This window comes from Microbacterium sp. MTN4-26 (assembly GCF_042846595.1).
Lineage (GTDB): Bacteria > Actinomycetota > Actinomycetes > Actinomycetales > Microbacteriaceae > Microbacterium > Microbacterium luteum.
This window is the reverse complement of the sequence record NZ_BTGO01000014.1, coordinates 1-53,980: the sequence shown is the minus strand read 5'-3', so window position 1 is coordinate 53,980 and position 53,980 is coordinate 1. Positions and strand designations below refer to the sequence as shown.

Below are 53,980 nucleotides of genomic sequence, written 5' to 3'. Positions count from 1 at the left end.
CTGCCGACGCCAGGGCGCGGGCATCCGCCGTGTCGAGAGCGGTGAGGATGCCGGCGCGGGCGACGTCGGCGAATCGGGTCACGCCGCGGTCGCCGCGGTCCCGGGCGACGCGGGCCTGCTCCATCGTTCGCGTGAAGGTGTCGTAGGTCGCGGGGGAGGCGACGCCGATGCGGCATCCGAACCGCTCCGCGACGTCGTCGAGCACATCGGTGCGCGATGCCGGTGCGACGATCACGAGGCCGTCGTCGCTCCGCCCGAAGAAGAGCGTGCCGCGGCGCTCGTCCGCCCGCACCTCGAGGTATTCGGCGAGCGCGTCGGACCAGGCGGCGCTCGCGTCGGTCACGGCGACCGCGAGGGGCGGTTCGGGCAGCGGCCCCCACACGTCTCGGGCGATGCGTCGTGCGGCGGCGGAGTCCTCGCCGCGCAGCGACTGCACCACCCCGGCCCGCAGTGCGCCCCGAGCGCGGGCGAGGTCGCCGTGCTGTTCGAGCGCGAGGCCGGCCATGGCGATCACGGCCGTGACGACCCCGCGCCCCTCGCGATCGAGGTCGCCGGCCGCGATCGCGATGACCCCGCGCAGGTGTCCGCCGCGCCCGAGCGTCTGCAGGGTGAACGGGGTCGCGCCGATTCGCAGGGACGACCCGGCGCGTGCCCCGCGCCGCAGCACTGCGCCGATCTCCTCCCGCAGCGCGGTCGCCGTCGCGGGCTCGAGGCCGTTCGCGGGATGCTGCCGGGAGAGCTCGCCGGCGGCATCGAACAGGCCGACCCAGGCGCCGAGCTGACGCGCGAGCTCGGCGACGGTCGCCCCGAGCCCATCGGGCCGGAGCGCGGCGAGGGCGATGGCGCGCTGCGCCGACAGCGCCCACGTGCGGCGGGCGTAGGAGGTGGCCGCGACATCTTCGGCGTTCGCTCGGGCGACGGCGATGAACGGCGTGCGGTAGGGCACCTCGAACAGCGGCATGCCCGCGGCCCGGCAGGCGTCGATCAGCGGGGTGGGAACGCCGTCGCGCACGACTTCGGTGCCGAATCCCACGCCGGCCACGCCTCGGTCGGCCAGTCGCGCGACGTACGGCGCGTAGGCGTCGTCGGTGACGCCGTCGAACTGGCGTCCGGTCGTCAGGAGCACGAGTCCCTCCGACAGGAACGGCGTGGGATCGGCCAGGTCGCTGGAGTGCACCCAGCGCACCTCGCGCTCCAGCTGCTCCTCGTCGACGGTGTCCAGGAAGCGCAGAGACAGATCGCCGCGACGCAGCAGCGAGGCGACGGTGGGGTGCGTCGGGGCGGTGGGCATGCTGCCTCCTTGGATGCTGTACGGCTCGTATAGGTTCGCATCAAGAATGTACATCGCGGCCGGTGCGAGCGATGGTGCCGTGCTCCTACGCTCGCCCCCATGAGCACCACTGCCCTCGAGACCGTGCCCGTCGGCGGACCCACCCTTCCTCAAGAGCGCCGTCTCGTGACCGCGATCCCGGGTCCGGCGTCGCGGGCGCTGCTGCACCGCAAGGCGGCCGCCGTGAGTGCCGGTGTCGGTCACACGGTGCCCGTCGAAGCGGTCGCCGCCGGCGGCGGCGTCGTCGTGGATGCCGACGGCAACTCGCTCATCGACCTCGGATCCGGCATCGCCGTGACCACCGTGGGAAACGCCCATCCGGCCGTCGTGGCCGCGGTGCAGCAGCAGGTGGCGCAGTTCACGCACACGTGCTTCATGATCTCGCCCTACGAGTCCTACGTCGCGGTGGCGGAGGCCCTCAACCGGCTCACCCCCGGCGACCACGAGAAGAAGAGCGCCCTGTTCAACTCGGGCGCGGAGGCCGTCGAGAACGCGGTGAAGATCGCGCGCAAGCACACCGGTCGCCCCGCCGTGGTGGCGTTCGATCACGCCTACCACGGCCGTACGAACCTCACCATGGCCCTCACGGCGAAGGCGATGCCCTACAAGAGCGGCTTCGGTCCGTTCGCCGGCGAGGTCTACCGCGCGCCGGTGTCCTATCCGTATCGCGACGGACTGTCGGGGCCGGAAGCCGCCGCCCGCGCCATCTCGCAGATCGAGAAGCAGGTCGGCGCGGAGAACCTCGCGGCGGTGGTCATCGAGCCCATCCAGGGCGAGGGCGGATTCATCGTTCCCGCCGACGGCTTCCTGCCCGCCCTCGTCGACTGGTGCCGCGCGAACGGCGTCGTCTTCATCGCCGACGAGGTGCAGACCGGCTTCGCCCGCACCGGTGCGATGTTCGCGAGCGATCTGTTCGGCATCGTCCCCGACCTCGTCACGACCGCCAAGGGAATCGCCGGGGGACTGCCGCTGGCGGCTGTCACCGGCCGCGCCGAGATCATGGACGCCTCGCACCTCGGCGGCCTCGGCGGAACCTACGGCGGGAATCCGATCGCCTGCGCGGCGGCCCTCGCCGCGATCGAGAGCTTCGAGCACGACGCCCTCGCGCATCGTGCCGACGAGATCGGCGGGATCCTGCGCGATCGCCTCGCCGCTATCCAGGCGGGCGATGCGCGCCTGGGCGAGGTCCGCGGACGTGGCGCGATGGTCGCGGCGGAGTTCGTCGACCCGGCGACCGGCGCGCCCGACGCGGCCCTGACGACCGCGGTCGCGAAGGCCTGCATCGCCGAGGGCGTGATCGTCCTCACGTGCGGCACGTACGGCAACGTGCTGCGATTCCTTCCGCCCCTGTCGATCGGCGACGACCTGCTGCACGAGGCGATGGACGTGCTCGCGCGCGAGATCGACGCCGCCGAGTCGGGCACGGCGCCGCGACTGAGCGACGACGACGCACCGAGACCCGACGCCGACTGACGACTCTCGCCGGCCCGCGGAAGGGGACGCGGGGCCGGCGATCACGACATCCCCATGCGAAGGAGCACGATGCGCGAACTCACCCGCGATGTGGTGGTCGTCGGTGCCGGTGCGGCGGGTCTGACGGCTGCGCACGAACTGAAGAAGGCCGGTCTCTCGGTGGCCGTCCTGGAGGCCCGCGATCGCGTCGGCGGACGGCTGTGGACGGATGAGATCGACGGCGCGATGCTCGAGATCGGCGGTCAATGGGTCTCGCCCGATCAGGATGCGCTCATCGAGACCATCGCCGAGCTCGGGCTGTCGACGTTCTCCCGATATCGCGAGGGCGACAGCGTCTACGTCGGCCCGGACGGGGTCGCCCGCCGCTTCACCGGAGAAATGTTCCCGGTGTCGGCGGAGACCGAGCGCGTCATCGCCGAGCTCACCGAGCGCCTGGATGCGATGGTCGCCGAGATCGATCCCGATCGGCCCTGGGCGCACGAGAGGGCGGCCGAATGGGACCGCATTTCCTGGGACGCGTGGCTCCGCGAGCAGACGGACGACGACGAGGCGGTGCGCAACCTCGCCTTCGCGACGGGCTCGGCGATGCTGACGAAGCCCACCCACACCTTCTCGCTGCTGCAGTCGCTCCTGATGGCCGCGTCGGCCGGGTCGTACTCGAATCTGGTCGACGCGGACTTCATCCTCGACAAGCGCGTCGTCGGCGGACTGCAGCAGGTTCCGCTGCTGCTGGCCGAGCGGCTGGGGGACGACGTCATCCTGGGCGCCCCCGTGAGCGCGCTCGAATGGGCCGGCGACACCGTGACGGCGAGCGCCGAGGGCGTGACGGTGAAGGCGAGGCACGCGGTGCTCGCGCTCGCGCCGGTGCTGTACGACCGGATCACGTTCGTCCCGCCGCTGCCGCGTCTGCAGCATCAGATGCACCAGCACCTGTCGATGGGGTTCGTCATCAAGGTGCACGCCGTATACGACCGGCCGTTCTGGCGTGACCAGGGCCTGTCCGGCACCGCGTTCAGTCCGTACGAGCTCGCCCACGAGGCCTACGACAACACCAACCACGGCGATCCGCGCGGCACGCTCGTCGGATTCGTCTCCGACCGCACTGCCGACGACCTCTTCCGGCTGTCGGATGCGGAGCGCAAGGAGCGCATCCTGGAGTCTCTGTCGCACTACTACGGGCCCGAGGCGAAGAACCCGGTCGTGTACTACGAGAGCGACTGGGGCAGCGAGGAGTGGACGCGCGGCGCCTACGCCGCCAGCTTCGACCTCGGCGGGCTCGAGCGCTACGGCGCGGACCTTCGCACCCCGGTCGGGCCGATCCGATTCGCCTGCAGCGACATCGCCGGTGCGGGCTTCCAGCACGTCGACGGTGCCATCCGAATGGGCCGCCTCGTCGCCGCCGACATCGTCGCCGAGGACCGGTCATGACCGCGCACGTCGTCGTCGGGTACACCGCGACCGACACCGGGGCCGACGCCGTCGCGCTCGGCGCGCGCCTGGCCCGTGCCACCGGCGCCGTGCTCGAGATCGTCGTCGTGCTCCCGGCAGAGGGACGCAGCGTCATCACCCCGACCAACCCCGGATACGAGCGATACCTGCACGAGCAGGCGCAGGCGTGGCTGCGGGAGGCGGCCGACCGTGCACCCGACGGTGTCCAGGTGCGCACGCACGTGCGCGACGACGAGTCGTTCGCGTCGGGCCTCATCGCCGCCGCCCACGACCTCGGCGCGTCGCACATCGTCATCGGCGCCGGCCGCGGCGGTTTGCGCGGGCGTCACCGGCTCGGGTCGGTGGCCACCGAGCTGCTGCACTCGTCCGACGTTCCGGTCGCGCTGGCGCCCCGAGGCGTCCGCGACCTCGACGCGACACGTCCCCTCGACCGGGTCACCGCCGCGATCGGCATGCGACCCGGCGCCGACGTGCTCATGGGGGCAGCCATCGACCTGGCACGTGCGAGCGGCGCTCCGCTGCGCCTGCTCTCGCTGGTCACCGTCGACCTGCCGCCCACCGTCGACACCGGTGTCATCCGGATCGCGGGAGCCGCGCACGCCGACGAAGTGCTCGTCGCCGCTCGCGCAGACCTGCCCGCAGATGTGCGGGCCGACGTCGTGGTCGGGCAGGGCGAGTCCATCGAAGACGCCGTCGCCGCGCTGGAGTGGACCCCGGGTGAAGTCGCCCTCGTCGGTTCCAGCCGCCTCGCCCAGCCCCGACGGCTGTTCCTCGGTTCGACTGCGGCGAAGATGCTGCACGAACTGCCCGTCCCCATGATCGTGGTGCCGCGCACGCGCACCGCCCCGACCCAGGAAGGAGGGCGGCGATGAGCGTATCCGGTGGCGCCGCGCCCCTCGCCCCCGCCGCCGGCGACGACGCCGGCGGCATCTCCCGCAAGGGACTCTCCGCCGGCACCGTCGGCCTCATCGGTGCGGTCGTCATCGGCATCTCCTGCATCGCTCCCGCCTACACCCTCACCGCGGCCCTCGGGCCGACCGTGTCGGAGGTGGGCGTGCAGGTGCCGGCGATCATCCTCGTCGGGTTCATCCCGATGCTCCTGGTCGCCTTCGGGTACCGGGAGCTGAACCGGGAGATGCCCGACTCGGGAACCTCCTTCACCTGGGCGGCGCGCGCCTTCGGCCCGTGGGTGGGCTGGATGGCCGGATGGGGATTGGTGGCCGCGACGATCCTCGTGCTGTCCAATCTCGCCGGCATCGCCGTGGACTTCCTGTTCCTGCTCATCGCGCAGCTGAGCGGGGCGCCCGAGATCGCCGACCTCGCCGCGAACCCCGTCATCAACGTGATCGTGTGCCTGCTGTTCATGGCGGGGGCGACCTTCGTGTCCTATCGCGACATGCAGACGACGCAGAAGCTGCAGTACGTGCTCGTGGGCTTCCAGGTGCTCGTGCTGGTGCTGTTCGCCAGTGCCGCGCTGGTGGAGTTCTCCAACGGATCGGCGTTCGAGGCGACCCCGTTCGACCTGTCGTGGTTCAACCCGTTCGCGGTGTCGTCGTTCAGCGCCTTCGCGGCGGGGCTGTCGCTGTCGATCTTCATCTTCTGGGGGTGGGATGTGACCCTCACCATGAACGAGGAGACGAAGGACCCCGACAAGACGCCGGGGCGCGCGGCGACCCTCACGGTGGTGACGATCGTCATCCTCTACCTGCTCATCTCGGTGGCGCTGCTGATGTACGCGGGCACGGGGGAGGGCGAGTTCGGCCTCGGCAACCCCGACATCCAGGACAACGTCTTCTTCGCGCTCGCCGGGCCGATCCTCGGCCCCCTCGCGTTCCTCGTCTCGCTCGCGGTGCTCACCAGCTCGGCCTCGTCGCTGCAGTCGACGTTCGTGGGTCCGGCGCGCACCCTGCTCGCGATGGGGCACTACGGCGCCCTCCCGCGCCGCTTCGCGCAGGTCAGCCCGCGGTTCTTCACTCCCGGATTCGCGACCCTCGTCTCGGCGTTCGTCGCGTCGGCGTTCTACGCGGTGATGAGGTTCGTGAGCGAGAACGTGCTGTGGGACACGATCACGACGCTCGGCATGATGATCTGCTTCTACTACGGCATCACGGCCTTCGCGTGCGTGTGGTACTTCCGGCACCAGTGGTTCGACTCGGTGCGCAGCGCCGTCTTCACCCTGGTCTTCCCGCTCGTGGGCGGCATCATCCTCGCCGTGCTGTTCGTCACCACCCTGGTGGACTCGATGGATCCCGACTACGGCAGCGGCTCGTCGGTCGGCGGACTGGGCCTCGTCTTCGTGCTGGGGATGGTGATCATCGTCGTCGGTGTGGTGATCATGGTGTGGCAGGCCGTCAAACGCCCCGACTTCTTCCGCGGTCGCACCCTCTCGATGGCGGCCCCCGAGAGCCTCCGGCGCCGCCGGCGCTGACCGGCCGAACGAAAGGAATCACATGAGCGACTACGCCGTGGTCAACCCCGCCACCGGGGAGACCCTCGCCACGTATCCGACCATCGGCGACGCCGACCTCGACGCAGCGGTGGGCCGCGCCCACGCGGCCGCCCGGTCGTGGCGCGTCACCCCGCCCTCGGAGCGCGCTGCGGTGATCCGGCGCATCGCGGAGCTCCACCGGGAGCGCCGCGACGAGCTCGCCGCGATCATCGTGCGCGAGATGGGCAAGCCGCTGGCTGCAGCCGAGGGGGAGGTGGACTTCGCCGCCGACATCATCGAGTACTACGCCGACCACATCGACCAGATCACCGGCGACACCCCGATCGACATCCTCGGTGAGGGGACGGCGGTGATCCGCCGGGCGCCGATCGGTGTTCTGCTGGGCATCATGCCGTGGAATTTCCCGGCATACCAGGTGGCGAGGTTCGCCGCCCCGAATCTCGCGGTGGGCAACACCATCCTTCTCAAGCACGCTCCGCAGTGCCCGGAATCGTCGGCCGCGCTCGAGGCCATCTACATCGACGCCGGACTTCCGGACGGCGCCTACGTGAACCTCTACGCCACGAACGAGCAGGCAGCGGTCGTCATCGGCGACCCCCGCGTGCAGGGCGTGTCGGTGACGGGTTCCGAGCGGGCCGGGTCGGCGGTCGCCGAGGTCGCGGGCCGTCACCTCAAGAAGGTCGCTCTCGAGCTCGGCGGATCCGACCCCTTCATCCTGCTCTCCACCGACGACCTCGATGCGACCGTCAGCGCCGCCGTCGACGCGCGCATCGACAACAACGGTCAGGCGTGCAACGGGGCGAAGCGGTTCATCGTCGTGGACGAGCTCTACGACGCGTTCGTGGCGAAGTTCACCGCGGCGATGGCGGCGACCGTGATGGGAGACCCGTTCGCGGCGGACACGGTGCTCGGCCCACTGTCGTCGTCGGCGGCGGCGGATCGTCTGCAGGAGCAGATCGACCGCGCCGTGGCGCAGGGTGCGACGCTCACGACGGGCGGCACGCGGGAGGGCGCCTACATCGCGCCCACGGTGCTCACCGACGTGACCAGCGACATGGACGTCTATGGCGAGGAGCTGTTCGGCCCAGCGGGCGTCGTCTATCGTGCGGCCGATGAGGACGACGCCGTGCGGATCGCCAACGACACGGCTTTCGGTCTGGGCTCGTACGTGTTCACCACCGACGCGGAGCAGGCCGAACGGGTGGCCGATCGCATCGACGCCGGCATGGTCTACGTCAACCTGGTGCTCGCCGATTCGCCGGAGCTCCCGTTCGGCGGCATCAAGCGTTCGGGCACGTCGCGCGAGCTCGGTCTGCTGGCGGCAGACGAGTTCGTGAACAAGAAGCTCATCCGCATCGCCTGACGCGCTGGCCCCCTGGCGCGCGCCGTGCGCCGGGGGCAGGATGGGGTCATGAACGAGTTCGGCGACGCGGTCACGATCCTCGACGAGCACGAGTGCTGGGAGCATCTGACATCCCACCAGCTGGGTCGTCTGGTCACCCATGTCGGCGACGTCCTCGACATCTTCCCCGTCAACTACGTCCTGGACGGACGCTCGCTGGTGTTCCGCACCGCTGAGGGCAGCAAGCTGCTGGAGCTCACGGTCAACGACCACGTGCTCTTCGAAGTCGACCACTGGACCGACGACCGTGCGTGGAGCGTGGTCGTGCGCGGTCACGCCCGTCGGCTGGATGCGCTCGACGAGGTCGAGGCGGCGGATCGGCTCCCGCTCAAGCCGTGGATACCGACGGTGAAGTACAACTACGTGCGCGTCGTTCCCGCGGAGCTCACCGGCCGCGCGTTCGCGCGCGGGGAAGAGCCCGATCGCGACGCCGTGCAGCCGGGCTGAGGCGGGTGCGGCGCCATCCGCGCGGGTGAGGCCGGGTTCGCCGGTCGTGTGGGCATGCCGTACACTGGGGAGAGCAGGACTTTTCTGCATTCTTTCGCCGTGCCCGCCGTGCGGGTCGCATCCTCTCGATCGGAAGCGGGCGAGGAGTGTGGAACCTCGGGGCTCGCGAGAGTCTCTAGGGCGGTAGCTCAATTGGCAGAGCAGCGGTCTCCAAAACCGCAGGTTGCAGGTTCGATTCCTGTCCGCCCTGCGCGTCAGCGCAAGCTGACACACGGAAGATACAACAGGTGGGTTGATGGTCCAGGACGAACCGAAGGGCGAGATCGTCGCGTCGAGCGACGGGCCGCGCGAGAAGAAGCCGAACGTCTTCGCGCGCATCGCCCTGTTCATCCGTCAGGTCTTCGCCGAACTGCGCAAGGTCGTCACGCCGACGCGCAAGGAGCTGGTGAAGTACACGGCGGTCGTGCTGGGCTTCGTCGTCGTCATGATGGCGATCGTCTACGGTCTCGACGTGCTCTTCGCCTGGACGACGCAGGTCGTCTTCGGCGTTCCCGACGGCGCCTGATCCCACCGGTCGAACAGCGGGTGGTGTGCGCCTGGTGCGCCCACCGACACGGAAGAGAAGCAATTGTCTGAAAGATATGTCGACGACGCCGACTGGGCGACCGCCGCGGAGCAGTCCTCCGAGGACGACGAGGCCCAGGAGGGCAACGAGCTCGCGCGCGAGGAGCAGGCCAGCACGTCGGCGGAGCACGTCGCCATCCACGTCGTCGACGAGTCAGCCGACGACGACACCGACACCTCGCTGGACGATGTGGACACCACCGACCCGGAAGCAGACGCCATCGTGAACGACGCTCTGAACATCGACCGCACCGACGAGGCCGAGGCCGCCGCCGAGGTGCTCACCGACTCGCTCGCCGAGGAGGAGACCGAGCGCGAGGCCGAGGCCGCCGACGAGGTCGCCCCCTACGACGGTCCCGACGTGAACGGTGACGAGGACGAGCCCGCCGTCGACCCCGAGCTGGTGGCCGATGTCGCCGCCGCCGAGGCGATCGTCGACGAGGTCGAGGAGGACCCCTACGAGGCCTTCCGCGCCGAGCTCCGCTCGCTCGAGGGCAAGTGGTACGTCATCCACTCCTACGCCGGCTTCGAGCGCAAGGTGAAGGCCAACATCGAGCAGCGCAAGTCGACGCTCGAGGTCGAAGAGGACATCTACCAGATCGAGGTCCCCATGGAGGACGTCGTCGAGATCAAGAACGGGCAGCGCAAGATGGTCACGCGCGTCCGGATCCCCGGCTACGTGCTCGTGCGCATGGAGCTCAACGAGGACACCTGGTCGGTCGTGCGCCACACGCCGGGCGTCACCGGCTTCGTCGGCAACGCCCACAACCCGACGCCGCTGCGCTTCGAAGAGGCCTTCAACATGCTGAAGTCGCTCGTCGAGGTCAAGGAGACCACGCCCGCGAAGGGCTCCGCCGCGAAGGGGTCGCCGACGCAGGCGCGTACCGTTCAGGCCGAGGTCGACTTCGAGGTCGGCGAGACCATCACGATCAAGGAGGGCTCGTTCGCGGGTCTCCCCGGTTCGATCAGCGAGATCAAGCCCGAGAGCGGCAAGCTCACCGTGCTCGTCTCGCTCTTCGAGCGCGAGACCCCGGTCGAGCTGTCGTTCGACCAGGTCACGAAGATGGTCTGACACCCACAAGACTTCCCGTCCGCGGGATACCGCTGCCCGGAACCGTCGGGTCTGCGGGAGAGCAGGATGCGCAAGCCGCATCCGGTTCGATGAAAGGAAAAGGAAATGGCACCGAAGAAGAAGGTGACCGGCCTGATCAAGCTCCAGATCAACGCCGGTGCCGCCAACCCGGCGCCGCCGATCGGCCCCGCGCTCGGTCAGCATGGCGTCAACATCATGGAGTTCTGCAAGGCGTACAACGCCGCGACCGAGTCGCAGCGCGGCAACGTCATCCCGGTGGAGATCACCGTCTACGAGGACCGCAGCTTCACGTTCGTCCTCAAGACCCCTCCGGCCGCCGAGCTGATCAAGAAGGCCGCCGGCGTGCAGAAGGCCTCGGCCACGCCCCACACCGTCAAGGTGGGCAAGATCACCAAGGACCAGGTGCGCGAGATCGCCCAGGCCAAGCAGCCCGACCTCAACGCGAACGACATCGAGGCCGCCTCGAAGATCATCGCCGGCACCGCCCGTTCCATGGGCATCACGGTTGAGGACTGAGGGGAGTAACGAGAATGGCTACCAAGTCCAAGTCCTACGCAGCCGCAGCCTCGAAGATCGAGGACGGCAAGTTCTACACGCCTGCCGAGGCCGTCGCCCTGGCGAAGGAGACCGGCTCGGCGAAGTTCGACTCGACCGTCGAGGTCGCGCTCAAGCTCGCCGTCGACCCCCGCAAGGCCGACCAGATGGTGCGCGGCACCGTCATCCTGCCCCACGGCACCGGTAAGACCGCGCGCGTCATCGTCTTCGCGAACGGTCCGGCCGCCGAGGCCGCGATCGCCGCGGGCGCCGACGAGGTCGGCAGCACCGAGCTCATCGAGAAGGTCGCCGGCGGTTGGACCGATTTCGACGCGGCCGTCGCCACCCCGGAGCTGATGGGCCAGGTCGGTCGTCTCGGAAAGGTCCTCGGACCCCGCGGCCTCATGCCGAACCCCAAGACCGGCACGGTGACGCCGAACCCGGCCAAGGCCGTCGAGGAGATCAAGGGCGGAAAGATCGAGTTCCGCGTCGACAAGCACGCCAACGTGCACTTCATCGTCGGCAAGGCCTCGTTCTCGGCCGACCAGCTCGACGAGAACATCAAGGTCGCCCTCGAGGAGATCGTGCGCCTGAAGCCGTCGAGCTCGAAGGGCCGCTACATCCAGAAGGGCGCCGTGTCGACCACGTTCGGCCCCGGCATCCCGCTGGACGTCAACGCCATCTGAGCCACCGGCTGACCAGAACGGGTCCCTCCTTCCGGAGGGGCCCGTTCCGTCGTTCTGGGAGAATGACGACATGACCCCGCCCCCCGAGCTGTGGCGTGCATCCGCCGCCGAGATCGCGGACGCGGTGCGCGCGAGCGTGGTCTCCGCGAGCGAGATCGTGGCGGCGCACCTGGCGCGCATCCACGAGGAGAACCCGCTGGTCGGAGCTCTGACCACGGTGTTCGACGACCGCGCGCGCGATCGAGCTCGTCGTATCGACGCGCGCCTCGCTCGCGGGGAGGACCCGGGGCCGCTCGCGGGCGTGCCGTTCTCGGTGAAGGAGAACATCGACCTCACCTGGTCGGCGACCACGCACGGATGGCGCGGGGCTCGCGCGGCCGTGCCGGCGGACGACGCGACCGTCGTGGCGCGGATGCTCGCGGCCGGCGCCATCCCGCTCGGTCGCGGGAACATGCCCGACTTCGGCATGCGCTGGGAGACGGAGAACGACCTGTTCGGCCGCACCCGCAACCCGTGGTCCGCCGCGCACTCACCCGGCGGGTCGAGCGGGGGAGACGCGGTGGCGGTGGCCACGGGCATGGTCGCCGTGGGCCTCGGCAACGACTACGGCGGTTCGCTGCGCGTGCCGGCGAACGCCGTCGGGGTCACGGGCTTCCGCCCGACCGGCGGTCGGCTCGCCTCCTCGACAGCGCACCGGACCGAACCGGTGCCGCTGTCCATCCAACAGTTCTCCACCGCCGGGATCCTCACGCGGCACGTCGGCGACACCGACCTGGTGTTCGGGATCGTACACGGCGCCGACGGGCGTGATCCGTTCGCGGTCACGCGGCCGCACCCGCGGGGATACGACGGACCGCGCCGCGCGGCGATCATCCGCGACCCGTTCGGCGACGGCGAGAGCGACGAGAACGCGGCGGCCCTGGATGCGGCGGCGGAGTCGCTGGGACGAGCCGGCTGGGAACTCGTCGAGGTGCATCCGCCGCGTCTCGACGAAGCGGTGACCGGGTGGCGTCTGCTCTCGACGACCGAGATGCAGAACGCCTATGAGCCGAGCCGGTGGGATCCGCCCCTCGGGCGCGGTGCGGGGCGATTCCTGGAACTCGCGGGAGGCGCGCAGACCCACCTGGACACGGTCGAGGAATACGCCGCCGTCTGGGCGCGGCGCGCGGTGGTCGCCGCCGCCTGGCAGGATTTCGTGCGCGAGCATCCCGTGCTCATCGGCGCCGTCTCCGAGACCCGGCCGCCGCTCGCGGACGCCGACCTCGCCGACGCCGAGACCGCGGGATCTTGGTGGCGGCGGTACCGCTTGAGCGTCGCCGTCAATTACCTCGCGCTCCCGGCGATCGCGGTGCCGACGGGACGGGCCGCCGATGGGTTGCCGACCGGCGTGCAGGCGATCTCGGGTGCCGGCGCAGACCATGTCGCGTTCGCGGCGGCTCGCGACATCGAAGCGGCGTGCGGCGTGCAGACGCCCGTCACACCACGTTGACGGGGAGCGATAGAGGGCCTCACCCGGTCCGTCGCACCTGGAATCCCCCGGCGCCCTCGAGTGGCGCATCCGACACGACCCGTTCGCGTACGTGGGAGCCCGGCGGCCCCTGATCCATCCAGGCCAGCATCGAGGTGACCTGTTCCTCGCTGCCCTCGATCTCGGCCTCGACCGTTCCGTCGGGGCGGTTGCGGATCCACCCGGCGACGCCGATCCGCTCGGCGACGCCGCGCGCGGTGTAGCGGTATCCCACCCCCTGTACGTCGCCGCTGACGATGACGTGCACACGCTTCATCCGCTCATCCTGCCCTGAGCACGCGCGCCGCGCCAGGGTCGGAGACGGGATGCGGCGGAGTCAGTGGGGCAGCACGAGGCTGATCCCCAGCGCGATCATGATGACCGCGAACGCCGTGTCGAGCACGCGCCAAACGCGCGGGCGTGCCAGCCAGCGACTGAGGAGCCTCGCTCCGAAGGCGAGTGCGGAGAACCAGATCGCGCTGCCGAGCATGGCGCCGGCGGCGAAGACCCAGCGCTGGTCGCCGTGCGTGGTGGCGATGGACCCGAGGAGGAAGACGGTGTCGAGGTAGACGTGCGGGTTGAGCCAGGTGAGCGCGAGCACCGTGAGGACGATGGTCCGCGTGCGGGTCGCGGTGGCCGTGGTACTCGCTCCGGGGGTCGGGGTGGATGCCGTGCCGACGGCCGCGAGTCCGTCCGAGGCGGGGCGGAACGCCCGCCGCAGGGCGAGCAGCCCGTAGCCGACGAGAAAAGCCGCTCCCACCCACCGGACCACGCCGATGAGACCCGGGAGAGCATTCAGGAGCGCTCCGATGCCCGACACCCCCACGGCGATGAGCACCGCATCCGACAGCGTGCAGATCGTCGCGACCAGAAGCACGTGCTGACGCTTCAGCCCCTGGCGCAGCACGAACAGGTTCTGCGCGCCGATGGCGATGATGAGCGACAGCCCGAGGGCGATCCCAGCGAGGAAGGAGTCGATCACGACTCGACGCTATGCTCGGCGTGACAGGAAGTACAGCGAATGATTCTTACCAAACATGAGCGGAGCTTATGGTGCAGATTCCTCTCGAGGGAGCCGAGACGCTGGCGGCGATCGTCGACGAAGGCAGCATGGATGCCGCAGCGAGGCGTCTGCGCGTCACGCCCTCGGCGGTGAGCCAGCGGGTCAAGGCCCTCGAGGAGCTGGTCGGACGGGTGCTGCTCGTGCGGGCGAAGCCGCCGCGCGTAACGGACGCCGGCGGGGTGGTCGTGCGTCTCGCCCGGCAGCTGTCCCTGGTGCAGCACGAGGCGGCCGTCGAGCTCGGCGTGGCGGCGGCCGATACCCGCGTGAGTGTGCCGATCGCGGTCAATGCGGACTCGCTGTCGACGTGGTTCCTCGCGCCCCTCGCACGCGTGGCGGATCAGCTCCCCGTCGTGTTCGACCTGCACCGAGACGATCAGGACCACACCGCGACCCTCCTCGAGCGCGGCAGCGTCATGGCGGCCGTCACCTCGTCTGCCGTCGCGGTGGCCGGGTGCCGTGCGCATCCGCTCGGCGCGCTGCGGTATCTTCCCGTCGCCGCGCCGGGGTTCGCCGACGCCTGGTTGGGGGAGGGGAAGGCCGGCAAGGCCGGCTTCACGGCCGCGCCGGTGGTGAACTACGACCGACGGGACGAGTTGCAGAACCGATGGCTGCGCGCGGCCGGGGTCGACCCGGCGGCCGTGCCGACCCATCTCGTGCCCGCCTCGGCCGACTTCGCCACGGCCATCGCGCTCGGACTCGGCTGGGGCATGCTGCCGGAGGCGCAGGCGCTTCCCCTGGTGCGCGCGGGCCGGCTCGTCGTGCTCGACGGTCCGCCGCTGGATGTGCCGTTGCACTGGCAGCAGTGGAACCTGCGCTCGCACGTGCTCGACCGGATCGCCGACGAGGTCTCGGCGGAGGCGACGCACGCGCTGCGCCGTGCGTGACGAGCGTCAGTCGTCGCCGATGCGCAGCACGCTCTTTCCGCGGGTGTGGCCGCGCTCCAGTTCGCGATGGGCGGTGGCGGCCTCGTCGAGGCTGTAGACGCGGTCGATGTACACCTGGATCGCACCCGACTCGAGGAGGCGTGCGATCGTCGCCAGGGCGTTGCCGTCAGGCAGCACCTTGTACGAGGTCGCGCGGACGCCCGCCTCGGCGGCGGCCTCCGCGTAGCCGGGCCAGGAGCCGGTGGGCACCATGATGTACAGGCCGCCGGGCCGCAGCACCGACAGCGACCGGGTGCCGGTGCTGCCATCGGCGTTGCCCACGAGGTCGATGACGACATCCATGTCGCCGACGACCTCGTCGAAGCGGGTGGAGGAGTAGTCGATCACCACCGAGGCCCCGAGCTCGCGCAGCCACGTGGCGTTGGGGCCCGAGGCGGTGGCGGTCACGTGCGCGCCGAAATACGCCGCGAACTGCACCGCGAAGTGACCCACCCCGCCGCTGCCGGCGTGGATCAGCACCCGTTGACCCTCGTGGGCATGCGCGGTCTCGACGACCAGGCCCCACGCGGTGAGGGCCGCGAGCGGCACGCCGGCCGCCTCCACGTGCGAGAGCGTGCTGGGCTTGCGGGCCACCGACAGCGTCGGCACCACCGCGTACTCGGCGTAGGTGCCCCCCGATCGGGGGAAGGGCACCATCCCGTACACCTCGGTTCCCGGCGGGAAGGGATGCGCCTCATACGGCGCGTTCATCACGACGCCGCTGAAGTCGAAGCCGAGCGTGCTCGGCAGGGCGGTGATCGCGCCCGATACGCCGCGTCCCGCGCGCGTCTTCGCGTCGATGGGGTTCACGCCGGCGGCGACCACCCGCACGAGCAGTTCGCTGATGACGGGAGCCGGTACGGGGAGAGTGGCCGTGTGGAGCACATCCGGATCTCCCGTCTCGTCGAAGACGACGGCTCGCATCGTCTCGGGCGGATCCGGCAGCGCGATCTCGCGCGCCACGGATATCGGTCGCAGCGGCCGGAACTTCATCGGTCGCCCCCTCCCTGCGTGCCGACATCGGCACTCGTGTTGCCTGTGGGAACAGTCAACCGCGAGATTGTCTCGACCGTGTTACGACGCGGTCACCGTGCCGCTAAGGAGTGTCGGCGTCCTCGCGCAGGGCGCGGAGGAGGCGGGTGAGGGTGTGGATGTCATCGACGTCCCAGGTCGACATGCGGCGCATGAGCGAATTGCGCTGCGGGTCGCGAGCGGTCTCGAGCCGGCGTAACCCCTCCTCGGTCGGGGCGAGCAGGCTCACCCTGCCGTCCTCCGGATCGGGCGAGCGGTGGATGAGGCCCCGTCGTTCGAGGTCGCGCACCGTCCTGCTGACCTGGGCCTTGTCGGCTAAGAGCGCCTCGCCCAGCGCGGAGCTGGAGACCGGGGCCATGCGGGTGATCGTCGTGAAGGTCTTGTAGGCGCCCGGGAGCATGCCGGGGCTCACACGCGCGGCCTGTTCGGCGAGCAGAACGCGGAATTGCGCGATCAGCTGCCCGAACTCCGCCTCGAGAGCGCGCGTGGCGGCGACGTGGGCGTCGCTGGTCGCGACGTCGTGCGCCGCCGCCCCGGGTCCCGGTTCCGATCCGCTCATCGCTGTCGACCCTAGCGGCGCTCGCGGCCGGCGTCGGTGTCGCGCGGCTCCGCCGGCGCGGACGGCGTGGTGATCGTGCCGGTGGCGGCCAGCGCATCCATCCCCTCGCTCACCGAGACGGTGGCGAGGTCGGCCTCGGTCGCCTCGATCCGCTCGCTCGTGGTCATGCGCGTGAGCGGCACGTTCGGCAGGAAGGCGATCGCGATGAGGCTCACCACCGCGACGGGCACGGCGATGAGGAACGCGTGCGCGATCGAGGTCGCGTACACGTCTTCGAAGATCACCCGCAGGCTCTCCGGCAGCGTCGCGACCTGCGGGATCGTTCCCGACTGCAGCTGGGCGGCGATCTGCGCACCGTCGGCCCCGAGTGCCGCGAGGGCCGCACCGATGTCGTTCTGGCGCTCGGCGACGAGGTTCGATGCCGAACTCGCGAGCGTGGCTCCCATCACCGAGACGCCCACCGTGCCGCCGAGCGACCGGAAGAACGTCACGCCGGAACTGGCCACGCCCATCTCCGTGGGGCGTGCGGTGTTCTGCACGATGAGGACCAGGTTCTGCATCGTCGTGCCGACGCCCGCGCCCAGCAGGAACATGTACAGCGACACGAGGGCGAAGTTCGTGTCGTAGTGGATGGTCGACAGGGTGTACGAACCGGCGATCAGGAGCACGGCCCCGGCGATGAGGTACGGCTTCCAGTGCCCGTGCCGCGTGATGAGCGCTCCGACGACGACGGATGCGAGCAGCAGGCCCGCGATCATCGGGATCGTCATGACACCGGCCTCGGTGGGCGTGGCGCCTCGAGCCATCTGCATGTACTGGCTGAGGAACACCGACGTGCCGAACATCGCGATTCCCGTCGCGATCGAGGCGACCACGGCGAGGGTGAAGGTGCGGTTGCGGAACAGCGTCAGGGGCACGAGGGGTTCGGTCGAGCGGAGTTCGACGACGACGAAGAGCACGCCCGCGACGACGGCTCCGCCGACCATGAGGATCGTCTCCGTGCTCCACCAGTCATAGGACGTGCCGGCGTTGGTGACCCAGATGAGCAGCAGCGAGACGGCGGTGCTCAGGAGCACGATGCCGACGTAGTCGATGCGCACCCGCTTCTTGGGGCGGGTGGGAAGGTGCAGCGTGCGCTGCTGGATGATGAGTGCGGCCACGGCGAAGGGGAGGGCGATGAAGAAGTTCCAGCGCCAGTTCAGCGTGTCGGTGACGACGCCGCCGAGGAGCGGCCCGCCGACGGTGGCGACGGCCATCACGGCGCCGAACAGGCCCATGTAGCGGCCGCGCTCGCGCGGGCTGATGATGTCGGCCATGATCACCTGGCTGAGCGCGGCGAGCCCACCGGCGCCGATGCCCTGCACCGCGCGGCACGCGATGAGCATGGTGGTGTCCTGCGAGAACCCGGCGGCCGCGGTGGAGAGCACGAAGATCGCGATGGCGATCTGGATGAGCATCTTGCGGTCGAACAGATCGGCGAGCTTGCCCCAGATGGGGGTCGAGATCGCGGTCGTGAGCAGGGTGGCCGTCACCACCCAGGTGTAGGCGGCCTGATCCCCGCCGAGGTCGTGGATGATGACCGGCAGCGAGGTGGAGACGACCGTCGAGGCGAGCATCGACACGAACATCCCGAGCAGCAGGCCGATGAGGGCCTGGAGTACTCGGCGACGGTCGCGCGGCGTGGTGGCGGATTCGGAGAGGGGTTGCGACATGAGGACCTCGTGACGAAGAGCGGAACGCGGCGGCGACGGTGACGCGCAAAGGTTGATCTGCGTCAACTATACGCAGATGGTTGATCTGCGTCAACCAAAACGGTGGGGCCTGCTCGGCGTTGCGGTGACGGCGCGAGATGATGGCGGGATGAGGAGCGTGGAGCTCGTCTTCGACGAGGAGAGCGACGCCGGGGTGCGGCGCGCATGGGACGCGCTGATCGAGCGAGGGCTGCCGAGCGCCGGTCGCCATGCCGGAGCGACGAACGCGCCGCACGTCACGCTCGCCGTCCTGGAGGGGACCGACCGCGCCGGCGCCGAGGATGCGCGGCTGCTGTCGGGTCTCGCGGGTCGGCTTCCGCTCGAGCTCGCGCTGTCCGGCATCATCCTGTTCGGAGACGGGCCGCGCAGGGTGCTTGCCTGCCCCGTGATCGTCGCGGCCGACCTGTTCGCGCTGCAGCGGGAGGTCGTCGCGCGGCTCGGCGGCGCCGAGCGCGTCATCCCGCACACGGTCCCCGACGCCTGGACCCCTCATGTGACGCTCGCTCGACGAATGCCGGTGGACCGTCTCGCCGAAGCGCTCGACCTCGTCGGCGACGCGCCATCCCGTGTGCGTGCGGTGCGGATGCGGGTGTGGGATGCCGAGGCGAAGCGCGTGTTCGCCGTCGGCGCGGCCTAGTCGGCCAGCGCGAGCGCGCGGTAGGGCTGTCGATCGCGCCGGGGCGGCGCCGTGCGCGCATGCAGCGACCTGCCGAGCTGCGTGCGGTGGTAGAGCTCGTCGATCAGCGCGGTCGCGAGGCTGACGAGCTTGCCGATCTCGACCTCGTCGCGATCCACCCACTGGCACCGGGGCTCGTCGTGGATCGGGACGAAGTCGTCGTGCTGCTCCCACGCGACGAGGGTGCGCTCGGCGCCGAGCACGTGCTGCTGCCACCACACCTGCCGGAGGTAGGAGCGGGGGATCGAGCGCCAGGCCTTGTTCGTCGTCTTGATCTCCGCGAGCACGACGTGTCCGCTCGTGTCCACCCCGATGCCGTCGGGCGTGGCGAGGTGTCGCTTCTCGACGACGGCGTGGAACAGCGCGCTCGAGGGCTGGATGCCATGGGTCGCCGCCACCCATGCCGCGATCTCCGGCTCGCGCGCGCGGCCGTGTGCTGTGAAGGCGTTTCCCGAGAAGCCGGATCCGAGCAGCTTCGCGTCGGCTGCCCGTGCGATGGCGCGCTCGGAGGTGAGGGTCGCGACGTCGGTGGCGGTGATGCCGCGCGAGCGGGCGCGCACCCAGGAAACGCGATCCCGGGAGTCCGCCACGATGCGTGCGGCGAGCTCCGGAGTCATCCCCCCAGGCTACCCACCGCATCCCCCACCCCTCCCGCGACACCCCCGCATCCCCCGCCCCGCTTCCCCACCCGTCCCCCTCGTCCCTCGACTCGAACCACCCCTTTGTTGCCGAACCACCCCCTTTCCGTTGCGGAGAAGGGGCCCGTTCGGCGCGAAAGGGATGGCTCGATGCGTGTGCAGTGCTCCTCCCCACCTCGGCGTGACTCGGCTTCGTCCACAAGATGGATTCGGCAGCGGCTCCGGCGAGCGACCTGCGGGACCGTGCGAGTATGCGTCACGCGAGTCTCGACGAACTCCTCGGTCTGCTGCGATCACGGCCGGCGCTTATCGACGAAGGGATGAGCGACCGCTCGATCGCCGACGCCGTCGACGCCGGGGTCCTCCACCGCATCCGCCGGGGCACGTACATCGACGGCGCGGTCTGGGCCTCATTGTGGCCGGAGTCCCGGCATCGTGCGCTCGTCCTCGCCGTCGAGCGTGCGTCGCGGGGTGCGACGGTGGTTTTCTGTGGCGTCTCTGCCGCGGTTCTCCACGGGTTGCCGCTCTATCGGCTTGCTCCTCGTCGCGCGCACGTCCTCGCGGCGGCGTCCGCCCGTCACAGCGCGGATGACGTGATGCGCCACGAGGGCAGCCTCGCGGAGACGGAGGTCGACATCGTCGGTGGCCTCTTCTGCACGAATCTCGAGCGGACGACCTACGACGTGATTCGTGCGGTGTCGGCCGAGGCGTCGATCTCGGTCGCCGACGCTGCTCTTGGGCGAATCGGCGGCGATCCGCGACGGTTTGACGATCGCGCCGCTGCCGACTTCACATCGCGGCTGCTCCACCGTACGGAGAGATCGGGCCCGCGAGGTATCCGCCAGGCGCGGCGCATCGTCGAGCTGGCAGATGGTCGGGCCCAGCTGCCGCTGGAGAGCGTGAGTCGGCTCCAGCTGCATCGACTGGGGTTCGAACGGGCGGAGCTGCAGGTGCCCGTACCGGCTCCGGGCGGAGGTTCGTACTTCGTCGACATCGGGCTGAGAGGCCTGAGGACGTTCGGAGAGTGCGACGGAAAGGACAAGTACGTGGATGAGGCGCGGCGCTCGGGGCGCAGCGTCGAACAGGTGCTGCTCGACGAGAAGGCGCGCGAAGACTGGATCCGAGGAACGACCCAGTGGAGACTTGCCCGCTGGGGCGACGAGCATGCGGCCACCCCGGCGGCGCTCGGTGCACGTCTCGCCCGTTTCGGCATCCGTCCTTCGTGACCGTCGCCTCGGTCGAGCCACCCCTTTCGTGCCGAACCAGCCCATTGCCTGCGCCACGAAAGGGGTGGCTGGGCATCAAAGGGGTGGCTCGGCGATGGTGCGGAGGAGGGGCGGGGCGGGGATTTGGGGGAGAAGGGCGGGTGGGGTAGAGTAACCGGAGCCGAAGACCGCCGGTCATCGTGTCGTGCGAACGAGACGATCGAAGCTCTGTGAAGAACAGGGGCCTGCGCAGGTGTACGACAGAGATCCCGGACTGACGGGAAATCGAGCTCCGTGCGCTTGCGCCGGGGCTTTTTTCTTTGCCCGAGCGACCGGATGTCCCAGGCCGACGCCCCACCACCGTCGGGCGTCTCGTACACACAAGGAGTGGCCATGGCGCAGAAGGAAGCATCGGTCGCCGAGCTCACGAAGAACTTCGAGGACTCGACCGCCGTACTGCTCACCGAGTACCGCGGTCTGACGGTTGCCGAGCTCAAGGAGCTCCGCAACAGCATCCGTCAGGACGCGGAATACGCCGTGGTGAAGAACACGCTGACCAAGATCGCCGCGAACAACGCGGGGATCTCGTCGCTGGACGACGACCTCAAGGGTCCGTCGGCCGTGGCGTTCGTGCACGGTGACCCGGTCACCGTCGCGAAGGGCCTGCGCGCCTTCGCCAAGGCACACCCTCATCTCGTGGTCAAGGGCGGTTACTTCGACGGTAACCCTCTCACCGCGGACGAGGTCAACAAGCTCGCCGACCTCGAGAGCCGTGAAGTCCTGCTGGCGAAGCTCGCCGGTGCGATGAAGGCCTCGATGACCAAGGCGGCATTCGTCTTCAACGCGCTCCCGTCGAAGGCCGTGCGCACGGTCGACGCGCTGCGCGAGAAGCAGGAGTCCGCGGCCTGATCCGGCCTGCGGCGACAGATACCCAAGCAAGGAGAATCATCATGGCAAAGCTCAGCACTGAAGAGCTGCTCGACCAGTTCAAGGAGCTCACGCTCATCGAGCTCAGCGAGTTCGTCAAGGCGTTCGAGGAGACCTTCGACGTCACCGCCGCGGCGCCCGTCGCCGTCGCCGGTGCCGCCCCCGCCGCCGGTGGTGCCGGTGGCGAAGCCGCCGCCGAGGAGGAGAAGACCGAGTTCGACGTCATCCTCGAGGCTGCCGGCGACAAGAAGATCCAGGTCATCAAGGTCGTGCGCGAGCTCACCTCGCTCGGCCTCGGCGACGCCAAGGGTCTCGTCGACGGTGCTCCCAAGCCCGTGCTCGAGGGCGCGAACAAGGAAGCCGCCGAGAAGGCCAAGGAGGCCCTCGAGGGCGCCGGCGCCACCGTCACCCTGAAGTAATCACGCTTCAGCGCCTGACAGAACAGAACCCCGGATGCTTCGGCATCCGGGGTTCTGTCGTCTCCGGCGGTACTCCGGTGCGTCTCCGGTGCGTCTCCGGTGCGCTCCGGTGGCGCGGGTCAGGGGATGACGCCGACCGCCACCGACGGAGTGCCCGGCGGCGGTGACGTCGAGCCGCGCACGATGAGGCGCGCGTGCAGGCGCATCTGGGTGCGATCCGTCCCGGGGGACCTGAGATGGTCGAGGAGCAGTCGGGCGGCGGCCGCTCCCTGGCTGCGGGGGGACTGCTCGAGCGTGGTGAGGCCGAACATCTCCGAGTATTCGTGGTTGTCGATGCCGACGACGCTCAGTGCGGACGGAACGGCGATGCCGAGTCGTCGCGCGGCGATGATCGCCCCGATGGCGACCTCGTCGCACGCGGCGACGATGGCCGTGGGACGTCGATCGGGATCGCTCAGCAGGTCGACGGCCACGTCGTAGCCGCCCGGGAGCGACACCTCGGATGGGGCGTGGTCCGGACGCAGTCCCGCGTCGCGCATGCGCGACGTGTATCCGCTCAGACGCTCGCGGTCGACGTGAGGGCCCTCGTGGTCGGAGATCCCGCCCAGGAACGTGATGCGCTCGTGGCCGAGGTCGACCAGGTGCGCGGTGGCGCGACGGGCCGCGTGAACGTCATCCAGCCCGACGACGCTCGTCTGGTCGCTGTCGCCGACCACGCTGACGACCGGCCGCCCGATTCCCACGAGGCGTTCGAGCTCATGGTCGTCGGGTTCCAGGGCGACCGCGATGAGGCCGTCGAACCGCTTTCGGGCGAGGAAGTCGTCGAAGACGCGACGCCTGCCCTCGGTGCCGGGCTTCGCGTCGTACAGCGTGAGATCGAACCCCTCCGCCAGCAGCACCTCCTGAACGCCCTCGAGCACCTCGGCGAAGAACCACCGGTTCAGGTAGGGCATCACGACGCCGATGTTCCGGGTGCGTCCGGTGGCGAGACTCGACGCGGATGAGGATGCGACGTACCCGAGGTCTTCGGCCACCCGCGCCACCCGCTCGCGCGTGGCGGGGGAGACGTAGCCGTTCCCCGTGAGAGCTCGGCTCGCGGTCGACTTCGACACGCCGGCCACGCGCGCCACCTCGGCGATGCCACCCATTGTGCTCCTCGGATGCCGGTCGTCTTCGTCCGGAAAGTGGAACCGGTTGCGAGACATCGTGGCACGCGCTCCCACGCCGATTCCAGCCCGTGCGTCCATGGTTATTCAGTTGTGACCCGAACCGGATTGTGCGCGCGGGAGCGATCCCTTAGCGTGAGCGTGGGAACGGTTCCCGAGCACCTTGGGTCGGCGATGTCATGCCGACCTGCTACTCAATGAGGAGGCACCATGAGGACTCAGTCGCGTTCGCGCGTCTTCGCCGCGGCAGCCGGACTGGGAGTCGCCGCGCTGGCCCTGTCGGCGTGTACCGGCGACATGCAGCCCGACGCATCCGATGTCGATTGCACCGACTACGAGGAGTACGGCACGTTCGACGGCGCGGAGGTGACCATCGGCGGCACCATCCTCGATCTCGAAGCCGATCGCCTCGTGGAGTCGTGGAGCGACTTCTCGGCCTGCACCGGCATCCAGATCGACTATCAGGGCTCGAGCGAGTTCGAGGCGCAGATCGCCGTGCTCGCCGAGGGCGGCAATGCACCCGACATCGGCATCGTGCCGCAGCCCGGACTGCTCGCCCGTCTCGCCGAGGGCGGATGGCTCATCCCCGCTTCGGAGGCGGTCGAAGCCCACGTCGACGAATTCTGGTCGGAGGACTGGAAGACCTACGGAACCTACGACGACACCTTCTACGCAGCGCCGCTCATGGCGAGCATCAAGGGGTACATCTGGTACTCGCCCAGCGAGTTCGAGGAGAACGGCTGGGAGATCCCCGCGACGCTCGACGAGCTCGAGGCGCTGTCGGAGCAGATCGCGGCCGACGGCGACCGCAAGCCGTGGTGCGTGGGCCTGGAGTCCGGCGACGCCACCGGGTGGCCGGGCACCGACTGGATCGAGGACTGGATGCTGCGTCTGCACGGCGCCGACGTCTACGACCAGTGGGTGACCCACGAGATCCCCTTCAACGACCCGCAGGTCGTGGAGGCCTTCGACGCCGTCGGCGGATACCTGAAGAACGAGGACATGGTCAACGGCGGCATCGGCGACGTGTCGACGCTCGTGACCGAGGCGTTCCAGACGGCGGGACTGCCGATTCTCGACGGCGAGTGCTCGCTGCACCACCAGGCCTCGTTCTACGAGACCTTCTGGAACCCCGAGGGCGGCGATGAGGTGACGGTCGCGTCCAACGGCGACATCTTCGGATTCCTCACCCCGCCCGCGAACGCCGGCGACCCGCTGTCGGTCACCGGCGGCGGCGAGTTCCCGGTCGCCTTCACCGACGCCGAAGAGGTCGAGGCGGTCCGCGCCTACCTCTCCAGCGACACGTGGGCGAACAACCGGGTCAGCCTCGGCGGCGTGATCAGCGCCAACACGGGCGTTGACCCGGAGAACGCGTCGAGCGAGCTGCTCGTGCAGTCGATCGAGATCCTCCAGGACCCGGAGACGACGTTCCGCTTCGACGGTTCGGACCTCATGCCCGGCGCGGTCGGGGCCGACTCCTTCTGGAAGGGCATCGTCGCCTGGGTCTCCGGCGATGACACCGAGACGGTCGTCGACGAGATCGAGGCAAGCTGGCCCGCCAGCTGATCGGTTCGCTCCTGGGCCGAGGCGGTAACGGCGCCGCCTCGGTCCTGGAGCCTCCGTCGCCGCACCATGCTTCAACGACGAAGGGAAGACCTCGATGACAACCGCTGACCTCACGGGGAAGATCCTGCAGGTGGTGATGGGGCTGGTGATCTTCGCCGCCATCATCGGCATCCTCGTGCTCCTCATGGGCCGCGGGCCGAAGAAGGGCAGGGACTACTGGCAGCTGACGTGGTTCCTGCTGCCGGCGATCCTCCTCCTGGCGATCGGCCTCATCTGGCCGGCGGTGCGGACGACCGGGCTGGCGTTCCTGGACAACTCCGGGAACTTCAGCTTCGACAACTTCGTGTGGATGTTCACGCAGCCCTCGGCCATCCGCACCCTCATCAACACGGTCATCTGGGTGCTCTTCGTCCCCACGATCTCGACGGCGCTCGGACTGGCGTACGCCGTGTGGATCGACAAGTCGCGCGGTGAGCGCTTCTACAAGGCGCTGGTGTTCATGCCCATGGCGATCTCCTTCGTCGGCGCGGGCATCATCTGGCGCTTCGTCTACGAGTACCGCTCGGCCGGCCGCGATCAGATCGGTCTGCTGAACGCCATGGTCGTGGGACTCGGCGGCGACCCCGTGCAGTGGCTGCAGACCGATCCGCTCAACACCTTCCTGCTGATCGTCGTCATGATCTGGATCCAGACCGGATTCGCGATGGTCGTGCTGAGCGCGGCGATCAAGGGCATTCCGACGGAGCAGATCGAGGCGGCGCAGCTCGACGGCACGAACGCGTGGCAGCGCTTCTCGAACGTCACCGTCCCCGGGATCCGCTCCTCGCTGGTTGTCGTGCTGACGACCATCTCGATCGCGACCCTCAAGGTCTTCGACATCGTGCGGACGATGACCGCCGGAAACTTCAACACGAGCGTCGTGGCCAACGAGATGTACACGCAGGCGTTCCGCGCCAGTGAGGTCGGGCGCGGTTCGGCGCTCGCTCTGATCCTGTTCGTGATGGTCCTTCCCATCGTCATCTACAACGTCAACGTCCTCCGCAAGCAGAGGGAGATCCGATGAGCAGCGTGGCCCCGGTCGATCTTCCGATCGACGACGAGCGAAAAGAAGACGCCTTCGAGGAAGCGGCAGAAGGCACGCGCACGGCTCGCGCGAAGCGCCGTCTCACGTCGCGCTGGGCGACGCTGGCCGCGCTCATCATCGCGGTGCTGTGGACGATCCCGACGTTCGGCCTGTTCGTCTCGTCGTTCCGTCCGGCGGAGCTCATCCAGACCACCGGCTGGTGGACGATCTTCCAGAATCCCGGATTCACGCTCGACAACTACCAGGACGTGCTGTTCTCGCCGTCGATGTCGTCACCGCAGCTGGGGGCGTACTTCGTCAACTCGCTCGCGATCGCGATCCCGGCGACGATCTTCCCGCTCGTGCTGGCCTCGATGGCGGCCTACGCGTTCGCGTGGATCAAGTTCCCCGGCGCCAACACGCTGTTCATCTTCGTGTTCGCGCTGCAGATCGTGCCGCTGCAGATGGCCCTCGTGCCGCTGCTGCAGACGTTCTCGTTCTGGCTGCGCCCCGGGCAGGCCTGGCTCCACGACGTCATCCCGATCATCCCCGAGCAGAACTACCTGCCGGTGTGGATCGCGCACACGATCTTCGCGCTGCCGCTGGCGATCTTCCTGCTCCACAACTTCATCTCCGAGATCCCGCGCGATGTCATCGAGGCCTCCCGCGTCGACGGCGCCTCCCATGCGCAGATCTTCTTCCGCATCATCCTGCCGCTGGCCACCCCGGCGATCGCCTCGTTCGCGATCTTCCAGTTCCTGTGGGTGTGGAACGACCTGCTGGTCGCGCTGATCTTCTCCGGTGGCACGCAGGATGTCGCTCCGCTGACCCAGCGGCTGGCGGAGATGGTGGGCTCGCGAGGTCAGGATTGGCAGCGGCTGACGGCGGGGGCGTTCGTCTCGCTCGTGGTTCCCCTGGTGGTCTTCTTCTCGCTGCAGAGATTCTTCGTGCGAGGTCTGCTGGCGGGATCGACGAAGGGCTGAGGCGAGGCGTCCGATACACTGAGGAGTCGAATCGATTCGGACGCTCCTGTCCGCGATCGGCATCACGGCGCATCCGCCGTCTCCTCTGCGCCAGACCGGTCATCCCCGGCCGACGCCCCGTCACGCCGCTGAAACGAAGTCCTCTTGCTCGATACCGCCTCTCTCCCTGTACAGAACCCCGCTGATCCTCGTCCGACCGACGGTGCGCGAGCACCGGAGACCGCGACCACCCGTCTCCCGCGCACGGCGGGGTCTCCCACGGGCGCCATCCGCACCCTCGGCACGAATCCGGCGACCGCGCCGATCGTCCTGCACCCGGGGGATGCGATCTCGACGCCGCGGCGGGTGCTCTACGTCATCCTCCTCGGCGCACTCACGGCGCTCGGTCCCTTCACCATCGACCTGTATCTGCCGGCCTTCCCGGTGCTCGAGGCCGACTTCCAGACGACGGCCGCGGCGATCCAGCTGACGCTCACCGGCACGATGGTCGGCTTCGCTCTCGGTCAGCTGATCGTGGGCCCGCTGAGCGACAAGGTCGGCCGCCGCATCCCGCTTCTCGCGGTCACCGCCCTCCATGTCGTGGCGAGTGTGGCCGCGGCGATGGCACCCACCCTGGGGACACTCGGCATCGCCCGCGTGTTCATGGGGATCGGGGCTGCCGCCGGCGGCGTCGTGGCGATGGCGATGGTGCGCGATCTGTTCGGCGGCCGGCGCCTGGTGGTCATGCTCAGCCGGCTCGCGCTCGTGACCGGGGTAGCCCCCGTCGTCGCGCCGCTCATCGGCTCGGCCCTCATGGAGGTCATGCCCTGGCGAGGGCTGTTCGTGGTCCTCGCGTGCTACGGCGCGCTGATGTTCCTGTGCGCCATCCTGCTCCTCCCGGAGACCCTGCCTCCGGCACGCCGTCTGGACCGCGGCAACACGACGATGGTTCAGCGATACAAGAGCGTGTTCAGCGACCGCGTGTTCCTCGGCGTGCTCGTCATCGGCGGAATGGCCTTCAGCGGGCTGTTCTCCTACCTTTCCGCGTCTCCGTTCCTCTTCCAAGAGGCCTATGGCCTGACGGCTCAGGAGTACGGCCTGCTGTTCGCCGTCAACTCGCTCGGAGTGGTCGTCGGTGTGCAGGTCGCCTCTCGCCTCGCGGCGCGATTCGGGCCGCAGTGGGTGCTCGCGTTCTCGACGGCGACGCTCGTGATCGCGGGGACGACGATCATCGCGACCGATCGGCTCGGACTCGGTCTGTGGGGCACCGTCGTGCCGCTGCTCGTCTTCATGACCGGAGTCGGGTTCACCATGCCGTGCGTGCAGGTTCTCGCGCTGGACCGGCACGGGAAGGCGGCGGGGACGGCCGCGTCGATCCTCGGCGCCGTCAATTTCGGCGTCGCGGGGCTGGTCTCTCCGATCGTCGGCGGCGTGTCGCACGGCGCGGCGATCACCGCGACGACGATGGCGGCCGTCATGGTCGGCTGCGGTCTCCTCGCGGTGGCGGCGCTGTGGTTCATTGTCCGTCCGCGTTCCGTGGAGCGGCTCACTCCCTGAGCCGGCCCTTCCGGATCGGGGTCGGGGCACAATGGTCGGATGCCTCTTCCCTTCCGTACGCGGACGATGACGTTCTCGCTGGTCGCCCTCGGTCTCCTCCTGATCGCGCTGGCGACGGGACTCGGCGCGTGGGCGTTCGCCCGGGGCAACACCCCGTTCGCGATCGACGCCTGGTGGAACAACCTGCTCGTCGACGCGGCGGTGCCGCTGGCGGGGCCCGTGTCGCACGCCATGAACGTGATCGGAGGCGGGTGGGTCGGTGTGCTCGTCGTGCCGCTCGGCGGCGCGGGGGCTCTCATCGCGGTGCGTCGACCATGGGCGGCGGCCTTCTTCCTCACTGCCGAGGCGGTGTCGGCGGCACTCGTTCAGCTGCTCAAGCACCTGTTCGGCCGCGCGCGACCCACCGAGATCCTCATCATGTCGGATTACGGGTCCTACCCGTCGGGTCACGTCGCGAACGCAGCGACCATCGCGGTGTGCGCGGTCGTGCTGTTTCCACGGCTCGTCGTGGCGATCATCGGGGCGGCGTGGATCCTGCTCATGGCCTTCAGCCGCACGTACCTGCACGCTCACTGGCTGAGCGACACCGTGGGCGGTGCGCTCGTCGGTGTCGGTGCGGCGCTCGTGGTCGCGGCGGTGTTCAGCGTGCCCCTCGCGCGGGAACCACGCCTCGTCGCATCCCGCGGCACTGCGCGTCAGCCCGAGGACGGGTCAGATTCCGGCGACGCGTTCGGGGTGCGCGTGGATCGCGAATGAGCCGTTGCGGCTGAACCCGACGAGGGTCAGCCCCGTGTCGTGCGCCAGTTGCGCCGCGAGCGTCGACGGCGCCCCGACCGCCGCCAGCATCGGGATGCCCGCAAGCCGCGCCTTCTGCACGAGCTCGAACGACGCCCGCCCCGACACCTGCAGCACGTGCTGTGCCAGGGGGAGTCTGCCCTCGCGGAGCGCCCACCCGATCACCTTGTCGACGGCGTTGTGCCTGCCGACGTCTTCGCGCACGCACACCGCGGTGCCGTCCGGTGCGAACAGGCCGGCGGCGTGCACGCCCCCGGTGGCGTCGAAGACCTGCTGCGCCTCGCGCAGCGTATCGGGCAGCTGGGCGACGACCGCCGCATCGACGAGCGGTTCCGCCGCCTCGAGGGGGAGCCGCGCGGTCTTGGCCACCGCCTCGATCGACTCGGTGCCGCAGATGCCGCACGCACTGGTGGTGGTGCTGTGTCGTGCGGCGGCGTCGGAGGGCGGCACCGCGCCGGCGCCGAGGTGGGCGTCGATAACGTTGTAGGTCTGTGCGCCCTCGGCGTCGCGCCCCGCGCAGTACCGCAGCGATCTCAGCTGCTCGGGCGCCGTGAGCACGCCCTCGCCGACGAGGAACCCGGCGACGAGGTCGAAGTCGTCGCCCGGCGTGCGCATGGTCACGGCCCAGGATGATCCGTCGATGCGGATCTCCAGCGGCTCCTCGGCGGCCAGAACGTCTTCGCGGCGCGAGACGGCGTGGACGCCCTCGCCGTCGGCATCGATTCGCACGCGGACGACGCGGCGACGGGCGGTGGAACGAGCCATTCCCACACGATATCCCGGCTCGCGAAAGACGGATCGGCGGCCTCGAAACGATCCGCCGTAACGGCGCCGCGAACCGATCTCGGCACCTATCGTGGAGGGATGACATCTCTTCGCGCCGCCGTCGTGACCGTCTCGGACCGGTCGCACCGCGGCGTGCGCGAGGACTCCGCCGGCCCGGTCGCGGTGGCGGCGCTGCGCGAGGCGGGTTTCGCGTGCGACGACGCGTCGATCATCCCCGATGGCGTCGACGCGGTCGAGAAGGAGCTTCGCGCGCTCATCGGGGACGGAGCGCGGGTGATCGTCACGTGCGGGGGCACGGGCGTCTCGCCGCGCGACCTCACGCCGGAGGGCACCGCGCGCGTTCTCGATCGTGAGGTTCCCGGCGTGGCGGAGCGCCTGCGGGCCGACGGCGCCGCGGACACCCCGCTGTCGGCGCTCTCCCGCGGGCGGGCCGGCGTCGCCGCGACGACGTTCATCGTGAACCTCCCCGGCTCGCCGAAGGCGGTCGCTTCCGGAATGCCCTTCCTCGTGCGGATCGCCTCGCACGTCGTGTCACAGCTCGAGGGGGGAGACCACTGATGGATGCCGGAGTCGTCATCGCCGAGATCAGCGACACGCCCATCGACGTCGCCGCCCACATCCACGCCGCGACCGATCCGGCGGTCGGCGCGCTCACCACGTTCATCGGCACCGTGCGCGACCACGACCCGGAGGCGGCCGGCAGCGTCGAGGCGCTCGAGTACTCCGCGCATCCCGACGCTCCGCGCATCCTGCGGGAGCTGGCGCAGAAGGCGGCCGGCGAGCACGCGCTGATCGCCGTGACCCACCGGGTCGGGCGCCTCGCGGTCGGGGATGTCGCCGTCGTGGTGGTGGCCGCATCCGCCCATCGCGCCGAAGCGTTCGCCGCCAGCCGCGAGCTCATCGAGGCCATCAAGTCCGACCTGCCGGTGTGGAAGAAGCAGCAGCAGAGCGACGGGGCATCCGCCTGGGTGGGGATCGGATCGTGACGGGCTCGCGTGGAACCCTCGTCGATCGCTTCGGCCGCGTGCACCGCGATCTGCGCATCTCGCTCACCGACCGCTGTTCGCTGCGCTGCACCTACTGCATGCCCGCAGACGGCGTGGAGTGGCTCGCGAAGGACAACATCCTCACCACCGACGAGCTCGCCCGGGTCGCCGCCGTGGCGGCCAGTCTCGGCATCACCGAGGTGCGCCTCACCGGCGGGGAGCCGCTCCTGCGCAGGGACGTCGTCGACGTCGTCGCCCGGATGGCGGCCATCGAGGGGCCGGAGGGTCCTCTCGAGGTGTCCATGACGACGAACGCGCTCGCCCTGCCGAAGCTCGCCGGGCCGCTCCGCGACGCCGGACTCGCTCGCGTGAACATCTCGATCGACACGCTGCGCCGCGATCGCTTCGCCGAGCTCACGCGGCGCGATCGGCTCGACGACACCCTCGCCGGCATCGACGCGGCACGCGCCGTGGGGTTCGCGCCGCTGAAGTTCAACGCCGTTGCCATGCGAGGCGTCAACGAAGACGAGCTCGTCGACCTCGTGCGCTTCGCGGTCGACCACGAGGCGGAGATGCGCTTCATCGAGCAGATGCCGCTGGATGCCGGCCACATCTGGTCCCGCGTGGAGATGGTGCGGGGCGAGGAGATCCTCGAGACGCTGCGCCAGGCGTTCACCCTCGAGCCGGTCGGCGAGCGCGGGGCGTCGCCGGCGGAGGTGTTCCACGTCGACGGCGGGCCGGCGACGGTGGGCGTCATCGCGTCGGTGACGGCACCGTTCTGCGGTGCGTGCGATCGCGTGCGGCTGACCGCCGACGGCCAGATCCGCAACTGCCTGTTCGCGCGCGAGGAGTCGGACCTGCTCCCGCTGCTGCGGGGGGATGCCGACGACGACGACATCGCCGACGTCCTGCGGCGCTCGATCGCGGGGAAGCTTCCGGGTCACGGCATCGACGAGCCCGGCTTCCTGCAGCCGCAGCGGCCGATGAGCGCCATCGGCGGCTGATCCGGTCAGCCGGCTTCTCCCGCCGCGAGCGCGGCCCGGATGCGAGAGGTCTTCGCCCGCGCGAGCGCGCGATCATCCCCGCGAACGATCGCGACCATCTCCCTGGCTCGCGCCATCACGGCATGAGCGCGCAACCGCACGGTCCAGCGCGAGCGGTCGGTGCGTGGGGACGGCGAGGAGACTCCGGCGAACGAGATGATCCGGTCGGCGACGGAGGTCGCGTGCTGGTGCATCACCGAGTGCGCGGCGCCGGCGACCTCGACCACCTCCGCGTCGCGTGCACGATCGCGCAGCATGGTCGTCCATGCCGCGGGGGAGACGCGATCTCGCGTGCCGCGGACGATGAGGACGGGTGCTGCGGCCTCGCCGATGCGGTCCTCCATCCGATAGGCGAGCATCCGGGGCATCGTGCGGAAGAACGACCGGAGCCCCGTGAAGGCATAGGAGATGGCCCCGAGAAGTGCGACACCGGGTGGTTCGTGCATGCTGGACCGGACGAAGTCGATCGCGACCAAGACGAATCGTCGCTGCCAGGGCGCGACGACGGGGCTGATCAGCACCACGCCGCGCAGGTTCGCGCCTCTGCACGCCGCCGACGTCACCACCTGACTCCCCATCGAGTGACCGATCAGCACCACATCGCGCAGTCCGCGCACCTCCATGGCGCGGATCACGATGTCGGCGTACTCGTCGATGTCGAGCGGATCGTCGTGGAGTCGGATGCCGGCGAAGCCCGGCAGGTCCAGGGCGTGCACTCTGCCGTGCGGGAGCAGCCGCGGGGCGAGCCGTTCGAAGATGCCGACGCCCATGCCGATGCCGGGCACGAGCACGAAACGGAGATCGCCGACGCCGCCGACATGCGTCACGCGCGTGTAGGTGCCGGCGTCGTGGATGCGCTCGACGCCGACCCGCGGATGACTCGCCAGCTGATCGGACGGCGGGTCACCCACCCGCGAACGGGGGCAGCACGTCCACCGTCGACGCCTCGTCGAGGGGGGTGGCGTCGTCGGCGCGGACGCCGTCGACGAGCAGCGCGCAGCGAGGCAGCACCGCGCTGAGGGCCGGATGAGCGCTCGTGAGGGCGACGCGGAGCGCGGCGATGTCCGGTGCCGCATATGTTCCGGATGCCGCGCCGGCCGCTTCCTCCGCAGCGGCGAAGAACCTGACGGCGACGGTCGGCGGTGCGCTGACCGTGCTCACTTCGCACCCTTCCAGCCGTCGGCGAGCTTCGAGACCTCGTCGATGACCTCGGAGATCTTCGCCGGTCCGCCGCCATCGCGAGCCGCGACGAAACCCGCCACGAACGCCGCGAGGGGCGCTGCGGGCCTCGCGACGGCGTGAGCGGCGTCGCGAGCGAGGTCGAGGATGTCGCCGGTCGGCACGGCTTCGACGGACAGGTCGAAGCGCTCGCGCATCGTCACGACCCACGCGTCGAGGTCTTCCGGGCTCAGGTGCGTCGGTGAGTCGGCCATGTCATCCTCCGATATCCGGGCGACGGACGCCCTGCCTCCAGTTTCGTCCAGATCGGCTCGCGTGTCCACGTCGGCGAGGTGATCCTCGGCCATCACCGGATGCGCGCATTCCAGCGTGTGCATGAGCTCACGCACCGCAGCGCCTTCGAGACCGCCGGAGTCGTGCACGGCCTTCCGCAGCGCGGCGGTGCGGTAGCGGGCCGTGAGCCACTGTTTCCGCCCCGCGTCGTCCACCGGCACGACCGCGTCGGTGCCCGGCGGCACCGCGCCCAGCGCGGCGAGCGCATCCGTCGGCCTGCGCAGATCGCATGCGAGCACGAGCACATCATTGGCTGTCACAGCGCCGATCGCGGCGCCGATCCCGGCGGCCGGTCCGGCGAACGGCGGGTCCTCCCGGCACCACAGCACGCCCGCTCCCGCCCGCAGCGGGCGTCGCGGGCCGACGACGACGACCCGGACGGCGCCCGCGCGGCGCGCGGCATCCACCACGCGCTGCAGGAGCGTCTCGTCATCGATCGTCGCCGCGGCCTTGTCCGAGCCGAACCGTGTCGCGCGGCCGCCGGCCAGCACGATGGCATCGAGGGAGGGGGACGTCATGCCTCCGCGCGGCTCCACGCACCGGATCGGCCACCGGTCTTCGCCTCGAGGCGCACGTTCTCCAGCTGCACGAGACGGTCGATGCCCTTGAGCATGTCGACGATCGACAGGCCCGCCACCGAGACGGCGGTGAACGCCTCCATCTCGACACCGGTGCGGTCGGCCGTTCGCACCGTCGCTCGGATCTGCACGCCCTCGTCGACGATCTCGAGGTCGACGACCGCGCCGTGCACGCCGATGATGTGGGCCAGGGGGAGGAGGTCGGCCGTGCGCTTGGCGCCGGCGATCCCGGCGATGCGGGCGACGGCGAGCACGTCTCCCTTCGGCACCGATCCATCGCGCAGGGCCGCGACGGCGGACGCCGAGCAGCGGACGAATCCGCTCGCGGTGGCCGCGCGCACGGTGGGCTGCTTCTCGGTGACATCGACCATGCGTGCGTGACCGTCGCTGTCGAGGTGGGTGAAGGGCTGCTCGCTCATGAGACCAGCATGACAGTCACGAGGTCGCCCGCCGTGACGGCCTCGACCTCCGCGGGCACGACGGCGTACGCCTCCGCCTGCGCCAGGCCGCCTGCAAGATGGGAGCCCGATCCGCCCGCCGTCGCCGGGCGGACCGTCCACGCACCCGGATCGGTGCGGTCGAGCGCGGCGGGCAGGTACTGCCGGCGTCCGGGAGGCGTGCGCCATCCCGTCGCGGCGGGAACGGCGACCAGGGTGCGATCGAGCTCGCGGCACGCCTGGAGGTGCCGGAGCGCGGGCCGCACGAACGTCTCCCACGACACCGCGACGCTGACGGGGTTCCCCGGCAGGCAGAAGACGGGGATGCCGCTGTCGAGCACGCCGAAGCCCTGCGGCTTGCCCGGCTGCATGGCCACCTTGTCGAATCGGACGCGGTCGCCTTCGAGCACGTCGCGGACGACTTCGTACGCGCCCACGCTCACGCCGCCGGTGCACACGACCACGTCGGCCCCGGCGTCGGCGGCTGCGGCGAGGGTCGCGCGGAAGGCATCGGCGTCGTCTGCCACGCGCCCGGTGTGCACCACCTGCGCGCCCGCCTCCGTCGCGAGCCCTCCGAGCAGGACGCTGTTCGATTCGGGAATCTGGCCGCGCCGTAGCGGATCCCCCGCGGAGACCAGTTCGCTGCCGGTCGAGACGATGGCCAGCCGCACGCGGCGGCGCACGACCACCTCGGCGATCCCGGCTGCCGCCAGCGCCGCCAGCCGGAAGCCGGTCAGTTCCTCACCCGCGCGCACGACGATGTCTCCGGCGACGAGATCGGTGCCTCGACGTCGGATGTGCTGCCCGCGCGTGGGGGCGATCGTGACCTCGGTGCGCGTGAGCGAGTCGGCGAGCCCTGCCGTGGTGTGTTCGACCGGAACGACCGCGTCGGCGTCGCTCGGCACCGCCGAGCCGGTCATGATGCGCGCCGCCTCGCCGGAACGGAGCTGCGGGTCGTCGCTCGAACCGGCGGGAAGGTCTGCGACCACGCGCAGAGCCACCGGCGTCTCGGCGGTGGCATGAGCGAGGTCATCCGTGCGCACGGCGAATCCGTCCATGGCGGAGTTGTCGAAGACGGGGATGTCGAGGGCGGCGCGAGCGTCGACCGCGCCCACGAGCCCCCCGGCCGCGCCCACGGACACGGTCTCGACGGGGAGCGGATCGAGCGCGTCGAGGATGCGGGCGCGGTGCTGCTCGACGCTGATCAGCGCGTTCATGAGACGCTCGCCAGTCGCCGCGTGGCGGCCCGCCACGCGGCCATGCCGCCGTCGAGCACCGTCGCCTCGACGCCGGTGGCCCGGAGGGCGTCAGCGGCTGTCTCGGCGCGGGCGCCGCGTTCGCACACGACGACCACCGATGCCGCCTCGACCACCGTGGTGTCGCCCAGCACGCGGTCGAGCGGGACGTTCACGGCTCCGTCGATGCACCCATCGGCGAACTCGTCGTGTTCCCGCACATCGAGCAGGAGCGCGACGCGACCCGCCGCGAGCTCGCGGCGGAGCGCCGGGGCGCTGATCCGAGGGGCTCGGCTCGCCGCGCTCGAAGGCTGCGGCGCGGCCGGCCGCGACCGGAGGGGGATCTCGCGCTGGCGAGCGCCGAACGCATCGATGATGCAGATGCGACCGAGCAGCGGCTCTCCGACACCGATCACGAGCTTCACCGCTTCGGTCGCCATCAGCGCGCCGGCCTGCATGCACAGGGGGCCGAGCACACCGGCGGACGCGCAGTTCGGCGGCTCACCCGCGGTGCCGGGCGGGAAGAGGTCGGCCAGGCGCACGCCTTCGGCGGGAGCGGGCGGCGCCGCCCAGAAGACCGTCACCTGCGCGAATCCCGCGAGCACCGATCCCCACACGAGGGGAACGCCGAGTTCGGCGCAGGCGGCGTCGACCGCATCCCGGGTCGCGAAGGAGTCGCTGCCGTCGATCACGAGATCGCAGTCGGCGAGCAGTCGCGCGGCGTTGCCGTCGTCGAGACGCTCAGCGGCGGTCTCGACCGTGATGGCGCCCGAGAGGGCGCGTGCGCGCCGGGCGGCAGACTCGGCCTTCGCCGTGCCGACCGCGTCGAGGTCATGGATGACCTGGCGCTGCAGGTTCGACAGCTCGACCACGTCGTCGTCGATGATGCGCAGCAAGCCGACGCCGGCCGCGGCAAGGGCGAGAACAACGGGACTGCCGAGTCCGCCGGCGCCGACGACGGCGATGCGGGCGGCCGCCAGTCGGCGCTGCCCGGCATCGCCGACCTGCGGGAGAGCACGGTGCCGCGCGGTGCGCACGGCCTCGTCGTCGGTGAGCGCGTCGACCGGTGCCACGAGGGGCGGGAACGTCATGACACCACGCTACGCCGGATCGTCGGCGCGGATCGGCCCCGGCACGAGGAGGTGAGGCTCCTCGACGCGACGGTCGAGCAGCATCCCGAGCCCGCCCGCACCGGACGGAATGCCGGCCCCTGCCGCAGACGTTTCAGAGGGCATGATCGACTGGACCACGGTGAAGCCGTACTTCGAGACCGACGCGATCGCGCACCTTGCCACCTTGATGATGGATGGCTCGCCGCACTCTGTGCCCCTGTGGGTCGGCGTCGAGGGCGAGCGTCTCGCGCTGTTCACCGAGACCGACACGCTGAAGGACCGCAACCTCCGTCACGACCCTCGCGTCGCTGTCTCCGTCACAGCCGCGGACAACCCTTACTCGATGGCCTTCGTCCGCGGCACCGCGGTGGAGCGCATCGAAGGCGACGACGCCCTTGCCTCCGTCGACCGCATCGCACGTCTCTACACGGGTGAGCCCTATGGCATGCGGACCGGGCTCGCGGTGTGGCTCATCGAGCCGACGAAGGCCTGGGCGCGCGCCTATGAGGAGTGACCTTCGCTTCGTTGAGCCCGCTGAATAGGCGCACTTGCGGTGATAGTGTGGCAGAATGACCGCATTTCGGGTATCTGAGGCAGCTTCCCTCCTCGGAGTCAGCGACGACACCGTGCGCCGCTGGATCGATGCCGGTCGCCTCTCGACAACCGGTGAGGCGCCCGCGCGCGTAGACGGCGCCGACCTCGCCGCGCTCGCGGTCGAGATCGCTCGAGGCGCGGAGGACCCCACCGGCGTCGCCCGCAGCGCCCGCAACCGCTTCGTCGGACTGGTCACGCGGATCGAGGTCGACGGCATCATGGCGCAGGTCGACATCCAGGCGGGACCCCACCGCGTCGTCTCGCTGCTGTCGCGCGAGGCCGCGGAGGAGCTGGGTCTCGCGGTCGGGTCCCTCGCCGTCGCGGTCGTGAAGGCGACCAATGTCATCGTCGAGACCCCGCGGGAGGGCTGATGCGCCGGTTCGCTCTCCTTGCGGCGGTCGCCTCCGTGGCGCTCCTCGCCGGATGCACCGCTGCTCCAGCCGACGAGCAGACGTCCGTTCGCGTGTACGCCGCCGCGTCGCTGCAGGCCGCCTTCGACGAGCTGGCGGAGGGCTTCGAGCTCGCTCACCCCGAGATCGACGTCGAGCCCATCGTCTACGACGGGTCGAGCACACTGGCCACGCAGATCGTCGAGGGCGCTCCCGCCGACGTGTTCGCCTCCGCGAACGAGGCGACCATGGCCGATGTCGAGGCGGCCGGGGTCACCGCCGAGCAACCGCAGATCTTCGCGACGAACACCCTCGTGATCGCCGTGCCCGCCGGCAACCCCGGTGACGTCACCGGACTGACCGATCTCGCGGACCCCGCGACGGCCGTCGTCCAGTGCGCGGTCGAGGTGCCCTGCGGCGCGGCGACGGCGGCTCTTCTGGAGTCGGCCGGGGTGACCGTGACGCCGGTGAGCGAGGAGCAGAACGTCACCGCCGTGCTCACGAAGGTCGCCGCGGGTGAGGCCGACGCGGGATTCGTCTATCGGACCGATGCGGCGGCGGAGGACGCCGTGGAGGCGATCGTGCCGCCGGAGGCCGCCGACGTCGTCAACAGGTATCCCATCGCCGCGCTCTCCGGTGCATCCGATGCCTCCGCCGCTGCGCTGTTCGTGGAGTACGTGCTCTCCGAGGCGGGGCGCGACGTCCTCGACGAGCACGGCTTCGGCGCGCCGTGACGCGGCGCGCGGCGCCTCGCGAAGGCTTCCTTCCTCCGCTCCTGGCTGTTCCCGCCGTGCTGGGCCTGGCCCTTCTCGTGATCCCGCTCACGGCACTCGTCGGTCGCGTCGAATGGTCGACGCTGTGGACCGACATCTCATCGCAGGAGGCGGTCGCCGCGCTGCGGCTGTCGCTGCAGACGGGGCTGCTCGCGACGGCGTGCTGCGTCGTGCTCGGCATCCCCCTCGCCCTCGTGATCGCGCGCGCCGGCGATCGCCTGGCGGGTGTGCTGCGCGCGATCGTGACCGTGCCCCTGGTCCTTCCCCCGATGGTCGGCGGCGTCGCGCTGCTCTACCTCTTCGGGCGGTCGGGGCCCGTGGGCGCTGCTCTCGCGCAGTGGGGAGTGTCCCTGCCGTTCACGACGGGCGCGGTCGTCATCGCGCAGACCTTCGTCGCCCTGCCCTTCCTCGTGCTCGCGCTCGAGGGGGCCCTGCGCACGTCGGGCACACGCTACGAGACCGTCGCTGCCACGCTCGGCGCGGGTCGGTGGCGCATCCTCTGGCGCGTGACCCTGCCGCTCGCTCTGCCCGGGATCGTCGCGGGGGTGGTGCTCGCCTTCGCCCGCGCGATCGGCGAGTTCGGCGCGACGGCCCTCTTCGCCGGGAACGCGCCCGGCATCACCCAGACCATGCCCCTGGCGATCTACACCGCCTTCAACGGCTCCGGCGTCGGCCAGGGGACGGCGGTGGCGCTGTCGCTGCTGCTGCTGCTGACCGCGATCGCGGTGCTTCTGCTCGTGCGCGGGTGGCGACCGGGAGCGACGCGATGACCGACGCCGCCGCGTCGGCGACGCGGACAGCGCTCGACGCGCAGGTGCGCGTGGAGCGGGCCGGTGGATTCGTGCTCGATGCCGCGGTGAGCGCTTCGCCGGGGGAGACGATCGCGGTTCTCGGGCCGAGCGGAGCGGGGAAGTCGACGCTGCTCGGCGCGCTCGCCGGTCTCGACCGCCTGTCTTCGGGGCACGTGCGCATCGGCGACCGGGTCGTGTCGTCGCCGGAGGTGCACGTGCCTCCCGCTCGGCGCGGCGTCGCTCTGCTCGGTCAGGATCCGCTCCTGTTCCCGCATCTCTCCGCGCGCGACAACGTCGCCTTCGCCCTGCGCTCGCGAGGGGTGTCCCGCGCCGACGCCCGACGACGCGCGGAGGACTGGCTCTCGCGTGTCGGCCTCTCCGGCCTCGGCCCGCGGCGCCCCGCGGCGCTCTCCGGAGGGCAGCAGCAGCGGGCGGCCCTCGCCCGCGCGCTGGCCGCCGCCCCGCAGGCCGTGCTGCTCGACGAACCCCTCACCGGACTCGACGTCGAGACGGCATCCGAGATCCGCGGCGTGCTCCGCGACCAGGTTCGTGCCGTCGGGGCGACCACGATCGTCGTCACGCACGCCGCGGTCGATGCGGCGGCCCTGGCGGATCGCGTGATCGTCGTCGAGGACGGCGGCGTCGTGCAGTCCGGCACGGTCGCGGAGGTGCTCCGCGCGCCGGCCACGCGCTTCGTCGCGGCGGTGGCCGGGCTCGATCGTGTGCCGGGCATCGTGCGCGCCGGGGTATGGCGCGACGAGACGGGGATGCTGCAGCTGGCCACGCCGGGGGTCGCCGACGGCCGGGCGAGCGCCGTCTTCCGCCCCGGCGCCGTGCGCCTTCGAGCGATGGGGCGGGAGGACACCCGCGACGCGGCCCTCCCCGCGGACGGCGCGGCGGAGGGGGAGATGGCGTGGACGGCACGGATCGCGCGCGTCGAGCCGTCGCCGTTCGGCGCACTCGTGCAGACGACGGCGCCGGAGGTCGCCGCCGAGGTCGACGTGGAGGTGCTGGCCGGTCGTGCGCTGGAGGTCGGCGGCGAGGTGCATCTGAGTGTGGACGCCTCGAGCATCCGCCTGGTGCCGATGAGCGCTGTCGGCGCGTCGGAGTAGCCTGACGCGATGAGCGGCATCCGCGCGTACCGTCCTTCTGATCGCGACGCCGTCGCCGAGATCTGCGTGCGAACCGCCGACGCGGGTGCGGATGCGGCGGGCGTGCTGAGTGACGACGCGATCTGGCCCGTGATCTTCGTGCCGCCGTACGTCGAGCGGCATCCGGATCTCGCCTTCGTCGTCGCCGACGATCGCGACGTCGCAGTCGGGTACATCGTCTGCGCCCCGGACACCCGGGCGTTCGAGGACTGGTTCCACGATCACTGGTGGCCCGTGCAGGGAAGAGCCTGGGCGGCTTCTCCGCCCGCTGACACGCGCGAGGCGGAGATCCTGCGCTACGCCGCGAATCGCCGGGCCGGCGCCGAACCCTACGGTGACGCGCATCCGGCCCACCTGCACATCGACCTGCTCCCGGTGGCGCAGGGGCAGGGGTGGGGAAGGCGCCTGGTCGACACGCTTCTCGGCGCGCTGCGCGAGCGCGGCGTGACGGGTGTGCACCTGGTCGCGAGCGCCGAGAACGCGGGCGCCCTCGCCTTCTACCGGCGCCTCGGGTTCACGCCGGTACCCTCGCACGACGGCGTGCAGGCGTTCGCCATCGACCTCGCGGTGCGGTGAGGCGGAGCCTCGTCAAGCCCTCATGGCGAGAGGATGCCGCCGCGTAGCCTCGCGATCATGGACGATCTCTCCTCGCCGACCGGCCGTGAACCCGCGCTGCAGGCTGAGCCTCGCGCCGATGGCAGCCCCCCGCGCGCCCTGGTGCTCGGCGGCACCGGATACATCGGCGGTCGGCTCGTGCCGCGGCTGCTCGCGGCCGGATACCGGGTGCGCCTGCTCGCCCGAGACGCGCGTCGCGTCGCGGCCTTCCCGTGGGGCGAGCGGGTGGAGGTCGTGGAGGGAACGGCGACCGACGTCGATGCGCTCACCGAGGCGGCCGCCGACGCCGACGTGCTGTACTACCTGATCCATTCCATGTCGGCGGGGCGCGACTTCGAAGACGCCGATCGGCGCGCCGCCCACGCCGTCGTGCGCGCGTCGGAGGAGGCAGGCGTCTCGCGCATCGTCTATCTCGGCGGGCTGCATCCCGAGGGCGTGGACCTCTCGCCGCACCTGCGGTCTCGCGTGGAGGTGGGGGAGACGTTCCTCGACAGCACGGTGCCCGCTCTGGTGCTGCAGGCCGGCGTCGTGATCGGTTCGGGGTCGGCGTCGTTCGAGATGGTGCGCCACCTCACCGAGGTGCTGCCGTACATGCCGGCGCCCCGCTGGGTGCGCAACCGCATCCAGCCGATCGCGGTGCGAGACGTGCTCCACTACCTGCTCGGTGCCGCCCGCATCCCGGACGAGGTCAACCGGGCGGTCGACATCGGCGGGCCGGATGTGCTGCGCTACGGCCAGATGATGAACGGCTACGCGGTCGAGGCGGGGCTGCCGCAGCGCGCCATCGCGCCGCTGCCGGTCCTCACGCCGGGGCTCGCCTCCCACTGGGTGGGTCTGGTCACCCCCATCCCCGCATCCATCGCGCGCCCCCTGGTGGCATCGCTGCAGAACGAGTGCGTCGTCAAGAGCGACGACGTCGACGACCTCATCCCGCGTCCGGACGAGGGTCTCACCCCGTATCGCGACGCGGTGAGACTGGCTCTCGGCCGCGTCGACTCCGACCAGGTCGAGACGAGCTGGCGCGACGCAGACCTCGTCGGGGTGCCGAGTGATCCGCTCCCGAGCGACCCCGACTGGGCCGGCCGCACGGTCTTCACCGATTCGCGCACGGCGCTGACCGATGCTCCCGTCGACCAGCTGTGGAACGTCATCGAGGGCGTGGGCGGAGAGAACGGCTGGTACTCGGCGGGTCTCCTCTGGGCGATCCGCGGCTGGATGGATCGCCTCGTCGGCGGCGTGGGCCTGGCGCGCGGCCGCCGCAGCCGCGCGCGCCTCGGCGTCGGAGACGCCCTCGATTTCTGGCGCGTGGAGGCGATCGAGCCCGGGCGGCTGCTGCGCCTGCGGGCGGAGATGAAGGTTCCCGGTGCCGCGTGGCTCGAGCTGCGTGCGAGCGCGGAGGGGGAGGGCGCCCGCTACGACCAGCGCGCCATCTTCTTCCCGCGCGGGCTCACCGGCCGCCTCTACTGGCTCGCCGTGCTGCCCTTCCACGGGCTCATCTTCACCGGCATGGCCGCGCGCATCACGGCCGCGGCGGAGGATCGGGCTCAGGCCGCATCTGATTCGACCTGAAGCGTCATCGCACGAGTTCGCCGTGCGCGATCCGCACGGTGCGGTCCACGAGCGACTCCGGCACGCGCACGTGCGAGATCAGGACGACCGCCTGATCGTCGCGCGTCGCCTGCAGCAGGTCGGCCAGCAGCGCGTCGGAGGCCGCCGGATCGACGCCCGCCGTGGGTTCGTCGAGCACGAGGACGGGGAAGCCTCGCAGCAGCGCGCGCGCCAGCGCCAGTCGCTGCGCCTGCCCACCCGAGACGAGCGCGCCACGCTCGCCCACGCGGGCATCGAGGCCGCCGCGCTCCCGCAGCCAGGGGCCGAGACCGACACGCTCCAGCACCGCCTCGAGATCGGCATCCGTCGCGGTGTCGCGCGCGAAGACGAGGTTCTGACGGATGTCCTCGTCGAAGAGCATCGGATGCTGTTCGCACAGCCCGACCGTTCGGCGCACGTCGTCGGGGGCGAGCTCCGACACGTCGCGACCGCCGATCGTGTACCGGCCGTCGACATCGAGGAACCGCACCAGGGCGTGCGCCAGGGTGGATTTGCCGGCGCCGCTGGATCCGACCACGAGCAGGCGTTCCCCGGGACGCACGTCGAGGTCGATCCCGTGCAGGGCGGGCGCGGGCGCTCCGGGCCAGCTCACCGAGACGTCGCGCAGCGTCAGTCCGTCGCCCAGCGGGGGAGCATCGCCGGTCGCGCGCCGCTCGGCGGGGAGCTCTGCGGGTGCGGTCTCGGGCACGGTCGCCGCGATGCGCTCCGCGGAGCCGCGCACCTGCCGCCATGATGCGGCGGCGAGCGGCACCGCCGCGAACACCTCGAACACCGCCATCGGCACGAGCACGGCCACCGCGAACCCGGGGGCGTCGAGGGTGCCGGCCGTCACGAGCGGCGCGGTGGCGAACACCGCGGCGAGCGAGGCGAGCCCGGCCAGCAGCGAGACGATCGCGGCCGTTCCCGCCTGCGCCCCGGCTCGCCGCACGACCGCGCGGCGCAGGGCGCGGTCGGCCTCGTGCACGCGCCGGCGGCTGCCTCGCTCGGCGCCGAATGCGGCGAGCACGTCGAGGTTGGTGAGGTGATCGACCACGGCGTCGGCGAGGCGGCCCCGCAGGGTCGCGATGTCGCGCTCGGCGCGAGACCCGGCGACCCAGCCCCACCCCCACGCGGCGAGGCCCGCGGTGACGAGACACGCGAGCAGGGTGACGGCGGCCGGCCACGCCACGACGGCCACGAGCACCACCGCGCCGAGCGCGACGATGGCCGACGAGAGCAGCGGCTGGGCGACGCGCAGCGGCAGATTCTGCAGATCGTCGACGTCGTCGACGAGGCTCGACAGCACCGAGCCGCGTCGTGTGCGGGTGAGGCCGTCCGGAGCGAGCGGCTCCAGGCGGCGCAGCAGATCCGTGCGGGTGGTGGCCAGCTGTCGCAGCGCGGCGTCGTGCCCGGTGAGGCGTTCGAGGTAGCGGAAGCAGGCGCGCGCGATGGCGAAGAAGCGCACGCCCACCACGGCGGCGGTCAGGTACAGCACCGGGGGCTGCTCGCTCGCGCGCACGATGAGCCATGCGCTCACCGCCAGGAGCGCCACGGCCGAGGCCTCGGACGCGAAGCCGGAGGCGATCGCCGGCCAGAATCGACGCAGCGGTGGCATCGCTCCGCGCAGCACTTCGCGGGTGCGGGAGTCGGCGGCGTTCACGCGGGCACCTCCGCGGCGGCGAGGTCGATGACCTGGTCGGCGATCGCACGGGCGCTGTCGCGATGCGAGATCAGCAGCACCACCGCGCCGCCGTCGGCCTCGGCCCGCAGGGCGCGCCACAGCGACGCCTCGGTCTCGGCGTCGAGGGCGGCGCTCGGCTCGTCGAAGGCGACCACCGGCAGAGCGAAGCGCGCGCGACGGTACAGCGCTCGCGCGACGGCGACGCGCTGCGCCTGCCCGCCCGAGAGTCCCGCGCCCTGAACGCCGAGCACCTTCTGCGGATCGACGTCGTCGGCGCATGCCGCGATGAGGGATGCGCCGACGAGCGCCGCATCCGGTTCCTCGTCGCCGAGCGCGACGTTCTCGGCGACGGTGCCGGCCGACAGTCCCGGGCGCTGGCCCGCCCAGGCGAGCCACGACGGCGCGGTGAGGCGGCGGACGTCGCGATCGCCCCACGTCGCCGAGCCCGAGAAGTCCGCCGTGCCGAGGAGCGCGGCGAACACGCTCGACTTGCCGATTCCGCTGGGGCCGATCAGCACCGTCACGCTGCCCGGCGTGGCGGTGAACGACACCGGAGCCAGGGGGCGGCCGCCTCGGCTCACCCGCATCTCGCGGAGGGTCAGCACCCCGCTGCGCGGTGCGGGTTCCCGGGCATCTCGCTGCGCGTCGAGGTCGCGGGCGGCATCCAGCACCTCGAACACGTCGGTCGTGGCCGCGACCCCCTCGGCGGCGGCGTGGAACTGCACGCCCACCTGCCGCAGCGGCAGGTACGCCTCGGGAGCCAGCAGCAGCACGAACAGGCCGACGCCGAGGGCGAGGGAGCCGTCGATCAGGCGGAAGCCGATCGAGACGGCGATGATCGCCACCGAGATGCTCGCCAGGAATTCCAGCGCGAACCCCGACAGGAACGACACGCGCAGCACCTTCATCGTCTCGACGCGATAGCCGTCGGTGACGCGCTCGACGGAGGCGACGGCGCGGTGCTGCCGGCCGAACACCTTGAGGGTTCCGAGCCCCTGCACGGTGTCGGCGAATCGCGAGGCGAGGCGGCGCAGAGTGCTCCACTGCCGCGCCTGCAGCGTCTGCGTGGCCAGCCCGATCAGAACCATGAAGAAGGGGATCAGCGGCAGGGTCAGCACGACCGTGAGACCGGAGATCACGTCCTGCCACCACATCACCACGATCAGCAGCGGCGTGGCGACGGCGGTCATCACGAGCTGGGGAAGGTACCGCCCGAAGTACGCCTCGAGCGCCGCGAGACCCCGCCCGGCGGTCAGAGCGAGCGCCGTGGTCGACCGCTCGGCGAGCCAGCCGGGTCCGAGGCGGTCCACGGCATCGAGCAGGCCGTCGCGCAGCTGCGACTCCACGCGCGCGGCAGCGCGGGAGGACACCGCCTCCCGTGCCCACAGCAGCAGCGCCCGCACGGCCACCGCGCCGGCCAGCCAGGCGCCCGTCGCGGTGAGCTCGGGCCACGGCATCCCGTCGATCACACCCGTCACCGCGCGGGTGAGCAGCCACGCGACGCCCACGATGACGATCGTCTGGGCGACGGCGAGCACCGCGATCGCGACGAAGAAACCGCGTGAGGCGCGGGCATACCGCAGCAGGCGCGGGTCCACCGGAGGGGTGCGCCGCTCGGCTCGTCCTGTGTCGCTCACGTCGATTCGACCCTACTCGTTCGGATGCCGCGGGCCGCTCCCCGCCGGGAGAGCGGCCCGCGGGCGGGCGCGATCAGTGCGCGGCCACCGACGCCCGCTCGATCACGTCGCGGGTCACGCGCTTGCGGAACACCCAGTACGTCCAGGCCTGGTAGGCGAGCACGAGCGGCAGGAAGACCAGCGCGGCCCACGACATGATCGTCAGGGTGTAGTCGGTGCTCGACGCGTTCTCGATCGTGAGGCTGAACGAGGGGTCGGTGCTCGAGGGCATGACGTAGGGGAACAGGGCGAACCAGAGCGTCAGCACGGCCGCGACGATCGTCACCGCGCCGGCACCGAACGCCCAGCCTTCGCGGTCCCGCGCGTTGAAGATCACCGACATCACGAGGGCGACCGCCGCGATCCCGGCGCCGGCGATGACGAACGCGATCAGCGGCGCCTCCCGCCCGGCGGCGATGAAGATCGTCCAGACCAGGAACACCGCGGCGACCGCGACCGTCAGCAGACCCGAGCGCTTCGCGAGTGACCGGGCATCGCGGTGCACCGGGCCGTCGGTCTTCAGCGCCACGAAGTACAGCCCGTGGGTGAAGAACAGCAGGAGGGTGGTCGCCCCGCCCAGCAGTCCGTAGGGATTCAGCAGCGTCAGCAGCGTGCCGGTGAACTCGAAGTCCGCGTCGATCGGCACGCCCTGCACGATGTTCGCGACGGCGACGCCCCACAGCAGGGCGGGGACGGCCGAACCGATCACGATCATCCCGTCGAAGCGTCGCTTCCACTCCTCGCCCTCGCGCTGGTGCCGGTACTCGAACGAGACGCCGCGCGCGATGAGGGCGAGGAGGATGAGCAGCAGCGGCAGGTAGAACCCGCTGAAGAGCGTGGCGTACCACTCGGGGAACGCCGCGAACAGGCACGCGCCCGCGACGATGACCCACGTCTCGTTGAGGTCCCAGATGGGGCCGATCGTGTTGATGATCTGTCGTCGGGACACGTCGTTCCTGCCGAGGAACGGCAGCGACATGCCGACGCCGAAGTCGAAGCCGTCGAGGACGAAGTAGCCGACGAACAGGAAGCCGACGATCCAGAACCACAGGTAGGCGAGATCCATGATGTGCTCCGCTCTTGCTCAGTAGACGGTCGTGGGGGTGTCTTCGACGGACACGTCGTTCGGATCGGGGTCGTCGGGGCCGGGCAGGGGGTCAGGGCCCTTCTGCGCGGCCTTCTTGATGAGGCCGAACTCGACCACCGCGAGGGCCGCGTAGATCAGGGTGAAGGCGACGAGCGAGATCAGCACCGTCCACCCCGGCACGTTGGGGGAGACGCCGTCCTCGGTGAGCATGAGGCTGAAGACGATCCAGGGCTGACGGCCCATCTCGGTGAAGACCCAGCCGACGAGGCTGCCGAGCAGCGGCAGCGGAGCGGCCCAGATCGCCACGCGCCACGCCCACTGCGGCACATCCCGCTTGGCGTTCTTGCGGGTGAGCCACAGGCCGGCGATCGCGATGAGGAACGCCGCGCCGCCGAGGCCCATCATCCAGCGGAAGGACCAGTACGTGACCCACACGATCGGCATGTAGTCCACGCCGGCGCCGTAGAGCGTCTCGTACTGCGCCTGCAGGTCGTTGAAGCCCTCGACGCAGCCGTTCAGATCGTGCGTCGACAGGAAGGCCAGCAGATAGGGCACGCGCAGCGACCACACCTCGTGCGAGGCGTCGGGCGTTCCGATGGAGAAGATCGAGAACGACGCATCCGCCCCGCACGCGCTCTCCCACATCGCCTCCGCGGCGGCCATCTTCATCGGCTGGGTCTCGACCATGACCAGACTCAGCTGATCGCCGCTGAGGGCGACGCCGATGAACGAGACGACCATGAACCACAGGCCGAACCGCAGCGATGAGCGCATCGTCTCGAGGTGCTGGCCGCGGCGCAGGTGCCACGCCGAGACGGCGATGACGATGGCGGCGGCGAACATCCACGCGCTCGTGATCGTGTGGGGGAAGGCGGCGAGGACGACCGGGTTGGTGAGCACCGCGACGATGTCGACGAGTTCGGCGCGTCCGCCGTCGGCGGCCATCTGGTAGCCCACGGGGTTCTGCATGAAGGCATTCGCCGCGAGGATGAAGTACGCCGACAGGGTCGACCCGAACACGACGGCCCAGATGCTCGCCAGGTGCAGCTTCTTCGGCAGACGGTTCCACCCGAAGATCCAGACGCCGATGAACGTGGCCTCGAAGAAGAAGGCCATGAGCCCCTCGAACGCGAGCGGCGCGCCGAAGACGTCGCCGACGAAGCGGGAGTAGGCGGACCAGTTCATGCCGAACTGGAACTCCTGCACGATGCCCGTGACCACGCCCATCGCGAAGTTGATGAGGAAGATCTTCCCGAACAGCCGCGTCAGGTGCAGCCACTTCACATCGCCGGTGCGGTGCCACACCGTCTGGAAGATGGCGGTGACCAGCGCCATCCCGAGGGTGAGCGGCACGAAGAGGTAGTGGTAGAGCGTGGTGAGGCCGAACTGCCATCGGGCGAGGAGGAGGGGGTCGAGCAGTTCCACGGTGCACCTTCCGGGTAGGGGCGCTGGTTCAGGTGCCGTCAGGATATCCGGGTGTGGTCTGACCACACAACATCGAGAGGACGAGATGTCTCGTCGTCGAAGGAGTTCGGTAAGTTCGAGCCATGGCGAAAGCGGGGCCGGATGACGAGGTCGATCTGCTGATCGACGCGTGGTCGACGCGGCTTCCCGATGTCGACCTCACGCCGCTCGACGTGTTCTCGCGGCTGCGAAGGGTCGCGCTGCGCCTCGGGCGGCTTCGCTCGGCGGCTTTCCGGGGAGCGGGACTGGCGGCGTGGGAGTTCGACGTGCTCGCGGCGCTGCGCCGTGCCGAGCCGCCGCATCGCCTGTCGGTGGCGCAGCTGATCGAGGCCTCGATGATCTCGAGCGCCGCGATGTCGCACCGCCTCGACAACCTCGTCGCCCGTGACTTCGTCGCCCGCAAGGCCAATCCGCTCGACGGACGGGGTGTGCTCGTGCAGCTCACCGATGCCGGGGCCGACCACGTCGATGCGGCGATGACCGCGCTCGCGCAGCGCGAAGCCGAGGTGCTGGCAGGTGTCTCCGACGCCGATCGCGCCACCCTGACGAGGCTCTTGCGCACCCTGCTGGACGCGCCCGTCGACTGACGACTGCCCACCCGAGACGTCTCGCCCGCCGGGTCGTACGATGGCACCACGCCCATCCAGGGAGGTCGCCATGGTGCAGGTCCGCGTCGCCGGCGTCGCGCTCGACGCCTCGCGACAGCACGTCATCCTTCTCAAGCCCGTGGACGAGGTCCCGGGCGCCGGCAAAGTGCTTCCCATCTGGATCGGGGAGCAGGAGGCGACGTCGATCCTCGTCGCCGTCGAGGGTGCGCCGACCCCTCGGCCGCTGGCCCACGACCTCATGAAGACCCTCCTGGAGAGCATGGGTGGTGCGGTCGATCGGGTTGAGGTGACCCGCATCGAGGAGGGGACCTTCTACGCCGAGGTCACCGTGACCACGGCGCTGGGCGCGCGTGTCGTGGATGCACGCCCCTCCGACGCGGTGGCGCTCGCCTCGCGCACGGGATCACCGATCTGGGTCGCCGATGCCGTCATGGACGAGGCGGGCGTGACCGACATGCTCGCCGATGCGGAGGAGACCGAGGCGGCGGAGCAGAAGGTCGACGAGTTCAAGCGGTTCCTGGACGATGTCGATCCCGACGACTTCCGCAGCTGAGGTGACCGTCCTCCAGGTCGTCGCGGCGGTGATCGAGCGTGACGGTCTCGTGCTGGCGTGCCGTCGGCGCGCCGACCGCTCCGCGGGAGGGCTGTGGGAGTTCCCCGGCGGCAAGATCGAGCCGGGCGAGACGGCCGAGCAGGCGCTGCGACGTGAGATCGCCGAGGAGCTGGGGGTCGAGATCAGAGTGGTCGGCGAGCTGACGGCCGACGTCACCGTCGTGGGCGGGCGCAGCATCCGACTCGTCTGCCTGCGAGCGACACTGCTCAACGCTGCACCCGAGAGCAGCACCGACCACGACGAGCTGCGCTGGACGGCACCGGCCGACCTGCCGTCGCTGGAGTGGGCAGATCCCGACCTCCCCGCCGTCCGCCTCCTGTCCCGCCCCTGACCTCGCCCCGGAGCCCCCGGGCTCCCCCGGCCGCCCGGGGGCTCCGTGGATGTCGGAGAATCGCGCCGATGTCGGAGGATCGGCCGCGAATCATCCGACATCGGGCCGAATCTCCGACCATCGTGAGGGGCTCGGGTGAGGCGCACGGGCAGGACGCTCGGGCAAGGCCAGGCGCGTGGGCGCGGAGGCTCAGACGCGCGTGGCCGCGGGAGCACCCCTCCAGCCGAGCGCCGGAGCGACGTGCGTGGCGAAGTTCTGCACGAGCCGCAGGTTGAAGTCGACGCCGAGCTGGCTCGGGATCGTGAGCATCAGCGTGTCGGCCGACTGCACCGCGGCATCCTCACGCAGCTGCTCGACGAGGGCATCGGGTTCACCGGCGTAGGTCTTGCCGAACGTGGAGCGCATCCCGTCGATCACGCCGATCTGGTCGCCGCCCTGTGCGCCGCCGAAGTACATGGCGTCTTCGGCGGTCAGGATCGGGAAGACGGACCGGCTCACCGACACGCGCGGGGTTCCGGGATGGCCGGCTTCGCGCCATGCCGCGCGGAAGGCGTCGATCTGCGCAGCCTGGAGGAGATCGAACGGCGTGCCATCGGCCTCGGTGAGAAGCGTCGACGACATGAGGTTCACGCCGGTGCGGCCCGCCCACTCCGCCGATTCGCGATTGCCCGCGCCCCACCAGACGCGCGAGCGCAGTCCTTCCGACAGCGGTTCGATGTGCGCCCTCCCGGCCACACCGCCGAACGGCGATGCAGGGTCGCCGTCGGCGAGACCCTCACCGTCGATGGCGCGCAGGAACGTCGCGAAGTGCTCGCGGGCGATGTCGGCGCCGCGAGGGTCGCGTGATCCGGTGTAGCCGAAGGCCTCGTAGCCCCGCACCACGGTCTCGGGTGAGCCACGGCTCACGCCCAGCGCGAGGCGGCCGTCGCTGATGAGATCCACCGCTGCGGCCTCTTCGGCGAGGTAGAGCGGGTTCTCGTAGCGCATGTCGATGACGCCGGTGCCGATCTCGATGCGGCGCGTGCGCGCGGCGATCGCCGCCAGGAGCGGCATCGGCGAGGACTGCTGGCGGGCGAAGTGGTGCACGCGGAAGAAGACGCCGTCCGCGCCGATCTCATCCATGCCCTGGGCGAGATCGATGGCCTGGTGCATCGAGTCGCGCGCCGTGAGCTGCCGGCCGCCGCCGAGGGGGCCGTAGTGACCGAAGGAGAGCGTTCCGAAGCGTTCCATACCGGCTGCAACGCCGACCGCCGCGCATTCATTCCGATGGATGCAGTTGCGCGACCGTGCCGGAAACATCGACCCGCTAGCATCCGAGCGTGGATGTGGCGGTGCTGGGTGCGACGGGTGACGTCGGGCGCGCGGTGTGCGCGGGACTCATCGAGCGGCGGGTGATCCGCCCGACGTCGCGACTGCAGCTGGTGGGAAGGTCCGGCGGGGCGTCCGGACGTGCCGCGCACGGCCTGCGCGCCGACCTCATCGACGCCTATGACGAGCACGCCCCTTTCATCGACGTCGCCAGCGAACCCGACGACGTGGTCGCCGACGTCGTCGTGGTCGCCGCCGGACGCACCGTGCCGACGGCTCCGGACCAGGTCATCGATCGCGATGCGCTCGCCCAGGCCAACCTGGAGATCTTCGAGACGTATGCGCAGGCGCTCGCCGCGCACGGAAGCGGTCACGAAGTCGTCATCGTCGTCTCCAATCCCGTGGAGCTGGGCGTCGACGTCTTCGCGCGCGCCCTCGGGCGGCATCGGGTCATCGGCATGGGCGCGTGGCTGGACACGCTGCGGTTCCGACGCGAGATCGCCGCGGCGCTCGGCATCCGGCGTCAGCGTGTCGGCGGGTTCGTGGCCGGCCAGCACGGGGACGGAGCCGTGCCGCTGTGGTCGACGGTGCGGCTGCGCGGACTGGATGCCGACGAGCGACGCGGCGTCGTCGCCCGGCTCCGCGGCGACCGGGATCTCGACACCTTCGTCGACGAGGTCGCCCATGCCAAGCAGGATCTCGCCCGCCTCGGCCGCGGCGCTGCCGCCGAGGCGTTCGCCCTCGTCGAGGAGTGGCCGCCGGATGTGGAGGCCGTCGTGCGTCCGTACCTCACGCACACGAGCGGCGCGAAGACCGCGAACGGCACGGCGGGTGCCGCGATCGAGATGGTCGACACGCTCCTCGACGGACGGGAGATCGTCGTCGCGGGTCAGGTCGCCGTCGCCGGCGAGGTCTCCTTCGGCGGTGAGTCCGTACACGGGGTGCTGGGGCTGCCGGTGGTCGTCGGTCCCGACGGATGGTCGCGCATCCTCCTCGACGACCTCGCGGTCGATGAGGAGCGACGGCTGGCGGCGGTGTCCCGGCAGATCTCCTCCGCCCTGGCGGCGTGGACGAGTGCAGGGGTGGGCGATGGCGGTCGATGAGCGCTGGGTGGTGTTCGTGCGTGTCGCGGATCGCAGCGGAACGCTCACCGCGCTGTCGGAGTGCTTCTCCACGAGGGGCGTGAGTTTCGAGGCGTTCAGCACCCTCGATGTGCATGGCGGAGAGGGGCACATGGCGATCACGTTCCGGGCCAGCCGGCGCCTCGCGGAGGTGCTGGTGCGCACACTCGGCCGCTTCACAGCCGTGCGCGGCGTGCGTCTGGAGAAGGCGAGCGATCCCCGCGTGCGTGCGACCGCCGCCGTCGAAGGAGTCGAGGTCGCGGCAGCCGACGGCGTGGTCACCCTGTCCGTGTGGAGCGGGGCGACCCTCCTGGCGGGCTCGCTGGATGCTGTCGAGCGCGCCGTCGACATCGCGCGCGCCGCGGGGGCGACCGCCGTGTCGCTCACCGTGCTGCCTCCGCTCGGATGATGCCGCCGTAGCACACGCGGACGGCGATGTCTCCCGGCGGGGTCGGTTCATCTCGCGTGGGTAGGCTCGCCGCACCGACGGAAGGAACATCCATGACCACGCGCATCCTGCTCATCGGCGGCCACGGCAAGGTCGCCCTCCTGGCTGAACCCCTCCTCGTGGAAGCCGGCCATCACGTGACCGCCGTCATCCGCAACCCCGACCACGAAGCCGACGTGCAGGCGACCGGTGCCACACCGCTCGTCGCCGACGTGCAGTCGTTCGACGACGAGCAGATGCGCAACCTCGTCAGCGGCAACGACGTGGTCGTCTGGTCGGCCGGCGCGGGCGGGGGAGACCCCGAGCGCACGTACGCGGTGGACCGCGACGCTGCGATCCGGTCGATGGATGCGGCGGTCGCCGCCGGCGCGCGTCGCTATGTGATGGTGTCGTACTTCGGTGCCGGTCCTGACCACAGGGTGCCCGAGGACAATCCCTTCTTCGCGTACGCCGAGGCCAAGGCCGCCGCCGACGAGCACCTCCGTGCCGCCGACCTCGACGCGACGATCCTCGCGCCGAGCTCGCTGACCGAGGACGACGGCACCGGCATGATCGACACCGAAGCCGCGGAGGCCGGATCGGTGGCGCGCGCCGATGTCGCCGGTGTGATCGCCGCGGTGATCGCGGACGACTCCACGATCGGCCGCACGATCCGCTTCAACAACGGCGACACCCCGATCGCCGAGGCCGTCCGCGCCTGACGCGCGTCCGCGTCGGCCTCCCTGCGGAGGAGATCCCGCTCCGAGAGGATGATTCCT

58 protein-coding genes and 1 tRNA gene (1 of these 59 cut by a window edge) are annotated in these 53,980 nt (G+C 70.7%); 38 read left to right on the top strand and 21 right to left on the bottom strand.

Annotated features, from left to right (window positions below):
- A protein-coding gene (locus ACGG9C_RS12655) for a PucR family transcriptional regulator (RefSeq protein WP_194384725.1) crosses the window boundary here: on the bottom strand, positions 1-1,291 show its 5' portion. It extends 239 nt beyond the left edge of the window; only the first 1,291 of its 1,530 coding nucleotides appear in the window; the start codon lies at positions 1,289-1,291; its stop codon lies beyond the left edge, outside the window.
- A 99-nt stretch (positions 1,292-1,390) separates the two neighbouring features.
- Here ACGG9C_RS12655 and gabT point away from each other — a divergent pair, with 99 nt between their 5' ends.
- The 12 genes from gabT to ACGG9C_RS12595 all read left to right on the top strand — a co-directional run bounded on the left by gabT (position 1,391) and on the right by ACGG9C_RS12595 (position 12,976).
- Positions 1,391-2,803 carry a 4-aminobutyrate--2-oxoglutarate transaminase gene (gene gabT / locus ACGG9C_RS12650; RefSeq protein ID WP_194384726.1) on the top strand — a complete coding sequence of 471 codons (1,413 nt, stop codon included), beginning with the start codon at positions 1,391-1,393 and terminating at the stop codon, positions 2,801-2,803.
- 69 nt (positions 2,804-2,872) lie between these two features.
- Positions 2,873-4,231, top strand: a complete 1,359-nt coding sequence (locus ACGG9C_RS12645; protein WP_194384727.1) for an NAD(P)/FAD-dependent oxidoreductase — start codon at positions 2,873-2,875, stop codon at positions 4,229-4,231.
- Positions 4,228-5,124: a universal stress protein gene (locus ACGG9C_RS12640; RefSeq protein ID WP_194384728.1), complete on the top strand. Its 897-nt coding sequence runs from the start codon at positions 4,228-4,230 to the stop codon at positions 5,122-5,124. Before ACGG9C_RS12645 ends, ACGG9C_RS12640 begins: the two co-directional genes overlap by 4 nt.
- Positions 5,121-6,680: an APC family permease gene (locus ACGG9C_RS12635; RefSeq protein WP_194384729.1), complete on the top strand. Its 1,560-nt coding sequence runs from the start codon at positions 5,121-5,123 to the stop codon at positions 6,678-6,680. Before ACGG9C_RS12640 ends, ACGG9C_RS12635 begins: the two co-directional genes overlap by 4 nt.
- A 22-nt stretch (positions 6,681-6,702) precedes the next feature.
- On the top strand, positions 6,703-8,064 hold the full coding sequence (locus ACGG9C_RS12630) for an NAD-dependent succinate-semialdehyde dehydrogenase (protein ID WP_194384730.1): 1,362 nt from the start codon (positions 6,703-6,705) through the stop codon (positions 8,062-8,064).
- A 48-nt stretch (positions 8,065-8,112) separates the two neighbouring features.
- A complete protein-coding gene (locus ACGG9C_RS12625; protein ID WP_194384731.1) occupies positions 8,113-8,550 on the top strand; it encodes a pyridoxamine 5'-phosphate oxidase family protein in 438 nt (145 codons plus the stop codon).
- A 177-nt stretch (positions 8,551-8,727) separates the two neighbouring features.
- Positions 8,728-8,800 (top strand) — tRNA-Trp (locus ACGG9C_RS12620).
- Positions 8,801-8,845: 45 nt separating this feature from the next.
- Positions 8,846-9,115 carry a preprotein translocase subunit SecE gene (secE, locus tag ACGG9C_RS12615; RefSeq protein WP_194384732.1) on the top strand — a complete coding sequence of 90 codons (270 nt, stop codon included), beginning with the start codon at positions 8,846-8,848 and terminating at the stop codon, positions 9,113-9,115.
- Positions 9,116-9,178: 63 nt separating this feature from the next.
- Positions 9,179-10,246, top strand: coding sequence for a transcription termination/antitermination protein NusG (gene nusG, locus ACGG9C_RS12610; RefSeq protein WP_071043780.1), 1,068 nt, complete (start codon positions 9,179-9,181; stop codon positions 10,244-10,246).
- A gap of 105 nt (positions 10,247-10,351) precedes the next feature.
- Entirely contained in the window at positions 10,352-10,783 is a 432-nt protein-coding gene (gene rplK, locus ACGG9C_RS12605) for a 50S ribosomal protein L11 (RefSeq protein WP_071043779.1), read from the top strand.
- A 14-nt stretch (positions 10,784-10,797) separates the two neighbouring features.
- On the top strand, positions 10,798-11,487 hold the full coding sequence (gene rplA / locus ACGG9C_RS12600) for a 50S ribosomal protein L1 (RefSeq protein WP_071043778.1): 690 nt from the start codon (positions 10,798-10,800) through the stop codon (positions 11,485-11,487).
- Positions 11,488-11,557: 70 nt separating this feature from the next.
- Entirely contained in the window at positions 11,558-12,976 is a 1,419-nt protein-coding gene (locus tag ACGG9C_RS12595) for an amidase (protein WP_194384733.1), read from the top strand.
- Positions 12,977-12,995: 19 nt separating this feature from the next.
- On the opposite strand, the gene ACGG9C_RS12590 is transcribed toward ACGG9C_RS12595, so the two are convergent.
- Entirely contained in the window at positions 12,996-13,271 is a 276-nt protein-coding gene (locus ACGG9C_RS12590; RefSeq protein ID WP_194384734.1) for an acylphosphatase, read from the bottom strand.
- Positions 13,272-13,331: 60 nt separating this feature from the next.
- Positions 13,332-13,976 (bottom strand): LysE/ArgO family amino acid transporter, encoded by a 645-nt coding sequence (locus ACGG9C_RS12585; RefSeq protein WP_228480947.1) that lies wholly within the window; start codon positions 13,974-13,976, stop codon positions 13,332-13,334.
- Positions 13,977-14,044: 68 nt separating this feature from the next.
- Here ACGG9C_RS12585 and ACGG9C_RS12580 point away from each other — a divergent pair, with 68 nt between their 5' ends.
- Positions 14,045-14,941, top strand: a complete 897-nt coding sequence (locus ACGG9C_RS12580; RefSeq protein ID WP_194384735.1) for a LysR family transcriptional regulator ArgP — start codon at positions 14,045-14,047, stop codon at positions 14,939-14,941.
- Between the two features lie 6 nt (positions 14,942-14,947).
- Here ACGG9C_RS12580 and ACGG9C_RS12575 read toward each other — a convergent pair whose 3' ends face one another.
- The 3 genes from ACGG9C_RS12575 to ACGG9C_RS12565 all read right to left on the bottom strand — a co-directional run bounded on the left by ACGG9C_RS12575 (position 14,948) and on the right by ACGG9C_RS12565 (position 18,283).
- Positions 14,948-15,973 (bottom strand): NADP-dependent oxidoreductase, encoded by a 1,026-nt coding sequence (locus ACGG9C_RS12575; RefSeq protein ID WP_194384736.1) that lies wholly within the window; start codon positions 15,971-15,973, stop codon positions 14,948-14,950.
- A gap of 103 nt (positions 15,974-16,076) precedes the next feature.
- Positions 16,077-16,571: a MarR family winged helix-turn-helix transcriptional regulator gene (locus tag ACGG9C_RS12570; RefSeq protein ID WP_194384737.1), complete on the bottom strand. Its 495-nt coding sequence runs from the start codon at positions 16,569-16,571 to the stop codon at positions 16,077-16,079.
- 11 nt (positions 16,572-16,582) lie between these two features.
- Positions 16,583-18,283, bottom strand: a complete 1,701-nt coding sequence (locus ACGG9C_RS12565) for an MDR family MFS transporter (RefSeq protein ID WP_194384738.1) — start codon at positions 18,281-18,283, stop codon at positions 16,583-16,585.
- 148 nt (positions 18,284-18,431) lie between these two features.
- On the opposite strand from ACGG9C_RS12565, the gene ACGG9C_RS12560 reads away from it, so the two are divergent.
- Positions 18,432-18,959, top strand: a complete 528-nt coding sequence (locus ACGG9C_RS12560; RefSeq protein WP_194384739.1) for a 2'-5' RNA ligase family protein — start codon at positions 18,432-18,434, stop codon at positions 18,957-18,959.
- Here ACGG9C_RS12560 and ACGG9C_RS12555 read toward each other — a convergent pair.
- On the bottom strand, positions 18,956-19,615 hold the full coding sequence (locus ACGG9C_RS12555) for a YqaJ viral recombinase family protein (RefSeq protein ID WP_194384740.1): 660 nt from the start codon (positions 19,613-19,615) through the stop codon (positions 18,956-18,958). The two genes, ACGG9C_RS12560 and ACGG9C_RS12555, sit on opposite strands and share 4 nt — an antisense overlap.
- 272 nt (positions 19,616-19,887) lie before the next feature.
- Here ACGG9C_RS12555 and ACGG9C_RS12550 point away from each other — a divergent pair, with 272 nt between their 5' ends.
- The 3 genes from ACGG9C_RS12550 (at position 19,888) to rplL (ending at position 22,187) form a co-directional block, all read left to right on the top strand.
- Positions 19,888-20,862 (top strand): type IV toxin-antitoxin system AbiEi family antitoxin domain-containing protein, encoded by a 975-nt coding sequence (locus ACGG9C_RS12550; RefSeq protein WP_194384741.1) that lies wholly within the window; start codon positions 19,888-19,890, stop codon positions 20,860-20,862.
- 372 nt (positions 20,863-21,234) lie between these two features.
- Positions 21,235-21,750: a 50S ribosomal protein L10 gene (gene rplJ / locus ACGG9C_RS12545; RefSeq protein WP_071044368.1), complete on the top strand. Its 516-nt coding sequence runs from the start codon at positions 21,235-21,237 to the stop codon at positions 21,748-21,750.
- Positions 21,751-21,791: 41 nt separating this feature from the next.
- Positions 21,792-22,187: a 50S ribosomal protein L7/L12 gene (gene rplL, locus ACGG9C_RS12540; RefSeq protein ID WP_071044369.1), complete on the top strand. Its 396-nt coding sequence runs from the start codon at positions 21,792-21,794 to the stop codon at positions 22,185-22,187.
- A gap of 119 nt (positions 22,188-22,306) precedes the next feature.
- Here the strand turns inward: rplL and ACGG9C_RS12535 are convergent, their stop codons facing one another.
- Positions 22,307-23,335 (bottom strand): LacI family DNA-binding transcriptional regulator, encoded by a 1,029-nt coding sequence (locus ACGG9C_RS12535; protein ID WP_194384742.1) that lies wholly within the window; start codon positions 23,333-23,335, stop codon positions 22,307-22,309.
- Between the two features lie 228 nt (positions 23,336-23,563).
- Between ACGG9C_RS12535 and ACGG9C_RS12530 the strand changes: the two genes are divergently transcribed.
- The 5 genes from ACGG9C_RS12530 (at position 23,564) to ACGG9C_RS12510 (ending at position 29,257) form a co-directional block, all read left to right on the top strand.
- Positions 23,564-24,919, top strand: a complete 1,356-nt coding sequence (locus tag ACGG9C_RS12530) for an ABC transporter substrate-binding protein (protein WP_194384743.1) — start codon at positions 23,564-23,566, stop codon at positions 24,917-24,919.
- Between the two features lie 94 nt (positions 24,920-25,013).
- Entirely contained in the window at positions 25,014-25,982 is a 969-nt protein-coding gene (locus ACGG9C_RS12525; RefSeq protein ID WP_194384744.1) for a carbohydrate ABC transporter permease, read from the top strand.
- Positions 25,979-26,965, top strand: a complete 987-nt coding sequence (locus ACGG9C_RS12520) for a carbohydrate ABC transporter permease (protein WP_194384745.1) — start codon at positions 25,979-25,981, stop codon at positions 26,963-26,965. Before ACGG9C_RS12525 ends, ACGG9C_RS12520 begins: the two co-directional genes overlap by 4 nt.
- A 144-nt stretch (positions 26,966-27,109) precedes the next feature.
- Positions 27,110-28,501, top strand: a complete 1,392-nt coding sequence (locus tag ACGG9C_RS12515) for a multidrug effflux MFS transporter (protein WP_194384746.1) — start codon at positions 27,110-27,112, stop codon at positions 28,499-28,501.
- Between the two features lie 39 nt (positions 28,502-28,540).
- Positions 28,541-29,257 carry a phosphatase PAP2 family protein gene (locus ACGG9C_RS12510; RefSeq protein ID WP_194384747.1) on the top strand — a complete coding sequence of 239 codons (717 nt, stop codon included), beginning with the start codon at positions 28,541-28,543 and terminating at the stop codon, positions 29,255-29,257.
- Here ACGG9C_RS12510 and fdhD read toward each other — a convergent pair.
- A complete protein-coding gene (gene fdhD, locus ACGG9C_RS12505) occupies positions 29,213-30,061 on the bottom strand; it encodes a formate dehydrogenase accessory sulfurtransferase FdhD (RefSeq protein ID WP_194384748.1) in 849 nt (282 codons plus the stop codon). The two genes, ACGG9C_RS12510 and fdhD, sit on opposite strands and share 45 nt — an antisense overlap.
- A gap of 99 nt (positions 30,062-30,160) precedes the next feature.
- Here fdhD and ACGG9C_RS12500 point away from each other — a divergent pair, with 99 nt between their 5' ends.
- The 3 genes from ACGG9C_RS12500 to moaA are packed head-to-tail and all read left to right on the top strand — an operon-like array spanning position 30,161 to position 32,072.
- Positions 30,161-30,640, top strand: a complete 480-nt coding sequence (locus tag ACGG9C_RS12500) for a molybdenum cofactor biosynthesis protein B (protein ID WP_194384749.1) — start codon at positions 30,161-30,163, stop codon at positions 30,638-30,640.
- Positions 30,640-31,068 (top strand): molybdenum cofactor biosynthesis protein MoaE, encoded by a 429-nt coding sequence (locus tag ACGG9C_RS12495; RefSeq protein ID WP_194384750.1) that lies wholly within the window; start codon positions 30,640-30,642, stop codon positions 31,066-31,068. Before ACGG9C_RS12500 ends, ACGG9C_RS12495 begins: the two co-directional genes overlap by 1 nt.
- The gene (gene moaA, locus ACGG9C_RS12490) at positions 31,062-32,072 is read left to right on the top strand and encodes a GTP 3',8-cyclase MoaA (protein ID WP_390178697.1); all 1,011 of its coding nucleotides are present in this window, start codon (positions 31,062-31,064) and stop codon (positions 32,070-32,072) included. The genes ACGG9C_RS12495 and moaA overlap by 7 nt, the downstream gene beginning before the upstream one ends.
- Before the next feature lie 5 nt (positions 32,073-32,077).
- On the opposite strand, the gene ACGG9C_RS12485 is transcribed toward moaA, so the two are convergent.
- From ACGG9C_RS12485 to ACGG9C_RS12455, 7 genes are read right to left on the bottom strand one after another with little or no spacing between them, the layout of a single operon-like run.
- A complete protein-coding gene (locus ACGG9C_RS12485; RefSeq protein WP_194384751.1) occupies positions 32,078-33,022 on the bottom strand; it encodes an alpha/beta fold hydrolase in 945 nt (314 codons plus the stop codon).
- Entirely contained in the window at positions 33,015-33,272 is a 258-nt protein-coding gene (locus ACGG9C_RS12480; protein ID WP_194384752.1) for a MoaD/ThiS family protein, read from the bottom strand. The genes ACGG9C_RS12485 and ACGG9C_RS12480 overlap by 8 nt, the downstream gene beginning before the upstream one ends.
- Positions 33,269-34,141, bottom strand: coding sequence for a molybdenum cofactor guanylyltransferase (locus ACGG9C_RS12475; protein WP_194384753.1), 873 nt, complete (start codon positions 34,139-34,141; stop codon positions 33,269-33,271). The genes ACGG9C_RS12480 and ACGG9C_RS12475 overlap by 4 nt, the downstream gene beginning before the upstream one ends.
- Positions 34,138-34,620: a cyclic pyranopterin monophosphate synthase MoaC gene (moaC, locus tag ACGG9C_RS12470; protein WP_194384754.1), complete on the bottom strand. Its 483-nt coding sequence runs from the start codon at positions 34,618-34,620 to the stop codon at positions 34,138-34,140. Before moaC ends, ACGG9C_RS12475 begins: the two co-directional genes overlap by 4 nt.
- Complete coding sequence (gene glp / locus ACGG9C_RS12465; RefSeq protein ID WP_194384755.1) at positions 34,617-35,855, bottom strand: gephyrin-like molybdotransferase Glp; 1,239 nt, start codon at positions 35,853-35,855, stop codon at positions 34,617-34,619. Before glp ends, moaC begins: the two co-directional genes overlap by 4 nt.
- Positions 35,852-36,964 (bottom strand): ThiF family adenylyltransferase, encoded by a 1,113-nt coding sequence (locus ACGG9C_RS12460; RefSeq protein WP_194384756.1) that lies wholly within the window; start codon positions 36,962-36,964, stop codon positions 35,852-35,854. Before ACGG9C_RS12460 ends, glp begins: the two co-directional genes overlap by 4 nt.
- Positions 36,965-36,973: 9 nt before the next feature.
- Entirely contained in the window at positions 36,974-37,108 is a 135-nt protein-coding gene (locus tag ACGG9C_RS12455) for a hypothetical protein (RefSeq protein WP_272872947.1), read from the bottom strand.
- Here ACGG9C_RS12455 and ACGG9C_RS12450 point away from each other — a divergent pair.
- From ACGG9C_RS12450 to ACGG9C_RS12420, 7 genes are read left to right on the top strand one after another with little or no spacing between them, the layout of a single operon-like run.
- The gene (locus ACGG9C_RS12450) at positions 37,107-37,499 is read left to right on the top strand and encodes a TIGR03618 family F420-dependent PPOX class oxidoreductase (protein ID WP_194384757.1); all 393 of its coding nucleotides are present in this window, start codon (positions 37,107-37,109) and stop codon (positions 37,497-37,499) included. The two genes, ACGG9C_RS12455 and ACGG9C_RS12450, sit on opposite strands and share 2 nt — an antisense overlap.
- Before the next feature lie 55 nt (positions 37,500-37,554).
- A complete protein-coding gene (locus ACGG9C_RS12445; protein WP_194384758.1) occupies positions 37,555-37,950 on the top strand; it encodes a molybdopterin-binding protein in 396 nt (131 codons plus the stop codon).
- On the top strand, positions 37,950-38,702 hold the full coding sequence (modA, locus tag ACGG9C_RS12440; protein ID WP_194384759.1) for a molybdate ABC transporter substrate-binding protein: 753 nt from the start codon (positions 37,950-37,952) through the stop codon (positions 38,700-38,702). Before ACGG9C_RS12445 ends, modA begins: the two co-directional genes overlap by 1 nt.
- Positions 38,699-39,511 carry an ABC transporter permease gene (locus ACGG9C_RS12435; RefSeq protein ID WP_194384760.1) on the top strand — a complete coding sequence of 271 codons (813 nt, stop codon included), beginning with the start codon at positions 38,699-38,701 and terminating at the stop codon, positions 39,509-39,511. The genes modA and ACGG9C_RS12435 overlap by 4 nt, the downstream gene beginning before the upstream one ends.
- On the top strand, positions 39,508-40,644 hold the full coding sequence (locus tag ACGG9C_RS12430) for a sulfate/molybdate ABC transporter ATP-binding protein (RefSeq protein ID WP_194384761.1): 1,137 nt from the start codon (positions 39,508-39,510) through the stop codon (positions 40,642-40,644). The genes ACGG9C_RS12435 and ACGG9C_RS12430 overlap by 4 nt, the downstream gene beginning before the upstream one ends.
- A 9-nt stretch (positions 40,645-40,653) precedes the next feature.
- Positions 40,654-41,259: a GNAT family N-acetyltransferase gene (locus ACGG9C_RS12425; protein WP_194384762.1), complete on the top strand. Its 606-nt coding sequence runs from the start codon at positions 40,654-40,656 to the stop codon at positions 41,257-41,259.
- Between the two features lie 57 nt (positions 41,260-41,316).
- Positions 41,317-42,867: an SDR family oxidoreductase gene (locus tag ACGG9C_RS12420; RefSeq protein ID WP_194384763.1), complete on the top strand. Its 1,551-nt coding sequence runs from the start codon at positions 41,317-41,319 to the stop codon at positions 42,865-42,867.
- Positions 42,868-42,871: 4 nt separating this feature from the next.
- Here ACGG9C_RS12420 and cydC read toward each other — a convergent pair whose 3' ends face one another.
- The 4 genes from cydC to ACGG9C_RS12400 form a co-directional block, all read right to left on the bottom strand.
- Positions 42,872-44,545 carry a thiol reductant ABC exporter subunit CydC gene (gene cydC / locus ACGG9C_RS12415; RefSeq protein WP_390178691.1) on the bottom strand — a complete coding sequence of 558 codons (1,674 nt, stop codon included), beginning with the start codon at positions 44,543-44,545 and terminating at the stop codon, positions 42,872-42,874.
- Positions 44,542-46,203, bottom strand: coding sequence for a thiol reductant ABC exporter subunit CydD (cydD, locus tag ACGG9C_RS12410; protein ID WP_194384764.1), 1,662 nt, complete (start codon positions 46,201-46,203; stop codon positions 44,542-44,544). Before cydD ends, cydC begins: the two co-directional genes overlap by 4 nt.
- Positions 46,204-46,276: 73 nt before the next feature.
- Entirely contained in the window at positions 46,277-47,308 is a 1,032-nt protein-coding gene (gene cydB / locus ACGG9C_RS12405) for a cytochrome d ubiquinol oxidase subunit II (protein WP_194384765.1), read from the bottom strand.
- An 18-nt stretch (positions 47,309-47,326) separates the two neighbouring features.
- Positions 47,327-48,754 (bottom strand): cytochrome ubiquinol oxidase subunit I, encoded by a 1,428-nt coding sequence (locus tag ACGG9C_RS12400; RefSeq protein WP_194384766.1) that lies wholly within the window; start codon positions 48,752-48,754, stop codon positions 47,327-47,329.
- Between the two features lie 122 nt (positions 48,755-48,876).
- Between ACGG9C_RS12400 and ACGG9C_RS12395 the strand changes: the two genes are divergently transcribed.
- The 3 genes from ACGG9C_RS12395 (at position 48,877) to ACGG9C_RS12385 (ending at position 50,345) form a co-directional block, all read left to right on the top strand.
- The gene (locus ACGG9C_RS12395; protein WP_071044393.1) at positions 48,877-49,380 is read left to right on the top strand and encodes a MarR family winged helix-turn-helix transcriptional regulator; all 504 of its coding nucleotides are present in this window, start codon (positions 48,877-48,879) and stop codon (positions 49,378-49,380) included.
- Positions 49,381-49,450: 70 nt separating this feature from the next.
- Complete coding sequence (locus tag ACGG9C_RS12390; RefSeq protein ID WP_194384767.1) at positions 49,451-49,954, top strand: bifunctional nuclease family protein; 504 nt, start codon at positions 49,451-49,453, stop codon at positions 49,952-49,954.
- 1 nt (position 49,955) lies between these two features.
- A complete protein-coding gene (locus ACGG9C_RS12385) occupies positions 49,956-50,345 on the top strand; it encodes a (deoxy)nucleoside triphosphate pyrophosphohydrolase (RefSeq protein WP_272872948.1) in 390 nt (129 codons plus the stop codon).
- 189 nt (positions 50,346-50,534) lie between these two features.
- Here ACGG9C_RS12385 and ACGG9C_RS12380 read toward each other — a convergent pair whose 3' ends face one another.
- A complete protein-coding gene (locus ACGG9C_RS12380; RefSeq protein ID WP_194384769.1) occupies positions 50,535-51,575 on the bottom strand; it encodes an LLM class flavin-dependent oxidoreductase in 1,041 nt (346 codons plus the stop codon).
- An 89-nt stretch (positions 51,576-51,664) separates the two neighbouring features.
- Here ACGG9C_RS12380 and ACGG9C_RS12375 point away from each other — a divergent pair, with 89 nt between their 5' ends.
- The 3 genes from ACGG9C_RS12375 to ACGG9C_RS12365 all read left to right on the top strand — a co-directional run bounded on the left by ACGG9C_RS12375 (position 51,665) and on the right by ACGG9C_RS12365 (position 53,923).
- Positions 51,665-52,756 carry a lactate dehydrogenase gene (locus ACGG9C_RS12375; RefSeq protein WP_194384770.1) on the top strand — a complete coding sequence of 364 codons (1,092 nt, stop codon included), beginning with the start codon at positions 51,665-51,667 and terminating at the stop codon, positions 52,754-52,756.
- Positions 52,743-53,183 carry a hypothetical protein gene (locus ACGG9C_RS12370; protein ID WP_194384771.1) on the top strand — a complete coding sequence of 147 codons (441 nt, stop codon included), beginning with the start codon at positions 52,743-52,745 and terminating at the stop codon, positions 53,181-53,183. The genes ACGG9C_RS12375 and ACGG9C_RS12370 overlap by 14 nt, the downstream gene beginning before the upstream one ends.
- A gap of 92 nt (positions 53,184-53,275) precedes the next feature.
- Complete coding sequence (locus ACGG9C_RS12365; RefSeq protein ID WP_194384772.1) at positions 53,276-53,923, top strand: SDR family oxidoreductase; 648 nt, start codon at positions 53,276-53,278, stop codon at positions 53,921-53,923.
- Positions 53,924-53,980 lie beyond the last annotated feature (57 nt).

What these genes read in the sequence shown, in the direction of transcription:
- moaC (WP_194384754.1), bottom strand. Translation starts at nt 34,620, where the DNA reads ATGAGCGAGCAGCCCTTCACCCACCTCGACAGCGACGGTCACGCACGC.
- ACGG9C_RS12430 (WP_194384761.1), top strand. Translation starts at nt 39,508, where the DNA reads ATGACCGACGCCGCCGCGTCGGCGACGCGGACAGCGCTCGACGCGCAG.
- ACGG9C_RS12555 (WP_194384740.1), bottom strand. Translation starts at nt 19,615, where the DNA reads ATGACTCCGGAGCTCGCCGCACGCATCGTGGCGGACTCCCGGGATCGC.
- ACGG9C_RS12645 (WP_194384727.1), top strand. Translation starts at nt 2,873, where the DNA reads ATGCGCGAACTCACCCGCGATGTGGTGGTCGTCGGTGCCGGTGCGGCG.
- ACGG9C_RS12635 (WP_194384729.1), top strand. Translation starts at nt 5,121, where the DNA reads ATGAGCGTATCCGGTGGCGCCGCGCCCCTCGCCCCCGCCGCCGGCGAC.
- ACGG9C_RS12500 (WP_194384749.1), top strand. Translation starts at nt 30,161, where the DNA reads ATGACATCTCTTCGCGCCGCCGTCGTGACCGTCTCGGACCGGTCGCAC.
- ACGG9C_RS12420 (WP_194384763.1), top strand. Translation starts at nt 41,317, where the DNA reads ATGGACGATCTCTCCTCGCCGACCGGCCGTGAACCCGCGCTGCAGGCT.
- ACGG9C_RS12580 (WP_194384735.1), top strand. Translation starts at nt 14,045, where the DNA reads ATGGTGCAGATTCCTCTCGAGGGAGCCGAGACGCTGGCGGCGATCGTC.
- ACGG9C_RS12575 (WP_194384736.1), bottom strand. Translation starts at nt 15,973, where the DNA reads ATGAAGTTCCGGCCGCTGCGACCGATATCCGTGGCGCGCGAGATCGCG.
- ACGG9C_RS12560 (WP_194384739.1), top strand. Translation starts at nt 18,432, where the DNA reads ATGAGGAGCGTGGAGCTCGTCTTCGACGAGGAGAGCGACGCCGGGGTG.
- ACGG9C_RS12445 (WP_194384758.1), top strand. Translation starts at nt 37,555, where the DNA reads ATGACCGCATTTCGGGTATCTGAGGCAGCTTCCCTCCTCGGAGTCAGC.
- ACGG9C_RS12460 (WP_194384756.1), bottom strand. Translation starts at nt 36,964, where the DNA reads ATGACGTTCCCGCCCCTCGTGGCACCGGTCGACGCGCTCACCGACGAC.
- ACGG9C_RS12475 (WP_194384753.1), bottom strand. Translation starts at nt 34,141, where the DNA reads ATGACGTCCCCCTCCCTCGATGCCATCGTGCTGGCCGGCGGCCGCGCG.
- modA (WP_194384759.1), top strand. Translation starts at nt 37,950, where the DNA reads ATGCGCCGGTTCGCTCTCCTTGCGGCGGTCGCCTCCGTGGCGCTCCTC.
- ACGG9C_RS12595 (WP_194384733.1), top strand. Translation starts at nt 11,558, where the DNA reads ATGACCCCGCCCCCCGAGCTGTGGCGTGCATCCGCCGCCGAGATCGCG.
- ACGG9C_RS12455 (WP_272872947.1), bottom strand. Translation starts at nt 37,108, where the DNA reads ATGCCCTCTGAAACGTCTGCGGCAGGGGCCGGCATTCCGTCCGGTGCG.
- ACGG9C_RS12425 (WP_194384762.1), top strand. Translation starts at nt 40,654, where the DNA reads ATGAGCGGCATCCGCGCGTACCGTCCTTCTGATCGCGACGCCGTCGCC.
- ACGG9C_RS12530 (WP_194384743.1), top strand. Translation starts at nt 23,564, where the DNA reads ATGAGGACTCAGTCGCGTTCGCGCGTCTTCGCCGCGGCAGCCGGACTG.
- ACGG9C_RS12365 (WP_194384772.1), top strand. Translation starts at nt 53,276, where the DNA reads ATGACCACGCGCATCCTGCTCATCGGCGGCCACGGCAAGGTCGCCCTC.
- ACGG9C_RS12640 (WP_194384728.1), top strand. Translation starts at nt 4,228, where the DNA reads ATGACCGCGCACGTCGTCGTCGGGTACACCGCGACCGACACCGGGGCC.
- glp (WP_194384755.1), bottom strand. Translation starts at nt 35,855, where the DNA reads ATGAACGCGCTGATCAGCGTCGAGCAGCACCGCGCCCGCATCCTCGAC.
- ACGG9C_RS12550 (WP_194384741.1), top strand. Translation starts at nt 19,888, where the DNA reads ATGCGTCACGCGAGTCTCGACGAACTCCTCGGTCTGCTGCGATCACGG.
- secE (WP_194384732.1), top strand. Translation starts at nt 8,846, where the DNA reads ATGGTCCAGGACGAACCGAAGGGCGAGATCGTCGCGTCGAGCGACGGG.
- ACGG9C_RS12380 (WP_194384769.1), bottom strand. Translation starts at nt 51,575, where the DNA reads ATGGAACGCTTCGGAACGCTCTCCTTCGGTCACTACGGCCCCCTCGGC.
- ACGG9C_RS12565 (WP_194384738.1), bottom strand. Translation starts at nt 18,283, where the DNA reads ATGTCGCAACCCCTCTCCGAATCCGCCACCACGCCGCGCGACCGTCGC.
- ACGG9C_RS12525 (WP_194384744.1), top strand. Translation starts at nt 25,014, where the DNA reads ATGACAACCGCTGACCTCACGGGGAAGATCCTGCAGGTGGTGATGGGG.
- ACGG9C_RS12495 (WP_194384750.1), top strand. Translation starts at nt 30,640, where the DNA reads ATGGATGCCGGAGTCGTCATCGCCGAGATCAGCGACACGCCCATCGAC.
- cydB (WP_194384765.1), bottom strand. Translation starts at nt 47,308, where the DNA reads ATGGATCTCGCCTACCTGTGGTTCTGGATCGTCGGCTTCCTGTTCGTC.
- ACGG9C_RS12510 (WP_194384747.1), top strand. Translation starts at nt 28,541, where the DNA reads ATGCCTCTTCCCTTCCGTACGCGGACGATGACGTTCTCGCTGGTCGCC.
- ACGG9C_RS12625 (WP_194384731.1), top strand. Translation starts at nt 8,113, where the DNA reads ATGAACGAGTTCGGCGACGCGGTCACGATCCTCGACGAGCACGAGTGC.
- gabT (WP_194384726.1), top strand. Translation starts at nt 1,391, where the DNA reads ATGAGCACCACTGCCCTCGAGACCGTGCCCGTCGGCGGACCCACCCTT.
- fdhD (WP_194384748.1), bottom strand. Translation starts at nt 30,061, where the DNA reads ATGGCTCGTTCCACCGCCCGTCGCCGCGTCGTCCGCGTGCGAATCGAT.
- ACGG9C_RS12395 (WP_071044393.1), top strand. Translation starts at nt 48,877, where the DNA reads ATGGCGAAAGCGGGGCCGGATGACGAGGTCGATCTGCTGATCGACGCG.
- rplJ (WP_071044368.1), top strand. Translation starts at nt 21,235, where the DNA reads ATGGCGCAGAAGGAAGCATCGGTCGCCGAGCTCACGAAGAACTTCGAG.
- ACGG9C_RS12390 (WP_194384767.1), top strand. Translation starts at nt 49,451, where the DNA reads ATGGTGCAGGTCCGCGTCGCCGGCGTCGCGCTCGACGCCTCGCGACAG.
- ACGG9C_RS12630 (WP_194384730.1), top strand. Translation starts at nt 6,703, where the DNA reads ATGAGCGACTACGCCGTGGTCAACCCCGCCACCGGGGAGACCCTCGCC.
- ACGG9C_RS12370 (WP_194384771.1), top strand. Translation starts at nt 52,743, where the DNA reads ATGGCGGTCGATGAGCGCTGGGTGGTGTTCGTGCGTGTCGCGGATCGC.
- rplA (WP_071043778.1), top strand. Translation starts at nt 10,798, where the DNA reads ATGGCTACCAAGTCCAAGTCCTACGCAGCCGCAGCCTCGAAGATCGAG.
- ACGG9C_RS12520 (WP_194384745.1), top strand. Translation starts at nt 25,979, where the DNA reads ATGAGCAGCGTGGCCCCGGTCGATCTTCCGATCGACGACGAGCGAAAA.
- rplK (WP_071043779.1), top strand. Translation starts at nt 10,352, where the DNA reads ATGGCACCGAAGAAGAAGGTGACCGGCCTGATCAAGCTCCAGATCAAC.
- ACGG9C_RS12590 (WP_194384734.1), bottom strand. Translation starts at nt 13,271, where the DNA reads ATGAAGCGTGTGCACGTCATCGTCAGCGGCGACGTACAGGGGGTGGGA.
- ACGG9C_RS12535 (WP_194384742.1), bottom strand. Translation starts at nt 23,335, where the DNA reads ATGGGTGGCATCGCCGAGGTGGCGCGCGTGGCCGGCGTGTCGAAGTCG.
- rplL (WP_071044369.1), top strand. Translation starts at nt 21,792, where the DNA reads ATGGCAAAGCTCAGCACTGAAGAGCTGCTCGACCAGTTCAAGGAGCTC.
- ACGG9C_RS12450 (WP_194384757.1), top strand. Translation starts at nt 37,107, where the DNA reads ATGATCGACTGGACCACGGTGAAGCCGTACTTCGAGACCGACGCGATC.
- ACGG9C_RS12570 (WP_194384737.1), bottom strand. Translation starts at nt 16,571, where the DNA reads ATGAGCGGATCGGAACCGGGACCCGGGGCGGCGGCGCACGACGTCGCG.